This window comes from Holdemania filiformis, assembly GCF_003459085.1.
Classification (GTDB): domain Bacteria; phylum Bacillota_I; class Bacilli_A; order Erysipelotrichales; family Erysipelotrichaceae; genus Holdemania; species Holdemania filiformis.
Genome location: NZ_QRUP01000027.1, coordinates 558 through 48,175, shown reverse-complemented (window position 1 = coordinate 48,175; position 47,618 = coordinate 558). Strand labels below are relative to the sequence as shown.

The 47,618-nt window shown below is 51.7% G+C and carries 49 protein-coding genes, 1 pseudogene and 1 riboswitch; of the genes and pseudogenes, 39 read left to right on the top strand and 11 right to left on the bottom strand.

Features of this window, described 5'->3' with window-relative positions:
- The coding region (gene ltrA, locus DWY25_RS16005; RefSeq protein WP_220412968.1) for a group II intron reverse transcriptase/maturase at window positions 1–1,343 on the top strand (1,343 nt) is incomplete at its 5' end.
- 94 nt (window positions 1,344–1,437) lie between these two features.
- Here ltrA and DWY25_RS16000 read toward each other — a convergent pair.
- Window positions 1,438–1,746: an AzlD domain-containing protein gene (locus DWY25_RS16000; protein WP_117896065.1), complete on the bottom strand. Its 309-nt coding sequence runs from the start codon at window positions 1,744–1,746 to the stop codon at window positions 1,438–1,440.
- Window positions 1,747–1,923: 177 nt separating this feature from the next.
- On the opposite strand from DWY25_RS16000, the gene DWY25_RS15995 reads away from it, so the two are divergent.
- From DWY25_RS15995 to DWY25_RS15985, 3 genes are all read left to right on the top strand, one after another.
- Window positions 1,924–2,403 (top strand): MarR family winged helix-turn-helix transcriptional regulator, encoded by a 480-nt coding sequence (locus tag DWY25_RS15995; RefSeq protein WP_117896064.1) that lies wholly within the window; start codon window positions 1,924–1,926, stop codon window positions 2,401–2,403.
- A gap of 201 nt (window positions 2,404–2,604) precedes the next feature.
- Window positions 2,605–3,231 carry a TetR/AcrR family transcriptional regulator gene (locus tag DWY25_RS15990; RefSeq protein WP_039865438.1) on the top strand — a complete coding sequence of 209 codons (627 nt, stop codon included), beginning with the start codon at window positions 2,605–2,607 and terminating at the stop codon, window positions 3,229–3,231.
- Window positions 3,228–4,604: an MATE family efflux transporter gene (locus tag DWY25_RS15985; RefSeq protein WP_117896063.1), complete on the top strand. Its 1,377-nt coding sequence runs from the start codon at window positions 3,228–3,230 to the stop codon at window positions 4,602–4,604. Before DWY25_RS15990 ends, DWY25_RS15985 begins: the two co-directional genes overlap by 4 nt.
- An 88-nt stretch (window positions 4,605–4,692) precedes the next feature.
- Here DWY25_RS15985 and DWY25_RS15980 read toward each other — a convergent pair whose 3' ends face one another.
- The gene (locus DWY25_RS15980; protein ID WP_117896062.1) at window positions 4,693–5,463 is read right to left on the bottom strand and encodes an AzlC family ABC transporter permease; all 771 of its coding nucleotides are present in this window, start codon (window positions 5,461–5,463) and stop codon (window positions 4,693–4,695) included.
- Window positions 5,464–5,674: 211 nt separating this feature from the next.
- On the opposite strand from DWY25_RS15980, the gene DWY25_RS15975 reads away from it, so the two are divergent.
- The 7 genes from DWY25_RS15975 (at window position 5,675) to DWY25_RS15945 (ending at window position 11,378) form a co-directional block, all read left to right on the top strand.
- Window positions 5,675–7,306: a putative manganese-dependent inorganic diphosphatase gene (locus tag DWY25_RS15975; protein WP_117896061.1), complete on the top strand. Its 1,632-nt coding sequence runs from the start codon at window positions 5,675–5,677 to the stop codon at window positions 7,304–7,306.
- Between the two features lie 19 nt (window positions 7,307–7,325).
- Window positions 7,326–7,586 (top strand): hypothetical protein, encoded by a 261-nt coding sequence (locus tag DWY25_RS15970; RefSeq protein WP_117896060.1) that lies wholly within the window; start codon window positions 7,326–7,328, stop codon window positions 7,584–7,586.
- 375 nt (window positions 7,587–7,961) lie between these two features.
- Window positions 7,962–8,162: a helix-turn-helix transcriptional regulator gene (locus tag DWY25_RS15965; protein ID WP_039865436.1), complete on the top strand. Its 201-nt coding sequence runs from the start codon at window positions 7,962–7,964 to the stop codon at window positions 8,160–8,162.
- 1 nt (window position 8,163) lies between these two features.
- Window positions 8,164–8,643 carry a hypothetical protein gene (locus DWY25_RS15960; protein WP_117896059.1) on the top strand — a complete coding sequence of 160 codons (480 nt, stop codon included), beginning with the start codon at window positions 8,164–8,166 and terminating at the stop codon, window positions 8,641–8,643.
- 11 nt (window positions 8,644–8,654) lie between these two features.
- On the top strand, window positions 8,655–8,837 hold the full coding sequence (locus tag DWY25_RS15955; protein ID WP_117896058.1) for a hypothetical protein: 183 nt from the start codon (window positions 8,655–8,657) through the stop codon (window positions 8,835–8,837).
- 232 nt (window positions 8,838–9,069) lie between these two features.
- Window positions 9,070–10,230 carry an amidohydrolase family protein gene (locus tag DWY25_RS15950; protein ID WP_181981871.1) on the top strand — a complete coding sequence of 387 codons (1,161 nt, stop codon included), beginning with the start codon at window positions 9,070–9,072 and terminating at the stop codon, window positions 10,228–10,230.
- On the top strand, window positions 10,218–11,378 hold the full coding sequence (locus DWY25_RS15945) for an amidohydrolase family protein (protein WP_117896056.1): 1,161 nt from the start codon (window positions 10,218–10,220) through the stop codon (window positions 11,376–11,378). Before DWY25_RS15950 ends, DWY25_RS15945 begins: the two co-directional genes overlap by 13 nt.
- A gap of 139 nt (window positions 11,379–11,517) precedes the next feature.
- Here the strand turns inward: DWY25_RS15945 and DWY25_RS15940 are convergent, their stop codons facing one another.
- A complete protein-coding gene (locus DWY25_RS15940) occupies window positions 11,518–12,075 on the bottom strand; it encodes an HD domain-containing protein (RefSeq protein ID WP_117896055.1) in 558 nt (185 codons plus the stop codon).
- Window positions 12,076–12,179: 104 nt separating this feature from the next.
- On the opposite strand from DWY25_RS15940, the gene DWY25_RS15935 reads away from it, so the two are divergent.
- From DWY25_RS15935 to DWY25_RS15830, 22 genes are all read left to right on the top strand, one after another.
- Window positions 12,180–13,577 carry a TldD/PmbA family protein gene (locus DWY25_RS15935; protein WP_117896054.1) on the top strand — a complete coding sequence of 466 codons (1,398 nt, stop codon included), beginning with the start codon at window positions 12,180–12,182 and terminating at the stop codon, window positions 13,575–13,577.
- Window positions 13,574–14,902, top strand: coding sequence for a TldD/PmbA family protein (locus tag DWY25_RS15930; RefSeq protein ID WP_117896053.1), 1,329 nt, complete (start codon window positions 13,574–13,576; stop codon window positions 14,900–14,902). The genes DWY25_RS15935 and DWY25_RS15930 overlap by 4 nt, the downstream gene beginning before the upstream one ends.
- 145 nt (window positions 14,903–15,047) lie before the next feature.
- Entirely contained in the window at window positions 15,048–15,644 is a 597-nt protein-coding gene (locus tag DWY25_RS15925; protein ID WP_039865427.1) for a recombinase family protein, read from the top strand.
- A gap of 152 nt (window positions 15,645–15,796) precedes the next feature.
- Window positions 15,797–16,039: a hypothetical protein gene (locus DWY25_RS15920; RefSeq protein WP_117896052.1), complete on the top strand. Its 243-nt coding sequence runs from the start codon at window positions 15,797–15,799 to the stop codon at window positions 16,037–16,039.
- Between the two features lie 175 nt (window positions 16,040–16,214).
- Window positions 16,215–16,946, top strand: a complete 732-nt coding sequence (locus tag DWY25_RS15915; protein WP_117896051.1) for a hypothetical protein — start codon at window positions 16,215–16,217, stop codon at window positions 16,944–16,946.
- Window positions 16,947–16,985: 39 nt separating this feature from the next.
- The gene (locus DWY25_RS15910; RefSeq protein ID WP_244926001.1) at window positions 16,986–17,720 is read left to right on the top strand and encodes a hypothetical protein; all 735 of its coding nucleotides are present in this window, start codon (window positions 16,986–16,988) and stop codon (window positions 17,718–17,720) included.
- Window positions 17,721–17,730: 10 nt separating this feature from the next.
- Window positions 17,731–18,180 (top strand): hypothetical protein, encoded by a 450-nt coding sequence (locus DWY25_RS15905; RefSeq protein WP_117896049.1) that lies wholly within the window; start codon window positions 17,731–17,733, stop codon window positions 18,178–18,180.
- A gap of 50 nt (window positions 18,181–18,230) precedes the next feature.
- Window positions 18,231–18,407, top strand: a riboswitch (cobalamin riboswitch).
- Between the two features lie 119 nt (window positions 18,408–18,526).
- The gene (locus DWY25_RS15900; RefSeq protein WP_117896048.1) at window positions 18,527–19,027 is read left to right on the top strand and encodes an ATP:cob(I)alamin adenosyltransferase; all 501 of its coding nucleotides are present in this window, start codon (window positions 18,527–18,529) and stop codon (window positions 19,025–19,027) included.
- Window positions 19,017–19,508: a cytochrome B gene (locus DWY25_RS15895; RefSeq protein WP_117896047.1), complete on the top strand. Its 492-nt coding sequence runs from the start codon at window positions 19,017–19,019 to the stop codon at window positions 19,506–19,508. Before DWY25_RS15900 ends, DWY25_RS15895 begins: the two co-directional genes overlap by 11 nt.
- Window positions 19,509–19,511: 3 nt before the next feature.
- Complete coding sequence (locus tag DWY25_RS15890; RefSeq protein WP_117896046.1) at window positions 19,512–19,931, top strand: DUF4430 domain-containing protein; 420 nt, start codon at window positions 19,512–19,514, stop codon at window positions 19,929–19,931.
- A gap of 123 nt (window positions 19,932–20,054) precedes the next feature.
- A complete protein-coding gene (locus tag DWY25_RS15885; RefSeq protein ID WP_462439595.1) occupies window positions 20,055–22,490 on the top strand; it encodes an anaerobic ribonucleoside triphosphate reductase in 2,436 nt (811 codons plus the stop codon).
- A complete protein-coding gene (nrdG, locus tag DWY25_RS15880; protein WP_117896045.1) occupies window positions 22,483–22,989 on the top strand; it encodes an anaerobic ribonucleoside-triphosphate reductase activating protein in 507 nt (168 codons plus the stop codon). Before DWY25_RS15885 ends, nrdG begins: the two co-directional genes overlap by 8 nt.
- 131 nt (window positions 22,990–23,120) lie before the next feature.
- Complete coding sequence (locus DWY25_RS15875; protein ID WP_039865424.1) at window positions 23,121–23,477, top strand: hypothetical protein; 357 nt, start codon at window positions 23,121–23,123, stop codon at window positions 23,475–23,477.
- 431 nt (window positions 23,478–23,908) lie between these two features.
- Entirely contained in the window at window positions 23,909–24,631 is a 723-nt protein-coding gene (locus DWY25_RS15870) for a GntR family transcriptional regulator (RefSeq protein ID WP_117896044.1), read from the top strand.
- A 158-nt stretch (window positions 24,632–24,789) separates the two neighbouring features.
- On the top strand, window positions 24,790–25,866 hold the full coding sequence (locus DWY25_RS15865) for an SIS domain-containing protein (RefSeq protein WP_181981870.1): 1,077 nt from the start codon (window positions 24,790–24,792) through the stop codon (window positions 25,864–25,866).
- Window positions 25,867–26,050: 184 nt separating this feature from the next.
- The gene (locus DWY25_RS15860) at window positions 26,051–27,124 is read left to right on the top strand and encodes a linear amide C-N hydrolase (protein ID WP_117896042.1); all 1,074 of its coding nucleotides are present in this window, start codon (window positions 26,051–26,053) and stop codon (window positions 27,122–27,124) included.
- Window positions 27,125–27,493: 369 nt separating this feature from the next.
- Complete coding sequence (locus tag DWY25_RS15855; protein WP_181981869.1) at window positions 27,494–27,904, top strand: PTS sugar transporter subunit IIA; 411 nt, start codon at window positions 27,494–27,496, stop codon at window positions 27,902–27,904.
- 21 nt (window positions 27,905–27,925) lie between these two features.
- Window positions 27,926–28,420: a PTS sugar transporter subunit IIB gene (locus DWY25_RS15850; RefSeq protein ID WP_006061327.1), complete on the top strand. Its 495-nt coding sequence runs from the start codon at window positions 27,926–27,928 to the stop codon at window positions 28,418–28,420.
- 24 nt (window positions 28,421–28,444) lie between these two features.
- Window positions 28,445–29,185: a PTS mannose/fructose/sorbose/N-acetylgalactosamine transporter subunit IIC gene (locus DWY25_RS15845; protein WP_117896040.1), complete on the top strand. Its 741-nt coding sequence runs from the start codon at window positions 28,445–28,447 to the stop codon at window positions 29,183–29,185.
- Between the two features lie 14 nt (window positions 29,186–29,199).
- Window positions 29,200–30,033 (top strand): PTS system mannose/fructose/sorbose family transporter subunit IID, encoded by an 834-nt coding sequence (locus DWY25_RS15840; RefSeq protein WP_006061325.1) that lies wholly within the window; start codon window positions 29,200–29,202, stop codon window positions 30,031–30,033.
- A 113-nt stretch (window positions 30,034–30,146) separates the two neighbouring features.
- Window positions 30,147–31,169 (top strand): low-specificity L-threonine aldolase, encoded by a 1,023-nt coding sequence (gene ltaE / locus DWY25_RS15835; protein ID WP_117896039.1) that lies wholly within the window; start codon window positions 30,147–30,149, stop codon window positions 31,167–31,169.
- 1 nt (window position 31,170) lies between these two features.
- Complete coding sequence (locus DWY25_RS15830) at window positions 31,171–31,836, top strand: HAD family hydrolase (protein WP_181981868.1); 666 nt, start codon at window positions 31,171–31,173, stop codon at window positions 31,834–31,836.
- Between the two features lie 158 nt (window positions 31,837–31,994).
- Here the strand turns inward: DWY25_RS15830 and DWY25_RS15825 are convergent, their stop codons facing one another.
- From DWY25_RS15825 to DWY25_RS15795, 7 genes are all read right to left on the bottom strand, one after another.
- Window positions 31,995–33,647 (bottom strand): alpha-amylase family glycosyl hydrolase, encoded by a 1,653-nt coding sequence (locus tag DWY25_RS15825; RefSeq protein WP_181981867.1) that lies wholly within the window; start codon window positions 33,645–33,647, stop codon window positions 31,995–31,997.
- A 245-nt stretch (window positions 33,648–33,892) separates the two neighbouring features.
- Entirely contained in the window at window positions 33,893–35,422 is a 1,530-nt protein-coding gene (locus DWY25_RS15820; protein WP_117896036.1) for a glycoside hydrolase family 1 protein, read from the bottom strand.
- A 60-nt stretch (window positions 35,423–35,482) separates the two neighbouring features.
- Entirely contained in the window at window positions 35,483–36,787 is a 1,305-nt protein-coding gene (locus DWY25_RS15815) for a PTS sugar transporter subunit IIC (RefSeq protein ID WP_181981866.1), read from the bottom strand.
- 29 nt (window positions 36,788–36,816) lie between these two features.
- The gene (locus DWY25_RS15810) at window positions 36,817–37,119 is read right to left on the bottom strand and encodes a PTS sugar transporter subunit IIB (RefSeq protein ID WP_072684810.1); all 303 of its coding nucleotides are present in this window, start codon (window positions 37,117–37,119) and stop codon (window positions 36,817–36,819) included.
- A gap of 10 nt (window positions 37,120–37,129) precedes the next feature.
- The gene (locus tag DWY25_RS15805; RefSeq protein ID WP_117896034.1) at window positions 37,130–37,462 is read right to left on the bottom strand and encodes a PTS sugar transporter subunit IIA; all 333 of its coding nucleotides are present in this window, start codon (window positions 37,460–37,462) and stop codon (window positions 37,130–37,132) included.
- Between the two features lie 156 nt (window positions 37,463–37,618).
- Window positions 37,619–39,526, bottom strand: a complete 1,908-nt coding sequence (locus DWY25_RS15800; RefSeq protein WP_117896033.1) for a BglG family transcription antiterminator — start codon at window positions 39,524–39,526, stop codon at window positions 37,619–37,621.
- A 370-nt stretch (window positions 39,527–39,896) separates the two neighbouring features.
- Window positions 39,897–40,205 carry a hypothetical protein gene (locus DWY25_RS15795; RefSeq protein WP_117896032.1) on the bottom strand — a complete coding sequence of 103 codons (309 nt, stop codon included), beginning with the start codon at window positions 40,203–40,205 and terminating at the stop codon, window positions 39,897–39,899.
- Between the two features lie 316 nt (window positions 40,206–40,521).
- Between DWY25_RS15795 and DWY25_RS15790 the strand changes: the two genes are divergently transcribed.
- From DWY25_RS15790 to DWY25_RS15765, 6 genes are all read left to right on the top strand, one after another.
- Window positions 40,522–41,529: an asparaginase gene (locus DWY25_RS15790; RefSeq protein WP_006061317.1), complete on the top strand. Its 1,008-nt coding sequence runs from the start codon at window positions 40,522–40,524 to the stop codon at window positions 41,527–41,529.
- 153 nt (window positions 41,530–41,682) lie between these two features.
- A complete protein-coding gene (gene add, locus DWY25_RS15785) occupies window positions 41,683–42,696 on the top strand; it encodes an adenosine deaminase (RefSeq protein WP_117896031.1) in 1,014 nt (337 codons plus the stop codon).
- A 240-nt stretch (window positions 42,697–42,936) separates the two neighbouring features.
- Window positions 42,937–43,383: a MarR family winged helix-turn-helix transcriptional regulator gene (locus tag DWY25_RS15780; RefSeq protein WP_117896030.1), complete on the top strand. Its 447-nt coding sequence runs from the start codon at window positions 42,937–42,939 to the stop codon at window positions 43,381–43,383.
- The gene (locus DWY25_RS15775) at window positions 43,380–44,753 is read left to right on the top strand and encodes an MATE family efflux transporter (protein WP_117896029.1); all 1,374 of its coding nucleotides are present in this window, start codon (window positions 43,380–43,382) and stop codon (window positions 44,751–44,753) included. The genes DWY25_RS15780 and DWY25_RS15775 overlap by 4 nt, the downstream gene beginning before the upstream one ends.
- 263 nt (window positions 44,754–45,016) lie before the next feature.
- Window positions 45,017–46,531: an MATE family efflux transporter gene (locus tag DWY25_RS15770; RefSeq protein ID WP_117896028.1), complete on the top strand. Its 1,515-nt coding sequence runs from the start codon at window positions 45,017–45,019 to the stop codon at window positions 46,529–46,531.
- Window positions 46,431–47,027 carry a cytidylate kinase-like family protein gene (locus DWY25_RS15765; protein WP_117896027.1) on the top strand — a complete coding sequence of 199 codons (597 nt, stop codon included), beginning with the start codon at window positions 46,431–46,433 and terminating at the stop codon, window positions 47,025–47,027. Before DWY25_RS15770 ends, DWY25_RS15765 begins: the two co-directional genes overlap by 101 nt.
- Before the next feature lie 341 nt (window positions 47,028–47,368).
- On the opposite strand, the pseudogene DWY25_RS15755 reads toward DWY25_RS15765, so the two are convergent.
- Window positions 47,369–47,618, bottom strand: a pseudogene (locus tag DWY25_RS15755) (hypothetical protein); the annotation flags it as partial.

Sequence of the window (47,618 nt, the reverse complement as noted above, 5' to 3'; positions counted from 1 at the left end):
GCCTCCAGGGTTGTGAAGATTGGGGGATAACAAGCGACGGAAAGGAAAAAGCAAACATGCCAACAGAAATGATAGAACGGATTCTATCCAAGGAAAACCTGGAAGAAGCCAAGTGTAAAGTGATGAGTAACAAAGGAAGCGCGGGCGTTGACCGCATGAAGACCAGTGAGTTACCGAAGTTTATTGACGAGCACGGGGAAGAACTGTGTGAAGCAATACGGCGAAGGAAATACAAACCCTTACCCGTAAGACGTGTAGAGATTCCAAAAGAGGACGGAAGCAAGAGAAACCTGGGAGTGCCGGCAGTCAAAGATCGATGGATAGAACAGGCGGTATGCCAAGTGTTAACCCCCATCTTTGAAAAGGAATTCTCAGAAAATAGCTACGGATTCCGACCGGGAAGAAAAGCGGAACAAGCGGTAATTAAAGCATTGGAATTCATGAATGATGGGTATGACTGGATCGTGGATCTGGACCTCTCTAAATTCTTCGACAATGTGAATCAGGATATTTTGATGATCTTGGTTCACAAGGTGATCAAAGATCCAGATACAGAATCCTTAGTAAGACGAATCTTACAAGGAGGTGTGTTGGTAGAAGGTACTTATGAAGAAACGAAGATCGGAACAGCACAAGGATCCCCGATCAGCCCACTTCTGGCGAACATCTATCTGAATGAGTTTGACAAAGAGCTAATGTCGAGAGGGCTGCATTTTGTACGGTATGCGGACGATAGTATAATCTGCGTAAAAAGTGAAGTGGCAGCGAATCGTGTCATGTGCTCAGTGACAAAATGGTTAACAGAACACTTGCGTGTAGAAGTAAATGCGACAAAGACGAAAGTAGCCAGACCGAAGGAGGTCAAATATCTGGGATTCAGCTTCTACCAGAAGAATGGAGAATGGAAGCCGAAACCCCATATCAAATCGGTGAAGAAACTAGAATACAAACTGAAACCGCTGTTAAAGCGGAATTGGGGAGTATCGATGGAATACCGAATGAAGAAGATTAATGAGGTAACCCGAGGGTGGATTAACTACTATCGAATTGCGGATATGAAAAGGATATTGACCCGAATAGAAGACAAGATTCGATTTCATATCCGAATGTGTTACTGGAAACAATGGAAGACAGTCAAAAACCGAGCGAACCACCTCTATTTCTTGGGTATGCCAAGATACTGGTGCTGGCTATATGCCAACACACGAAAGGGATACTGCAGGACAGGGAGATGGCTAGGGAGATGGATAACGAACAAGATACTCAAACAAAAAGGTCTACTCAGTTTAGTAGACCATTACACAAAAGTTCATGCATTTCAACAGATCACGTTGGTACTTTGAACCGCCGGACGCCGAACGGCATCTCCGGTGGTGTGGGAGGAGCTAAGCTAAGGAAGAATTGACTTCCTTAGCTTCCTACCCGATTTCTGTTTTGTTAGAGTACGATCAGTTCCACGACATAGACCGCCGCGCAAGCTGCCAGCGCAACGGTCAACAGGCCCTTGCCGCGCCATCCCAAGGCCAGCGCCGTCACCAGCCCTGCCATAGCGCTGGGCCAGCAGCGCGTGCTCGTTAAGATCGCCGGAAAGGTCATCGCCGCCAGCACGGCATAGGGAACATAAAACAAAAAGCTTTGGATAAACGGATTTTCAATCTTTTTCTGAAAGATGAGAATCGGGGCTACCCGCAGAAGATAGGTGACCCCAGCCATCACCAAGGTATAAAAAATTAACGATAAACGCATAAGCTCTCCCTCATTGTAATCGAAATCAACTCTTATGATGCCGTCCGCACTTCAAAGAATTCAGTTCCAGGCTGGCATTTGCACTTATTTTATCATAAAATAAAAGAAAACAAGCTATGAGTTTAACGGCTAAAAAGTGAGGCGCCGTTAAATTTCCGCCACAAGGAGGGAATTGGGATGATTGTTCAAGATTTAAACGCTGGGGAAATGCTTCAATGGTACGCTCGTTATCGGGAAGCTTACAGTAAATACTGCTGCCGGGCAATTATCAAGGAACCATTTTCACCGAATGAAATGAATTTACTGATTTTCTTATCCAACAATCCTCACATGGATACGGCAAAAGTACTGACCGTCACTTTAGGCGTGTCTAAAAGCTTGGTCTGCCGCAGTGTCGATTCGCTGATGCAGAAGGGATATCTGCGCGGGGAAGTTGATCCTCGCGATCACCGTATCACGCATTTGATTTTGACGGAGAAAGCGGCGCCGATCATTCAGACGCTGCAGGAAAACTGGACGCGCTTTGCCCAGCGGGTTACCCAAGCGATATCCCAGGAAGATTTGGAGACCTATAAGCGTGTAAATCAACAGCTGATCCAGAATATCCAACGATTGGCTGACGCTGATTTTGACCGGGAAGAAACGATTGAGAAATAGTGCGAAGGTAAGCCGTGAATGCGCGGCTTTTTTCGTGCAGTTTTTTTGTTAAGTTATGAGGTTACGTCAAGCGGATAACCCAGCCTAGACAAAAAAGCGAATTTGTCGATCTTGATTCTTCAAATATTGACCAGCTGGTCTGTTTGTGATAGGATCGTATCATAAAACAGACTAACTGGTTTGTTTTGTGTGGAGGCAATGATGAAACGCGAAGAAAAAAATCAAATCAGCCGTCAGCGGATCCTCGAAAGCGCGGCGAAGGAATTTGCGGAAAAAGGTTACGGGCTCAGCTCGATCAATGTGATCTGTGCCGAAGGGGACATTTCCAAGGGGATTTTGTACCATTATTTCAAGGATAAAGACGAACTGTATCTGACTTGTGTCCAGGCTTGCTTTGACGGTTTGACCGCAGCGCTGAAAGCCGCATTGCCGGACAGTGTGGGCGATATTCAGACCCGAATGGATCAGTATTTCGCAGTCCGCTGGGCTTATTTTGATCAACATCCCGATCAGCTGAGATTATTTTGTGAAGCGCTGCTCTCTGCCCCGCCGCATCTGCGGCCGGCGATCGCGGAGGCTAGGTTGGAATTTGATCGGTATAACATGGAGATTCTCGATACACTCTTAGGCCAGATTCAACTGCGTCCGGATTTCACCCGTGAGGAAGTAATCGACCTGTTCCGGCAGGCTCAGGATTTCATCAATGCTCAATATGCGGGAAAAGGGCAAGCCGATCCCGCAGATGGAAAAGAGCGCGAACAGCTGTGTCAAAGAGCGTTGGCAATCTTGTTGTATGGCGTCGTAGACGCGGAAAGGAAAGGGTTATGAGTCAGTCACAAAATTCTATTCTGGGCGAATTGCGCCCGTCCAAGGCGATCGTTAAACTGGCGGTTCCCGCCACGATTGCGTTGTTGGCCAAAGCGGTGTATAACATCGTTGATACCGCTTATATCGGCATGCTTCACTCCGATATCGCGCTGGCGGCGGTCGGCGTCACGCTGCCGCTGTTGTTGATCATGGTGTCTGTGGAAAATATCTTTGCCGCCGGGGCGGCGGTGCTGGCCGGCCGGCAATTGGGCGCGGCGGATAAAAAAGGTGCGAACACGACGGTAACGACGGTGATCGGACTTTCGGTTTTGATCGGCGCGCTGCTGTGCGTCGGCGGGATATTCTTCATGGAGCCGCTGCTGCGTTCGTTCGGCGCCTCTTCCGCGGTGCTGCCGCAGGCAAAAGATTATGCCTTCTGGATGTTCATCGCCGCGCTGGCCAATTTGCCGGCGCAAAGCCTGAACTGTGCGGCCCGGGCGGAGTCCTCGGTGCGGATTTCTTCCATCGCCGTCATCACCGGTGCGGTGCTGAACGTCGTGCTGGATCCAATCTTTATGTTCGACTGGGGGTTAGGCTTAGGTGTTGGCGGCGCTTCGTTAGCGACGACGGTATCTCAGTTTGTCACCTTCGCGATTCTGATCGGATTCTATGCCAGCGGCCGATCGATCATCAAGATTCATCCGCGTTACTTCAAACCGAATTGGAAGTTGATTAAAACGGTGACCCTGATCGGAATTCCAACAGCGGTAATCCAGATCTGTCTGGCAGTCGCCACCTCGCTGACGAATATGGCGGCGAAGCCGATGGCCGATGCCGATCTGATCATCGCGGCTTACGGTGTAGTGCAGCGTTTAGTGCTGATCGGCTGTTATGTGATCATGGGCTTTATGCAAGGCTACCAGCCGGTGGCGTCCTATGCGTTCGGCGCAAAAAATGAAGACCGCTTTCACGCGTGCGTCCAGTTTGCTTTGAAGGCCTCGCTGCTGCTGACCGTCATCGTTGCGGCGCTCTATATCGTCAGTGCCCGGCCGCTGATCCAGCTGTTTAATTCCAATCCGGCGGTGATCGACTACGGCGCGAAGCTGTTAATTTCGCAGGTGGCGCTGTATCCGGCGTTTGGTCTGTGTTATATGATGACGATCACGTTCCAGACGATTGGCGCAAGCCGGTATGGTTTGTTCCTGTCGCTGATCCGTCAGGGGCTGTTCTATGTCCCGTTTATTCTGATGCTGCCGCGTTGGCTGGGCGTCAGCGGCATTTATTTTGCCCAGCCGGCTGCGGATCTGCTGACGCTGCTGGTCTGCGTGCTGTCTGTGAAGTCAATGAAAAAAATAGCGAGCCGGAATATGCAGCTTGACGTTTCGGTGGCCTGATTCTTTCTATAAAAAAACGGTTCTGAATTCCGGTTGTGCGAAAACCTCCGGTCAGAACCGTTTTTGTTTTGGTCAGCGGTGTTCTGGATCACCCGGCGGCGGAATCCGAGCTTGTTTTCTCACCTGCCAAAGCCGGCGTGGAAGCTGAAGCCGGAGACTGCGCTTCGTGAACCGGGAACCGCCAGGCACCCAAGGCCGCTGCGGCCAGCGTACAGAGAATGATCGAAAAGCCTTCGGAAATCCAGCTGAACAGCCGACAGAAATGAAGTGTCACGCTCATTGCCACAGCGATTCCCACGACGACGGCCACAGATTTTAACTGCCGGGCAACCGGCGCGACGATCGCGATGAACATTCCGTAAATCGCGACGGCGAAGGCCGCGCGCACCGCTTCCGGAAGCAGGGCGCTGAACGCGCAGCCTAAAAACGTACCGCCGACCCAGCCTGCCATCGGCGTCAGGATCAGCCCCAGCATATAATGAAACCGGACAATCGGGTGGCTGACGGCAACCGCGAAGATTTCATCGGTATTGCCGAACGCCAGCACGGCTTTTTGCAGCCGGGACATCGCCGGATCCAGCTTCTGCGCCAGCGAGAGAGACATCAGGGCATAGCGTAAATTGATCACCAGCGTGGTCAGCGCCATTTCGAGCAGCGAGGCCTGTGTCTGGATCAAGGTCAGACCGGCAAACTGGCCGGCGGAGGTGAGGTTGGTCGCCGAAATCATCACCGCTTCGCCCGCGGACAAACCGGCCGCTGCGGCCGCCATGCCGAAGGTAAACGACACCGAAAGATAACCCAGCGCGATCGGCAGTCCGTCCTTCACGCCTTGTTTCCACCCCAAATTATTCTGCTTCATCGCGTAAGCATCCCCCAATTCTGTTTTGATTTATCTTTCATTTTAGGTTTTTCACGCTTTTTCGTCAACGGCCAGGGGCAAAAAAATGCGCTTTCCCCTTAAAAATTTGAGCATCGGCGGTTGGCGCGGGGCGGCTTTATGCTATAATAACGCTATAAGGAAGACCGCCGTTTCCTGGAAACGGCGTGGGAAAAAATGATAGGGTGAATTTATGCAGCAATATGTTTATATCGTCGGTCATAAGAATCCGGATACCGATTCGATTTGTTCTGCCCTGGCGTACGCTGAACTTAAGCAGCGGCTGGGCGTGCATGCGATTCCGTGCCGCTTAGGGCCGCTCAACGAAGAAACCAAATATGTACTGAAACGCTTCGGATTGGAAAATCCGCTGTTGTTGAAAGACGCGCGGTCCCAGCTGCGCGATATCGACATCGACGAACCGACCTTGATCACGACCAAGACCTCGCTGAAGGAAGCCTGGGACGTTTTGTTCAAGGCCCGCAACAAGTCGCTGTTCGTGCTGGATGAGCAGCAGAAGCTGACCGGAATTGTGTCCACCTCCAACCTGGCGTCGCCGCGGATGATGAGCGACGAGCTGATGCATAAGCTGATGAAAACCGCTTCGCTGTCCTCGCTGGCCAAGACGATCAACGGCGAGATCGACTACGAACCGAAGAATTTCAAGACCAACGGCAAAGTGTTCATCGTCACGCTCAACGACGGCACAAAGTTTGAGGAGAACTTCCGCCATTCGATCACGATTCTCTCGGACGGCAACCGCAAGCAGCGTCAGCTGCTGGAAATGGGCACGCGATGCATGATCATCACCTGCGATCAGGAGATCAGCCCGGACAATCTTGAACTGGCGCGCAAACAGGACTGCGCGGTCATCCGTACACCATGGGATACGATGAAGGTTGCCAAGGTCATCAACGAAGCCTTCCCGGTGGAAAGCCTGATGAGCCGCAATCCGATTACATTTCAGGACGACGAATATGTCGACGACGTCGCGAAGAAAATGGCGAACACCCGCTACCGCAGCTATCCGGTGCTGGATATCGAAGGCAAAGCGGTCGGCGCGGTTTCCCGCTATCACCTGCTGAACTATCGCCGCAAGAAGTTTATTCTGGTCGATCACTCGGCTAAAAATCAGGCGATCAACAACATTGACGACGCAGAAATCGAGGAAATTATCGATCACCACCACATCGGCAATATCGAAACCTCCTATCCGATTTTCTACCGCAACCAGCGCTGCGGCTGTACCTGCACGATCATCGCGCAGCTGTATAAGGAAAACGGCATCATCCCGTCAGCGCAGATGGCCGGCATTATGATGAGCGCGATCATTTCCGATACGCTGCATTTTAAATCCGCAACGACAACCCAGCTGGATAAGGATGTTGCTTACGGACTGGCGGAGATCGCCGGGGTGGATCTCGATCACTACGCTGATGAAATGCTGAGCGCTTCGGTGGCCTTGAAGGAATCGACGCCGACGCAGATTCTCAACCGCGACTTGAAGACCTATGATATGGGAAAATACAAGATTGCGATCGGCCAGACCAACTATAAGAATATTGAAGATATCCAGGCAATTCTGCCGGCTTTCCGTCAGCAGCTGGAAAAGGAACAGACTGCCAAGCAGTTCGATTTAATGGTCATGATGTTCTCGCATATCATGGCGGAAGGCACGATGTTTGTTTACAGCGGACCGCTTTCCTATGTGATGAACGAAATCATCGATACGAAATTCGACGACAATTCCGGTTATGATCACGAGATCATTTCCCGGAAGCAGCAGCTGATGCCGAAGCTTTCTGTGATTTTAAAACAGATGTAAAGCCGGCGGGAGGAAGTCCATGAAAAAAATAACAGTCATGCGTTGGCTCGGCTCTGCCGTCGCGGTGTTGTTTCTCATGATGTTGATTGTCAACTATTGCAGCATCGGTTTTGACGTCGCCTTGTACGATGATTACGGGATTCATGACCGGTCGAATCCGTTTACGGTGGCACAGCTGATCCTGCCGCTGGTCGGCTTGATTCTCAGCGGCGCTTTAACCTGGCGGCTGAATCATTGGGAAACGGCAGCGAAGAAAGAAACGAATTCATCAAACGGATAATTCATGGAGGATAAGTCCGGGCGTACTCACAGTGAGAGGCTGTCTGGATAACGGGGAAAGACCCGAAAACCGGCATGCAGAAACAAAGAAAGCCGGATGAAATCAACACCCAAGGGCAGCAATGCCCTTTTTTAGTGTTTGCGCTGAGCTGAAAAGAGAAGATTGTCGGAAAGAAACCTTATTCGCCCGCAGTTCGGCTGGGCTTTGCTTTGGACAACGGATAAAGAAGAAATCAAGAAATCTGAATGACTTCGCTTCACTTTCGTTTCTCTCATTCAAGAAATATCAGAAAAAGTGTAAAGTTCGCTTGACAGAATATGTAAAGTTGACTATACTAAAAATGTAAAGCTAGCTGTACTATGGAGTGTGATCAAGTTGAAGAATCGAGTTCAGGAACTGCGCAAACAGCGCCGCTTATCGCAAAGTGAACTGGCCGACGCGGTCGAGGTTACCCGCCAGACGATCATTTCGCTGGAAAACGGAAAATACAATGCCTCGCTGATGTTGGCGCACAAAATTGCCCGGTATTTTGACCTGACGATCGAAGAAGTATTTTTATTTGAGGAGGATGAATGAAATGTTGGTTAAAGTTTTAAGTCATGCGCTGGCCAGCGGCGCCGATTATGAAAAAACGTTAAAAACCCGCCGGAATCTTTCCGTTCTGGGGATGATTTTGGGATTGATCGTTTTGGTGATTGTGAACTTATGGACACCGGATGCGGATCTGACCTTCGCAGATTTTCTCAAGGGTGTTTATACGGGAACTGGTATCGGCGTGATGTTGTTCTCTGGCTTGTTCTGGGTGAAGGTAAAAAACTTGCTGAAGGATCCGGAATTACAGAAGAAGACCCGGATTCAGGAACAGGATGAGCGTCAGACGTTGATCGCGATGAAAACGTGTTCCTCGGCCTTAATGATTTTGATCGGCCTGGAATATTTCGCCCTGTTATTAAGCGGGATGTTCAATGCCACGGTATTTTTTACGCTGCTGGCGGTACTGGTCGCCGTTCTTGTCGTAATGATTGGCTGCAAGCTCTATTACAGCCGCCGGATTTAGAGGTGATCCGCATGGGCAAATGTGAAAAGCGGGCCTGGCCGCTGACATTGGGGTTATTGGTGAACGCCGTCGCGTTGGCGGTTCACGGTCTGATCGAGAATCTGCCGGAGGGATTGTTCATCCTGATGGAGCTGGCCGCAATTGTGCTGATGTTGTGGGGAATTGTGGAAACCCGACGGCGGGCCGGGCTGTGATCGGTTGAAAAGTCTGCGGATCGCAGTGAACCGCGGCTGTCCTTGGAGTGAATTGAATATGAATTCATGAAGCCGGATTTGTCGGAAGCGATCTGGCTTTTATCTTTTTTCAGCGGATCTTCATCGCGGGGAACCTCATTTTTGACGACTTTGCGTATTCTGAACCGGAAACCTCTGGAAGCCGGCGCAGGAAACCAGTATAATGGACATCAGGGAAAGGATGATGAATTCGATGATTTTATTAAAAAACGGCTGTGTTCATAACGGCCGGGGACAGGTAAGCACCACGGATCTGTTGATTGACGGCGGAAAGATCGTCAAAATCGGCGAACATCTGGAAGCGGCCGGCGCAGATGTGATCGACGCTGCCGGGATGCATGTGTTTCCAGGCTTTATTGATCCGCTGAGCGATTGGGGGATTCTTGGCCCGGGCCGGGAAATCCGCGGCAACGCCAACGACAACGATGAACGCTCCGACGTGTTTACGCCGCAGCTGGACGTCAAATATGCCTTTAACGGCCGGGGAATCACCCGGCAGCAGATCTACGCCTTCGGCATCACCGCGGTCGGCGTCGCGCCGTCCAACAACAATGTGTTCGGCGGTCAGATGGCGGCTTTTGAGGTGCACGGCGTCAATCCGATGAAAATGTTGATCCGGGAAAAGGTCGGCATGAAAGCTTCAGTCACAGAGGCGGTGAAGGAAGCTTACGGCTCCCGCAATCTCGCGCCGATGACCAAAATGGGGATTTTTGCGATGCTGAAAGAAAAACTGGCGGCCGCGAAGGATTACCATCCAGAAGAAGAGAAGGTTGAACGCGATGAAAAGCTGGCAGCCCTGAAACAGGTCGTCGATAAGCAGATGCCGCTGTTTGTCAGCTGCAACACGCCGACGGAAATCCGTTCAGTGCTGCGGACAGTCGCGGATTATGACCTCGATCTTGTGTTCTGCGGCGGCTTCGGCGTCGACGGTTCACTGCGGGAGCTGGCGGAAAAGCGCTGCGGTTTGATCGTCGCTAATCCCGCTAACGGTTTCAACAAATATACGCGCAATACCGATTACGCGGGAATTGCCCAGCTGGCGAAGCAGGGCGCAACCGTGGCGTTCAGCGCGGCGGATAATGGTTTTGGCGGCCGCGAGGATCTGTTGTGGTCGGCATTGGAAATGCAGAAAGCGATTCATGACAGCGAAACCGTGTTGACGATGCTGACCTACAACGCGGCGAAGCTCTTGGGGATTGAACAGCTGACCGGTTCGTTGGAAGAAGGCAAGCGCGCCGATCTCGTCCTGTGGAGCGCCAATCCGATCACCAGCTACAAAGGCGCCGTGGAAATGACGATCGCCAACGGTGAAATTCTGTATCGGAAAGGAGATGCGATGAAATGCTTCTTATAAAAAATGGCAAAGTCCTGACGATGGGACCGCAGGGCGTTCTGGAACAGGCCGACGTGCTGATCGGCGACGATGGTAAAATCATCGAGGTGGCCGCGAACCTGGAAGCATCCGGGGCAGAAATTCTGGATGCGAGCGGTAAAATCGTCATGCCGGGGCTGGTCGACGCGCATTCGCATATCGGCGGCTTCGATACGGATACCGGGGCGCAGGACCTCAATGAACTGACCAAGCCGCAGACGCCGGAAATTCAGGCTTACGACGGCATTAATCCGCTTGACCGTTCCTTTATGGAATCCGCAAAGGCTGGAATTACAACCAGCGCGATTACACCGGGCAGCGGCAACGTGATCTGCGGCTTAGCGTGCGCCGTCAAATCAGCGGGGACGTCGCTGGCCAGCCGGACGCTGCGCAATCCGATCGCGCTGAAAGCGGCGATGGGCGTGAACCCGAAGGGTGTTTACGGACCGCGCACAGCGCTGCCGATGTCGCGTTTAGGCGTGGCGGATCTGTTCCGCGACTACTTCCTCAAAGTGAAGGATTACCAGGCGAAAAAAATCCAGGGTGAAAGCGATCCGGAGAAAATGCCGAAGTTCGATCAGGGGATGGAAAACGGACTGCTGGTTCTGGAAAAGAAAATTCCGCTCAAGGTGCATTGTTATCAGCACGACATGATGTCGTTATTGCAGCTGGCGGATGAATTTGATTTCGACGTGACGCTCGATCATGCGTTAGGGTCCAGTGATTTCTATGATGAGATCGCTTCGAGCAAGCATGTCCGCGGTGTGATTTACGGTCCGCTGGGTGCACCGCTGTTTGGCGGCGAGGGCTGCAAGGTCGATATCGACTGTCTGGCCGAGCTGGACCGGCGGGGCGTCTGCTGCGCGATCATGACGGACGGCCCGTGCTTTGTTCCGTATATGATCATCACCCAGGCTGGCGAAGCGGTGCGTACCGGTCTGGATGAGCTGCGCGCGCTGGCAATGATTACGATCAACGCCGCCAGGATTATCGGCTGCGACGACCGGGTCGGCTCGTTGGAAGCGGGCAAAGACGGCGACGTGCTGATTTTTGACGGCATGCCGGCAGTTGATACCGATGCGCGCAACCTCTGCACGATCATCGACGGCAAGATCGTTTATCAGGCGTAACGAATAAACAAACAAGGCTTGCCCGTGGCGGTAAGCCTTTGCTTGCTTTCGTGATGCAGCTGAAAAGACGGCGGCAGGCGGGACAAAGCCGCAAAAAAAACACGCCGGCAAGGCGTGCTTCAATAACGATTTGTCAGGCTCAATACCGGGCGGCAATGGCCGAGACCATCAATGCTTTCAGCTTGACCGGACTGAGGCGGCGGGCGGACTGCGTGCCCATTTCCATGGCGGCGCACAGCTTATCCACACCCTGGACGACCCAGCCTTCCTTTGTCTGCGGACGCTGGCGGGACATCGGCCACATGTGGTTGAGAATACAGTCTTCCATGATCGGATCCACCGCGGTGGATTGCCGGGCCATCGCCAGCGCGACCTGCGGATGCACGACGCTGTGGCGGCCTTCGATCGGCTGTTCGTTGTTCTTCCAGTCGTACAGGTAGAAGTCGTGCAGCAGCGCGCCGCGGGTGGCGCTGCGGACGTTCAGGTTCAGCCGGCGGCTGATTAAAAATGTATAATAAGCGACGTTGACGCAGTGCTGCAGGCGCGTGGTCTTGCAATGCTGGACATAATCGCGCAGCTCCTGAACATCGTCGATATGCAGAATATCCTGTACCAATTCCATGAATTCGCTGACCAGCGTTTCTTCGGAATCAGTAAAATTCAACCGGGATCCAATGGGTTTTTCCAATGAAATCACTCCTTTTGAAAAACTACAAGTCCCATCATAACAAGGTTCACACAGAAAAACAAGTTATCCATCGTGAATAATTCATGAAAAACCAGGAAAGGAAGGGAGAAATTATGTTTTTAGATACAAAAAAAGCACAGCGGTATCTCGATCGGGCACTGGCTCGGGGCGGAGATTTCGCGGAGCTGTTTGAAGAAGAAAAATGGACGTGCAGCGCTTCGATGCTCAACGGAAAACTGGAGGGAGCCAACAGCGGATTGCGCTGGGGGCTGTCGATCCGGATCTTTGACGGACTGCGCACGGTGTATGGCTATACCAACGAGCAGGAAGAGGAAAAGATCCTCACGGTGATCGATCAGCTGACCGCGGCGATCGGCCGCAAACGCCAGGCGGAATGTCCGGCGATCCAGGAACAAATTATTCCGGATCAGCACGCCCCGGAAATTCCCGTGCAAAGCGTGACGTTAGCCCAGCGCCGGGCTTTGATGCAGCGGGCCAACGACGCGCTGCTGAACTACGATCCGGTAATTAAAAAAGCGATAGTCAATCTGGCCGATGAAGACCAGACCGTCATCATCGCCTCCAGCGACGGCAGGCTGGTGCGCGATAACCGCCAGCGGACGCGGCTGCGCATGCAGGCAGTCGCGATGGACGGCGATCGGATGCAGAACTCTGCGAAAGCGCCGGGCGCGCATGCCGGTTATGAATTCTACGATCAGATCGACGTTGAAGCGATGGCACGGGACGCTGCCCGCACGGCCAAGGTGATGCTGAACGCCGACGAATGCCCGAGCGGAGAAATGACCGTCGTGATCGACAATGGTTTTGGCGGCGTCATCTTCCATGAAGCCTGCGGCCATTCCTTAGAAGCCACCAGCGTCGCTTACGGCAATTCCGTCTTCTGCGGCAAGCTGGGTCAGAAAGTGGCCAGCGAGCTGGTCAACGCCGTGGATGACGGAACGATTCCGCATGCCTGGGGGTCCAACAATATCGATGATGAAGGCCAGGCCACCCGCCGCAATCTGTTGATCGAAAACGGCGTGCTGAAGGGCTATCTGATCGATCCGCTGAACGCCCGGCGGATGGGCATGGAAGCGACCGGCTCCGCGCGCCGTCAGGACTACACCTTTGAACCGACATCGCGGATGACCAATACCTTCTTGTTGAACGGCACATCGACGTTTGAGGAAATTATCGCCGATACGCCGTTAGGGTTATATGCCAAGCGTTTAGGCGGCGGATCTGTGAATCCGGTCACCGGTGATTTCAACTTCGCCGTCCTGGAAGCCTATATGATCCGCGACGGCAAGCTGGCTGAACCGGTCCGAGGCGCAACCCTGATTGGCAACGGCGCGGAAATTCTGTTCAGAATTGATAAGATCGCGGACAACGGTTCGCGCGAGCAGGGGATGTGCGGCTCCAAGAGCGGTTCAATTCCGACGGATGTCGGCCAGCCGACGATCCGCGTTACGCACATGACGGTCGGCGGCAAAGGAGGAAAATTGAAATGATCGCGGAAACAATTTTAAACTACGCAAAGGAAGCAGGCCTGGAAGAGGCGGAGGTCTATCAGAGTCAGACACAGACGCTGCGCTTTGACATTCTGGACGGGCAGCCGCGCCAGTTTGTCGTTTCGGATAAAAGCGGACTTTCACTGCGGGGGACGCGTCAGGGCCGCTGCGCCAGCGCCTACACGGAGAAAACCGATGAGGCGTCATTGCGGGCTTTGGCAATTCAATGCCGCCAGCTGGCCGACGCTTTGGAAACAGAAGATACTGTGCTGTTAACGCCGGGACAGACGCCGATGAACGACGACCGCAGCGATGATACGCTGGCCCGCCGAACGGTCAGCGACAAGATCGAATTCATGAAAAAGGTGGAAGCCGCGGCCCTGAAAAAAGATTCGCGGATTCTGCGGGTATCGGCCTGTGGTTATCAGGAAACAGCGTCGGTAACGACGCTGGCCAATACGCAGGGGTTGGAAGCGACCCGGCGTTCGACATTGGGCCTGATCACGCTGAGCGTCATCGCTTCGAATGGGAAAGAACAGACCAACGGCTTCAGCTGGCGCGCGATTAAGGATCTGGATGAAGACCAAGCGGCTGAATTTGTTGAGGAAGCGGTTCGGGAAGCAGTGAACAAGCTGGACGCCGTGTCGATTCCTTCCGGCAACTATCGGACAATTCTGCGCTATGACGTTGCGACAGATTTGTTGGCATCCCTGTGGGCAATGTTCAGCGCTGAACAGATTCAAAAGGATTTGTCCATTCTGAAAGATCGTCAAGGCGAGTCCATTATGAGTCCGCTGATCACGATCGTCGACGAACCGCAGTTGCCGGATGGCTTTTCCAGCTGTGATTTCGATGATGAAGGCGTACCGACCCAGCGCACGGTGATCGTCGAAAACGGTGTGTTCAAAGAAGCTTTATTTGACCGCAAGAGCGCGCTGAAAGGCGGCCGGGCTTCGACGGGCAACGGGTTTAAAAACGGATGCAGCGCTCCGGTTCAGGTTTCGCCGACCAACCTGCTTGTAAAACCGGGCGATTTATCCCTGGATGAAATGATCGCGCAGACCGAGGACGGCGTGCTGATTACCGACTTACAAGGTCTGCATGCGGGACTGAATCCGCTGACAAGCGATTTCTCACTGCAGGCCAGCGGGTTTAAAATCGAACAGGGCAAGCTGACCTATCCGATTCATTTGATCACAATTGCCGGAAACTATCTGGAAATGATGAATTCCATCCTGGCTTTAGGCTGTGACGGACGGCAGGACTTAAACAGCGTAAGCTGCGGTTCCCTTCTTGTGGATCAGCTTGCGATATCTGGTGAATAATTATTGAATTTATTATTACATCTATTTAAAACACAGAGAAATCTGTGTTTTAATTTTTACTAAAATGTGCTGGAAAATTTTACCTTTGGCGTATAATTGCGTTTTGTATAGGGTTTTATATAGAATTGAAAAAGGAGAAAAGATCATGACATGCCAAATCTATGGCTACGTACGCGTATCGACAAAGGATCAAAACGAAGACCGGCAGATGATTGCGATGTTGGAGTTCCCGGTTCCCGAGAAAAACATCATCGTCGAAAAGCAGAGCGGAAAAGACTTTAACCGGCCACGTTACCGGCGGCTTATCCGCAAGATGAAAAAAGGCGATCTGCTTGTGATTAAAAGTATCGACCGCCTGGGCCGCAACTATGAAGAAATTATCCAGCAGTGGCGGTATCTGACCAAGGAAAAAGGGATTGATATCGTCGTTCTGGATATGGCGCTGCTGGACACCCGGGAGGGGAAAGATCTGACCGGCACCTTGATCGCCGATCTGGTGCTGCAGCTGCTGAGCTATGTCGCACAGACCGAGCGTGAGAATATCCGTCAGCGGCAGAAAGAAGGCATTCAGGCTGCGAAGCGCAAAGGCGTCCAGTTCGGAAGGCCGAAAATCCCGGTTCCCGATCAATTTACCGAACTTAAGCAGCAGTGGAAAAACAACGAAATTTCATCGCGGCAGGCCGCTTCACAGCTTGGCGTTTCGCACGAAACCTTTCTGCGGTGGTGCAAGCGTCAGGCTTAGTTTTCAGCCTGTCATCTAAAAAAGTAGACTTTTTATTACTGATCATTTCATCCCGAAAACGCCTGTAAATCGGCTGTTTTCGCTTATAAATTTATTATATTCTGAATGTCACAAAAAGTCTGCTTTAGTTGACAAAAAGGAGGACGAACACAATGCCGAAACAAAGTTTACTGGAGCTTTTGGCAAATCAATGCGGATGTCCTTATCTGTCCGATCTGCATACACAGACCTATCGTTCCGTACTGCGAAAGGTTGTTTTCCGGCTTGCCGCGGATCGTTACAGCGACCAGGAATGGAGCGATAGTTTTACCTATATTTTAGGACGGAAGGCCGAAGCTCAGACGGCAGAGGAAATCAAACGGGAACTGATCCATGCGATCAGTGAAAAGGAATAGAAGATCCGGATATCCGGATCTTATTGCGTTTTATCGACACTTTTTAAAGCTGATTAGCCTGGAATTTAAGTTTAATTATGAATAATTCATGAAGTCGCTGACATGCGGCTTTTGCGGTATTCCGGAACATGTTAAAATAAAATAAATAAAGAATTACCGATTTGAGGTGAAATTCATGAAAGAAAGGGGTTTTTGGAACCGATACGGCCTGATGCTTTTTGGAATCCTGCTTTATGGAATAGATCTCGCATTGATCATTTTCGTTACACAGCGGTTGTATAAAAATATCGTAGAGGTGTCATTTGTTACGGCACTGCTTCCAATAAATTTTGTATTCTGGCTTATGCGCGATAAAGAGGGCCGGGAAAAAAAACGCGAAGATGAGCTCAATTCCAGGCTGTCCCGATGGCTGGTGCCGCCGTTATTCTTTGCTATGGCGCTTTATATAGGGGTCGAGATGCCCTATATGTTAGAATGGGGTTATAGCCTTGCCATGGGTGTGGGCACTTTATTGTATCATGCTTGTTTACGCAAACGGATTCCAGGCTGGGGACAGCGAATCTCTGAAATATATGTCTGCATTTTGGTTTTAGAATTCTTTCTCCTTCTCTCATTTCCGTGGATGACGGGTTTAAGAACTGTAAATCAGGCGGAAGCGATCTTAACGCGGCAAGGCTATGAAGAGATCTACTATGCAGTCAACACTTCTCCATCAGAGCTGGAACGGATCTTTAAAGACGACGTGCCTGAACTGACGCGCAGTGAAAAGAAGGCTGGACTTTATGTATTTTCAGCTGTGGATCAAGGAGAAGCGATCGGCGTGATAATCAGTCCGGCCAGCGGCCGGATTATAGTCCAGACGTCTGTTTCTGAAAACGCAGCTTTGAATTCCATCATCTCTCATTAAGTGATGTCAGGGTATCTGTTGAAAAGGAGGCAGGTTGCAATGCAAGAAAAAACGAGCTTTTGGCAAAGATATGGTTTGATGATCCTGACGATTATCCTTTATGGACTCGATTTAGGGGCGATTCTGTTTGTCAGTCAGCAGTTGTATAAAAATATCGTAGAGGTGACAACGTTTGCAGCGTTGCCGCCAGTGTTCTTTGTTCTGTGGCTGCTACGGGGAAAGGCTGGAAAAGAAAACTACCGTCAGGACTGGCTGAAAACCGGAGCGTTATCATGGATTATGACGATCATTTTATTCATAGTTGGACTAAGCGTCTGGCTGGCCATGCCCTATTCTTTGGCATGGAGTTATGCACTTATGATGGCTTTGGGGTATTTCCTCTATCATAGCTGTCTGCGCAAATGGATTCCAGGCTGGGGACAGCGGATTTCAGAACTTTTTGTATGTATTTTCACTTTGGAACTGGCCGCTGTGCTTTTATTTCCGATCATTACGGGAATGAAAACCGTAAATCAGGCGGAAGCGATCTTAACGCGGCAGGGCTATGAGGAGATTCACTATGCGGTCAACACTTCTCCTTCCGGACTGGAACTGATTTTTAAAGACGACGCACCCGAACTGACGCGCAGTGAAAAGAAAACCGGATTTTATGTATTTTCAGCTGTGGATCAGGGAGAAGAAATCGGCGTGGTGGTCAGTCCGGCCAGCGGCCGGATTGTCAGGCAGGCATCGTTATCCGACAATCTGGTATTGAATCTGATGATTCATCAGTAAGGAGGACGGCATGGATACGCTTAAAACAATAGGAAAACGAATGAAACCGATTTTTGTGTTTGTGCTTTTGGAAGCCCTGCTGGCCGGCATTTTGATCGGCTGTCAGACGCAGGGGCTGGATCTGGATGGAGATCTGCGGCTGATTCTTAATTACTGCTTTATTTTATTTGTCGCTTTGTTTCTATGCCTGGATCGTTTCGATATGGAAACGGATCCGAAGAAATGGAGACGTGGCATTTTGGCTTTTATCGCCGTTCTGGTCTTCGGGCTGTTGTATGACCTGCGCTGGGTAGATCATTGGAATTCGGTGAGGAACTTGCTTTCTACGGTAGGCACGGTAAGTACGCTGATTCTCCTTCTGATTCGTTTTATCCGTAAGCGGAAACTTTCCGTTGTCACAGGCTCGATAGTGCTGATGGCCAGCGAAGGAATCACCGCTCTGCTTTTAACCTTCCTGTAACCGGAAGGTTTTTTAAGCAATTTAACTTTATTTTATTACCAGTCATGATATAATGGATTCGCATTTCAGGTGCAGGAAACTGCTTAATCGGGAACAGAGTGAATTTCTCTGACTGCCCCAGCAACCGTGAAGCGGACAAACTTCCAACAGCCACTGTATATCGATATGGGAAGGCGGAAGGGCGGATGAAGCGAAGTCGGTAGACCGGCCTGAATGAAAGAAGTCTTGTCTTCTGGGTGAAGGATTAAAGGCTAGGCTGTGATTAGCTCTGTTTTAATCATGGAATAGTCAAACTCACTCATTCTGAATTCAGGAATGAGTTTTTATTTGGAAAGGGGGAGTGGGAATGGATCAACGCTGTTGCGCTTATTCGTTTCTAAAAGAAACTTCGAGGCAATGTGATTATGAGGTTGCCAGCGATGAACTCGCGTCGCTGATCGCCCAGGCGGCGCACTCGGCCAAACATCAGCCGGAACTGCTGAAGCTGTGCGAACTGGTCTATCATGCCAATGGTTCAATCCGGGGACGCCTGGCGATCCGGGACGAGGACTTTGAATGGCTCGATCAGCTGTATGTTCGTCTGACGCAGGAAAACGGTCCGCTCCGGCAATTTGTGCTGCCGGCTGGCTGCGAAGGGGCCTGCGCGCTGCATGTGCTGCGCAGTCGGTGCAAGGCGGTGCTGCGGATCGCGTACGCCATCGACCGGGAAGAAAAACCGGTGCCGGCGATTCTGCTGGATTTTTGGAATCTGTTATCCAACGTTTTCTTCCAGATGGCGCTGAAGGAAAACCGGTTGGAAGGCGTGAGCGAGATTCCGTTTGTTTCCCGCAGCTACAATGTCGGTTAAACAAATCGCGCGAATCGCGATCATGGCGGCGATGATGGCCGTGGTGTTCACGATGTTTTCGCAGGTGCTGTATCTGGAAGCGATCACGCTGACGATCGCGGTGCTGGCGCTGACGTTTGAGCGGCGCGAGGTCTTCTATGGCGCGTTGGTATTTACGCTGGTGAACATGCTAGTGCAGGGCGTTTCCATCTGGACCTTCGCTTACTGCCTGATTTATCCCGTCTACGCGCTTCTGTTCGGCAGCTTGAAGCGGGTGCTGCGGCGGCATCGGTGGGCGGCGGTCGCACTTGTCGGCCTGTGCTCGTTTGCGACGGGGCAGCTGCTCGATCTGCCGTTTATTCTGTTTTCGCCGAAACTAACGCTGATTTATATTGTTCTGGGCTTAAAAACGTCGGTTATTCAGGGATTAGTGAGTGCGCTGGAAGCGCTGTTTCTACTTGATCCGCTGCTTGACCGGCTGGAAAAGATAGAGAGGAAATAAAAAATGAAAAAGAAATGGATTGCCGCGGCCGCAATTTTGGCAGCGATTCTGGTCTGTGTGCTGGGCTTCAACGCGTTAAAACCGAAGACGGTGGCCGGCGCAAAAACAATCAACGTCACCGTCGTCAATGAAATCGACGGCACCGAACTGTTTTCCGGAGCGATCAAAACCGATGCGGAAACCTTAGGCGGAATGCTGGAAGGGGCGCCGGAGCTGAAAGCGAAAATGGAAACAAGCACTTACGGCCGGCTTTTAACTGCGCTGCTGGACGTAGAACAGGGCGATATGGCAACCGGACCGTGGTGGCTGTACGAATCGGAGAATAACGAAGCGTGCAAGGCCGCGGGATTCTGTCCGGCCGTCGACGAAACCCCGATTCAGGATCAGGATCAATTTACATTTAAATATACGGACAGCTATTAAAACCGCGGAAGCCAGACTTCGTTTTTTGCGGGAACAATATTCCGTGTGCAGCCGGATATCCAGCTTGAATTTGTTGGATTTTCCAGAAGCATCCGGCTTTGATCTGCGGAAAAATATGGTATAATGAAAACCATTCGGGCTGAAGAAGCGAAGGTCAACATCAACTGGAAATATTACAAACCAAGAAGCAACGCCGAAACAGAAATGAGAAACAAGGTGCGTCAGGACGGAATGTCTTCGCCGGCCTTGTTTTTCTTCCCCATCAATAAGCAGGAGGAATGGAAAATGGAAATTGAAGTCATAAAACGCGACGGCCGGACGGTCCGCTTCCACAAGGAAAAAATTCAGAATGTCATTGAAAAAGGGTTTGCCAACGTTGGCACACATTGCAGCGAGGAAAACGTCAGAAAAGTCCTGAACCGGGCTTTGAATCAGATTGAGGCTGCCAATCTGCCGCAGATTGAAATCGAGAAGATTCAGGATCAGGTTGAGGAAGCTTTTGTCGAGGAAGGCTTCATTGAAGAATACAAAGCGTTTAAGAACTACCGTCAGAAGCGCGCACTGGCCCGGGATTGTTTCTCATCCCGCCAGCACCGGCTGATGAAAACGCTCGAAAACTTCGGGATCAAGGACTCGAAGGAAGTCAATGAAAAGCGGGAGAACGCCAACATCAACGGCGACAGCGCAATGGGCATGATGCTGCAGTACGGCAGTACGCTGACCAAGGCCTATACGACCTCCTATTGTCTGGATCCGAAGGTGGCGGCCGCGCATGAAAACGGCGATATCCACATTCATGACATGGATTTCTATCCGATGGGCACGACAACCTGTCTGCAGATTCCGCTGGACAAGCTGTTTCAGGGTGGTTTTAATACCGGCCACGGGTTCCTGCGCGAGCCGAAGGACATCGCTTCTTACGCGGCGCTGGCGGCGATTGCGATCCAGTCCAATCAGAATGATCAGCACGGCGGCCAGTCGATTCCGCTGTTTGATTACTATCTGGCTCCGGGCGTCATGCATACCTTTAAGAAAAACTACCGTCAGGCGCTAACCGATTACGTCGATTACACCCAGGCGCTGGATATGGAAACGCTGAATTTGGCGTTGGCCCAGATCGACAGCCTGAGCGATTTGCGGGCTGTGGAGCTGACTGGCGATCAGCTGCCGTTAGTCTATGAAAAAGCGCTGGCGAAAACGGAACGCGCGACGTATCAGGCGATGGAAGGTCTGATCCACAATTTGAATACAATGCATTCCCGCGCCGGCGCGCAGGTTCCGTTCAGTTCGATCAACTTCGGAACGGATACGAGCGAAGCGGGCAGAATGGTTTCCCGGCAGCTGCTGCTGGCCATGGAAAGCGGCCTGGGCAATCATGAAACGCCGATTTTCCCGATCCTGATCTTCAAGATTAAGGAAGGCGTCAACTACAATCCGGGCGATCCGAACTATGATCTGTTCCAGCTTTCCTGCCGCGTTTCCGCCAAGCGGATGTTTCCGAACTTCGCGTTCATTGACGCGCCGTTCAATAAGCAATACTATAAGGAAGGCCGGCCGGAAACGGAAATCGCCTACATGGGCTGCCGGACGCGTGTAATCGGCAACGAGATCGATCCGGAAAATGAAGTTGTCGTCGGCCGGGGCAACCTCAGCTTCACCTCGATCAACCTGCCGCGTCTGGGCTTGAAGCATGGCGAGGTCTTGCAAGGACAGTGCGATCTGGAGGGCTTCTACCAGGAACTGGACGAAAAGATGGATCTGGTGAAGGACCAGCTGTTAGAACGATACCGTGTTCAGTGTGCCCGCCGGGTCAAGAATTTCCCGTTCTTGATGGCGCAGGGCAACTGGCTGAATTCAGATCAGCTGGATATTGAAGATACGCTGGAATCGGTGCTGAAGCACGGCACTTTGACGATCGGCTTCATCGGTCTGGCGGAATGTCTGAAAGCTTTGATCGGCAAGCATCATGGCGAAAGTGAGGACGCCCAGCAGCTGGGACTGACGATCGTCACCCGGATGCGTGAGCGCTGTGATCACTATACGAAACAATACGGCTTGAATTTCTCTCTGATCGCGACCCCGGCGGAAGGTTTGTCAGGCCGGTTCATCAAAATGGATCAGGAAGAATACGGTAAGATCGAAGGGGTGACAGATAAGGAATACTACACGAATTCATTCCATGTCCCGGTTTATTATCCGACCGATTTCTACCACAAGCTGTCGGTGGAAGCCCCGTATCACGCTTTGACCAACGGCGGTCATATCTCTTATGTGGAGATGGACGGCGATCCGTCAACCAACCTGGCGGCATTTGAGAAGGTTGTCCGGATGATGAAGGAGCTGGGGATCGGCTACGGGGCGATCAACCACCCGATCGACCGTGATCCCGTCTGCGGCTTTAACGGAATTATCAACGACGAATGCCCATGCTGCGGAAGAACGGAGGACGGCGTGCCGTTTGAGCGGATCCGCCGGATCACCGGATATCTGGTCGGGACGCTGGACCGGTTCAACGATGCGAAGCGGGCGGAAGTCCGCGACCGTGTGAAGCATGGCTGAGCTGCGCTTATCCGCACCGGTGCAGTTTGACAGTATTGTCGATGGCGAGGGCCTGCGGGCGGTCGTCTGGACACAGGGCTGTCCGCATGGCTGCCCGGGCTGTCATAATCCCCAGACGCACGCGTTTGACGGAGGAACAAGCGTCGCTTCCGAGAGTATTCTAGAACAGCTGAAGGCTCATTTCTATCTGGACGGCGTGACGTTTTCCGGAGGCGAGCCAATGGCACAGGCAGCGGCCTGCGGCGAATTGGCGCAGGCTGTGCATCATCTGGGAATGAATGTGTGGTGCTATACCGGTTATACCTGGGAAGCGTTGATGGAAGCGCAGGATCCAGATCAGAGAATGTTTTTAGAACAGATCGACGTTTTGATCGACGGGCCGTTTCTGCTTGCGCAGAAATCCTTGAATTTGCGGTTCCGGGGATCGGCGAATCAGCGGCTGATCGACGTGCAGGCCAGCTTAAAAGCACAGCGTGTTGTTTTAGCTGAGAAAAACTGAAATGAAAAGCGAAGACTAAAGAAGAAAGCGGGAGCGGATTTTAAACATCGCCCCGCTTTTGTCAATGCGGGAGTTGCATCCCTTGTCAGTTTGTGTATAATTACGGATGGATAACGGTCGGGAGGATGAACATGCGGGATAAGATCCGGTTTGACGCTTATAAAGAATTAAAGATCGTCAATATTGAAAGTCTGTTTTTTGCTTTTCTGCTTGGGTTTACGCTCATTGACAACGGTCTGTCGCCGATCGCGGGCGTAGCAGCCGGACTGGTTTCGGTGCTGGTCATTAAATTTCTGTTCCGGTTTAAAATCGGATATTTTCTGGTATCCACGGTATTCAGCGGATTCTGGGCGATCGCGTTCAGCTCAGGCTGGCTGCGGGATGGGAACTGGCTGGTTGGCGGCGGTCTGGCGCTGGGCATTTTTGCGGCGTGCCTGTACGGGCATCAATTAAATTATGAGGAAGAAAAAAACCGCGAGGACGACTAAGAACAAGTCGGAGCTTCACGGTGAAAAGATCCCTGCGGACATGGCTGTCGCAGGTTTTTTTGTGGATAATTTCAGCGGATTATGGGGAAAGTTGAAAGCGTATTTCAGATTTGTTCAGCGCTTTGCCGAGCATTTTTGATCAGATCGTCGAACAGCGCGCCATCGATTTGAAAGGTTTCTTCCTTGAAGAAATTCTCCTTTAGGTTCCATCCTATTGAAACTAAAGATTAAAATATAGGCAATAATGAAATATTATCTAGGTAATATACCGGAGAAATGTCAAGAGCCGCGTCCTGCTGGTTTTCAGCCGGAAGTTATGATATAGTTACAATGTATAAACAAATTGTGGAAATCCGGGTTGAACCTTGCGGTCAAACTTGGTTTTACAGGGCAGTCCGCGGCGCATATACCGCGGGAAAACGGAGGAACTTATGAAAGAAATGCCGAAGTATAAAATTATTGAAAATTACATCATTGACCGGATTCAGTCCGGCGATTTAAAACCGGGGGATCAGATCGAAACTGAAAAACAGCTGAGCGAAAAGTTTGATATCGGCCGGCTGACCGTCAACAAAGCGCTGATCAATCTGGCTCAGGAGGGTTATATCGAACGGACGGCCGGCAAGGGGTCGTTCGTGCTGCCGCGGATGGTGACCAAAAGCATCAGTCAGGGCGGCAGCTTTACCGACGATATGGCTTCGGTCGGCATGAAGGCTGGTTCGCAGCTGATCGAATACAAGGTTTATAAAGCGTCGGACGTCCCGGAGGTCGCGGAATATCTGGAGCTGGCGGACGATGAACTGATCCATTACTTCGTGCGGCTGCGGACCGGGGATGGGGAACCGATCGCGTTGAGCTATACTTACATTTCCGCCAAGATCGTCCCGGCGATCAATGTCAAGGCCCTGGAAGGCTCGTTAACGGAATATCTCCATTCCGTCGGTGTTTACCGGGGTGGCGCGCTGCATAAGATGTCGGCGCATCTGCCCAGCGAGTCGCAGAAAAAGCTGCTCGGCGTCGGCAATGTCGCGTTGCTTTTAAACGAGCATATCACCTATGACGAACAGCGGCATCCGTATGAATACATCAAAACCTACTACATCAGCAGCCAATATGCCTATACCTTTAGGACAGGATTTCTGGCGGAGCGCTGAGAAAAATAGGAAAACTGTCCATTCCCCTCTTGAGATCTTTTCAAAATAGTATATAATGTAACTGTAAATGTATATATAAATATACAGATACACCTTATTCCTCAGAAAACTTGCTGGTCACAATGTTTGCGCTGGAAAATCTCAAGGAGGACAAGAGAATGAAAAAATGGATGTACGACTGCGTGCTGGAAACTCCGGCGACCGCTGAAGCAATGTTCAAAAACAAGGACGCCCTGGTTGGCAAGCTTGTCGATCTGTTTCTGGCGAAGGACTACAAGAAGATCGTCATGGTCGCTTCCGGTTCTTCCTACAACATCGCCAACTGCTCGAAGTATGCGATCCAGAACTATCTGGGCGTCAAGGTTGATCTGATCAACTCCGTCACCTATGCCAAATATGATTATAAGTTCCATGAAAACGCGCTGGTCATCTGTATGTCGCAGAGCGGCAAGAGCACCAATACGATTGAAGCCGTCATCAAGGCGAAGGAATGCGGTAACGACGTCGTCGCGATCTCCATGGTTCCGGACAGTCCGATCACGCGGTATTGCGATACTGTGCTGGAATACGGTTCCTATGGCCCGGGCGACGATGTATTTGTCTGCCGCGGCGTTCCGACATCGACGCTTTATTTCATTCTGTTTGCGCTGGAAGCCGGCGTCAAGAAGGGCGCATATCCGAAGGACAGCTATAAAAAACGCATGAAGGAAATTGAAATGATCATCCATGAAATGCCGCGGATCCGTGAAGCGATCGACCAGTGGTACAATGCGAACAAGGAAGAACTGTGGTCGATGAAACGCGCGATGACCGTCGGAATCGGTCCGAGCTTCGGCCCGGCGATCGAAGGCGCGCTGAAAATGGAAGAAACGATCGGTATTCCGTCCAACGTCTATGAAACGGAAGAATTCCTGCACGGTCCGGTCTATGAAATTAAAAAGGACAACGCCGTTTTCCTGCTGGACATGGACGATACAATGCACGACCGCGTGATGATGATTTACGAAGGACTGCATCAGCTGACCGACCGTGTTTATCTGATCACCCGTCATCCGGGCAACAGCGATAAGCGCGTTATGACGATTGACGTCGACGCCTGCAGCCTGCTTCTGCCGATGTTGTTTGTCATGCCGTTCCAGATTTTATCCAGCCGGATCTGTGACGATTGCCGGATCAATGCGATCACCGTGTATAACTACCGCTTTTCCCAGGCGATCAAAACTAAGGCTAACTAACGCCTGAAGACAGCCTTCCCTTTCTTTTCAGAAGCCGCAGCCCGGCTTCTTTTTTTCGTGTCTAAGCCGGGATATCTCAATAAATGTTTTGAAGTTCGATTAATATTAAAAATAATTCTTGTCAAAAGGTTACTGTTAATGATAGAATCATTTCTGTTTGAAATTCAAAATATTTGGAGGAGCTATGAAAAAGACATTGAAAAGAGTGATGATCGGCCTGCTTGCGGCGGTGATCCTGCTTGCGGCCGGTTTGGGATGGATGTTCAGAAAAGAGATTCAGACATTGAATTCGATTCAAAAGGTGGACGATTACGGGATGTACCAGATCGAGTACAGCGCGGATTACGGATTGGATCAGCTGGTGGCATCCGGCGGCGCGTCCAGTGATTCCGAGCTGGTTTCTTATGTGGCGGGGAATTTATTGAAGGGCCTGCCGCTGAAATTCAACATACCGGATTTTGGATGCAGTACGTTCCAGGCGCAGAATGAGGAAGGGGATTGGCTGTTTGGCCGGAATTACGATCTGAACTATGTTCCGAGCATGATCGTCAAATCCAATCCGGATCACGGCTACGCTTCCATCGCGGTCGCGAATATTTCGGTGCTGGGCTACAACGAGGAAAAGCAGCCGGACAGCTTCCTGTCGTCGATCATGAGTCTGGCCGCGCCGTATGTCATGATGGACGGCTTGAACGAGATGGGCTTTTCGATCGGCGTGCTGCTGATCCGCGGCGTGGAGCCGACCAACCAGGAAACGGATAAGCTGGACTTGACGACGACTTCCGCGATGCGCTGGCTGCTGGACAAAGCGGCGACGGTGGAGGAAGCGATCGGAATGCTGGAAAACATGGATATGCACGCTTCGGCCAATGCTTCCTATCACTTTCAGATGGCCGATGCCCAGGGCGACAGCGCGGTGATCGAGTATGTGGATAACCAGCTTCGCGTCATCCGCAAGGAAGACGGCGAGTTTCAGATGCTGACAAACTTTCTGATCAGCGAGGATGTTTACGGCTTTGGCAAGGGGCAGGACCGATATGCAATTCTGGCGGACACGCTGCAGGAAAACAACGGCATTTTATCGGAAAAGAATGCGATGTCTTTATTGGAAGCTGTCAGTCAGAATAAGGTGAACGAGGAGACCGGCACGCTGACGGCGACCCAGTGGTCCGTCGTTTACAACAACACGCAAAAGACTGCGAAGATCGTGGCCGGCGGCCAGTTCGGCAATGTGATTGAGGTTTCACTCGGACAATAACAACGGACGATTCTCCGCAGCGGCAGTGATGAAAATCACTGCTTTTTTTTGTTTAGGCAAACAGGGAAAGCGATTTTCCTGACGCAAAAAGCACACTTATTTTGACTGTTCATCAAGTCAGGGGATTCCCTTAAAATCATGCGAATTTCTTCTTTAACTTGATTATAGAACCTGTAAAAACAGTTTGTCAATAAAAGTGTACTTAATGTTACAACGGGATTTGATCGCATTGTATATTCTGATATCAAATAATATCTATGTAAATTATACGTAAAATTATAAAAATTATAATAAATATATAGACAATACATTACCGTTGTGCTATATTAAGTTTACAAAAATGATAGCGCTTACCAGGAGGAATGGATGATGAAACATATCGTTTTACTGACTCACGGACATTTGTGCGAAGGCTTCGCTTCTGCCCTGCAGGTCATTTCCGGCTCAGACAATCCGCTGACGCTGCTCTGCATGGAAGCACAGGACTCACCAGATACGATGCACAGCCGGGTTCATCAGGTTCTTGAGCGCTTTCCGGCGGCGGATCCGGTCATTCTGATGACGGATATCCCCGTTGGCAGCACGACGCAGATCGCGATTCCGTTTCTGGAAGACTACGCCAACCTCTATATCGTGACAGGCTTGAATTTGGGCCTGCTGCTGGAGGTGGCGCTGAATCCAATGGAAGACGATGTCAGCACGATCCTGCGGGAAGCGGTTGAAGCCAGTCGCCAAACATTACTGTTCATCAATGACCAGCTGGACAGCAATGAGGAATAGAAAAGAAAGGGAGATGTTTCAATGATTAAACTTCTCAGAATTGATGATCGTTTGATCCATGGGCAGGTCGCTGTCTATTGGGTCAATGCGACCGGCGCGGACACCATTGTTATCGCCAACGACAAGCACGCTACCAACGCCATGCTCAAGATGTCCTTAACCGTCGGGAAGCCGGCCGGCTCCAAAATGGAGGTGCTGACCGTGGCCAAAGCGGTGGACTATCTCAACAACGCCGCCAATGCCAAGCGTAAAATCTTGTTGATTTGCGGCAGCTGCGAAGACGCGGAAACGCTGTGCGCCGGCGCGGCGGAAATTAAGGAAGTCGATTTAGGGGGGATCCGGTTCGCAGAGGGGCGCACCTCGATTTCCAATCAGGTCTTCTTAGTCGAGGACGATCTGCGGCATCTGGATGCGATCGCCGGGCAAGGCCGGACGGTTTACATTCAGGAAGCTCCGTCCAAGCCGAAGATCCCGCTGTCTGAAATCCATTCCATATTTGAAAAAAATAAAAAGTAAAAACACTCGGAAAGGGGAAAAATTATGTTTTTAATCCAGTGTATCCTGGTATCCATGGTGCATGTCCTGAGTATTCTCGACGGCCGGATTCTGGGTCAGAATTTATTGAACACACCGATCGTGGAAGCCACGTTAGTCGGTCTGATCTGCGGCGACGTCCAGACGGGTTTAGTCATGGGCGCAACCTTACAGCTGATCTTCATGGGGTTTGTCGGTATCGGCGTCACCTCGCTGCCTAACTCCTCTGCCGGCACCATTCTGGCGGTGGCCTTCGCGATCATGTCGCATCTTTCGGCGGATTCCGCGATTGCGCTGTCCATGCCGATCGCGCTGTTATTCCAGCCCTGCGGCATCATTCCGCGGATCATCAACAACATCTGGAATCCAAAGTGCGACGCAGCGGCGGAGCGCGGGGACTTCAAAGCAATTGAACGGTATTATTGGCTGGGGGTCGTCGTCTTTGCCATCGTCTACTTTGTTCCAATGTTCTTAGCGCTGTACTTCGGCTCCGGCGCGGTGGAAACGATTATCAACTTCATCCCGGAAGTCGTGATGAACGGACTGACCAAGGCTTCCAGCGTGCTGCCGGCCTTAGGTATCGCTTTATTGATGAACTACATCATGGATAAGGACGCGACGCCGTTTATCTTCCTGGGTTTCATCTTAGCCGCGTTCCTGGGCGTCAGCTCCCTGGGCGTCGCGGGCTTGGGCGCCGTGATCGCTGTGGTTTATTATAATATGGTTCAGAGAAAGGCTAACGAGTAAAGGGGGAAGCCACGATGACAACTGGAAAAATGGAAAAGAAAGAATTCATGAGCGGTTTCTGGCGTTCCTGCTGCCTGCAGGGCTGCTTCAACTATGAACGTCAGCAGGGCCTGGGCTTCGGCTACGCGATGATTCCGCATCTGCGCCGGATTTACAAGGATGATCCGGAAGGCTTTAAGGAAGCGATGAAACGGCACCTGGTTTTCTACAACATCACGCCGCAGTGCACGACGTTCGTTCAGGGCATCGCCGTCGCGATGGAAGAAGAGGCGGCCTCCAATCCGGACTTTGACGCCTCTTCGATCAACGCTATCAAGACCGCGCTGATGGGACCGCTCTCCGGCATCGGCGATTCGATTTTCTGGGGCACGCTCAGAACGATCGGCCTGGGCGTCGGGATTTCCTTCTGCATGCAGGGCAACATCCTCGGCCCGATTCTGTTCCTTCTGATTCACAACATTCCGCATTGGTTTGTACGGTATAAAGGTCTGCAGGTCGGCTATGAGCAGGGCTTGTCGTTTATGGAAAATGCAACGGAAGGCGGCATGCTGGAAACCTTCTCGATGGCGGCGAAAATGCTGGGCGCTACGGTTGTCGGCTGCATGATCGCGACGATGATCAACTTTACCACGACGATCACGTTGAACATGGGCAACCATCAGACCTTGGCGATCCAGTCGATCTTTGATGAAATCGCCCCGAAGCTGCTGCCGCTGCTGCTGGCCTTCGGCTGCTTCGCGCTGATCCGCAAGGGTAAGAAGACCACGACCGTCATGCTGCTGTTGTTCTTGCTGGGCTTCGTGCTGGCCTTCCTGGAAGGGCTGCCGATGTTCGCGCCGATGGTTTAAGAAAGAAGCTTGACGCGAAGTCCGCGGTTAGAACACCGCGGGGTAAAAATAAAGGAAAAGGCTCCTTGTCGGACTTGCCGCGGGAGCCTTTCGCTTAGAAAAGAGGGAAAGTCATGATTGATTTACGCAGCGATACTGTCACTCAGCCTTCGCCGGCGATGCGCCGGGCAATGGCGGAAGCGGTCGTCGGGGATGATGTGTACAGGGATGATCCAACGGTCCTGAAGCTGGAACAGCGGGCTGCCGAGCTGATGGGAAAGGAAGCCGGTCTGTTTGTCAGCAGCGGCACCCTGGGCAACCTGCTGGCCCTCATGAGTCAGACGGAACGGGGCGATGAAATCATTGCCGGACGGCACAGCCACATCGTTACGCATGAAGTCGGCGGAGCGGCGCAGATCGCTCAGGTGATGGTGCATCCAATCGATCATCCGCAGGACTGGATTGAAGCGGACGCAATACGCAATGCCGTACACAGCGAAGATATTCATGAGCCGCGAACGCGGCTAGTCTGTCTGGAAAACGCGCTGTCAAACGGCGGAGTTGTACCGCTGCCGGTTTTGCGTTCTGCCTATGATGCCGCGAAAGCGCTGGGATTGCGCGTCCATCTGGACGGTGCGCGGATCCTGAACGCCGCCTTAGCCAGCGGCTGCTCTGTTCAAAGGATTGCGGACTGCGCGGATACTGTGACGTTCTGCCTGTCCAAAGGACTGGCAGCGCCGGTCGGATCGGTTTTAACCGGGGATCAGGCTTTCATTGAAAGAGCGCGGCGCAACCGCAAACTGCTGGGCGGCGGGCTGCGGCAGGCTGGAATTCTGGCTGCAGCCGGACTGGTAGCCTTGGATTCGATGACACAGCGATTGGCGGAGGATCATGCCCACGCAAAGCTGTTGGGGAGCCTGCTGGCTGCGATCGACGGGATTTCCGTGGAAACCGAGCGGATTCAGATCAATATGGTGTTCTTTAAAGTCGATCGTGAAAAGAGGACTCCGGAGGATTTTCTGAACCAATTGAAAGAAAAAGGAATTTTAACGAATCCGGATGATCACGGACTGTTCCGCTTTGTCACACATTATGGTATCATGGAAAGCGACGTCCGGGCTACGGCACAGGCAGTCCGGGAAATCATGGAGGGATAGAATGACAAAGTTAAAAGCGGTGATGTTTGACATGGACGGGGTCTTGATCGACAGCGAGCGGCTGAGCTTGTCCATGTGGGAAAAGGTGAACGAAGCGCGGGGGCACGTCTTCGACGTTTCCATCATGACGAACATGATGGGCGGTTCGCAGCAGGAGAACTTTGAACGATTCGGGCATCTGCTTCCGCCGATGGAAGTGTACGAAGCAATGTGGCAGGAGAAGAAACAGATGACGGATGCCTGGATTGAGGCCAACGGCATGCCGCTGCGGCCGGGAGTGAAGGAAATTCTGGCGGCGTTAAAAGAAAACGGGGTACGGCGGCTGATCGTTTCCTCGACGCCGCGCGAATACGCGTTGTATTTACTGGAAAAAGCAGGATTGAGCGGATGTTACGACAACGGGATTTTCGGCGATGAAGCCGGACGGCGCAAGCCGCATCCGGATCTCTATAACAAGATGATGGAGTTGGAAGGTTTGCGGCCGGAGGAATGCATTATCGTGGAAGACTCCGCCAACGGTGTCAAGGCAGGCTATGCCGCAGGCGTGCGGGTATTTGCGATTCCTGATACTGCTTGTCTGGAACAATTCCGCGATCACGAAGCCTACGCGATCGTCGATTCCATGGACGACGTGCGGCGCTGGGCGCTGGAACAGACAGCCGCATAATAGCGGAGGATTTTCAAACAGACAATCTGATCTGTTAAAATCAAACAAAAAGAAAAAGACGGCGATCTTAATGAACACGGTTTCCCTGGATGATCCATACAGAGCGGTTCACTTTGATTCCGTTTTTTTTAATATTCATTTTCTGGTTTTCTTTTGGTTTAACGGATCTGGATCAGTCTTGCTTCGTAAGGCCGCAATAGCTGCGGCTGGGGATCGGTGTAGGAATCCATCAGAATCCGGTCTTCCGTCTTGAGGTCAAAGCGGGCTGGGGAGCCGCTGAGGTTGATCAGAATCAAAAATTCTGCCTGTTCGTCAGACCGTTGATAAGCGAGAATTTGTTTGTGATGAACCAGAACCGGTTTCATCGCTCCCGTATTGAATGCCGAATACGCTTTGCGCAGGGCAATCGCCTGTTTATACCAGCGGTTGATGCTCGTTTCAGAAACCAGATCCGACTTTAGATTGATCTGCTTATAATTCGGATTCACCTTGATCCAGGGCTGATGATCGCTGAAGCCGGCATAGTCGCTGTCGTCCCACTGCACCGGCGTGCGGGCGTGATCGCGGGTCATGCGCTGCACGACCTTTTTAGCGATGAATTTCGGCAGATGCATCATCGTCTGCAAGGTGCCGTAAATATTGATCGCTTCATAATCCCGCCACTCATCCTGTTCCAGATGACAGTTGGTCATGCCGATCTCCTCGCCCTGATACACAAGCGGTGTTCCTCGTAACGTCAGGTTCATCAAAGCGAACGCCTTCGCGCTTTCGACGCGGTATTGCCTGTCGTTGCCGAAACGGGAGATCGAGCGGGGCTGGTCATGATTGTTCATGTAGTTGGCAACCCAGTAATTTCGTTTCTGGCTGTCGGTCTGCCAACGGAAAATAATCGATTTGAAGCCGGGAATCGTCCAATGATACAGCTTGCGGAAATCATATTTGCCTAACGGTCCGCAGTCCTGCAGATGCAGATCAAACATGATCATCATGTTGAGCTCGCCGCGTTGTTCGCCTGCATACAGCGCGCACGCGTCGTTGTCCGCCATCATGCCTTCGCCGATCGTGATGAAGTCATAGTCGTTGGACAGCTTTCCGATCAGCTCCTGGATGTAGGCATGGGATTGCGGCAGATTGGTCATGAATTCTTTGGCAAACTGATAGCCCTTCTTTTCCGGATGCCAGCTCGGCAGTCCCGGCTGCTTGGCAATCGTGTTGATGACGTCCATGCGGAAGCCGCTGACACCTTTGTCCAGCCAGAACCGCATGACGTTGGCGATTTCTTCGCGGACCCGCGGATTCTCCCAGTTGAGATCGCACTGATGTGGCGTGAAGGTAGTCAGATACCAGCTGCGCGGTTTCAGCGGATCCTTTGTCCACGCGCTGCCGCCGAACATGCTGATCCAGTTGTTCGGTTCCTTATCGTTAATACCCTCGCGGAAGTAGTAACAATCCCGGTACGGACTGTTCGGATCGTTTAAACAGGCCTGAAACCAGGGATGTTGATCGCTGGTATGATTCGCGACCAGATCCATCACAATGCCCATGCCGCGTTTCTTACATTCCGTCAACAGCGCGTCGAAATCCGCCATCGTTCCGAAATCCGGATGGATGTTGTAATAATCGCTGATGTCATAACCGTAATCGGTATTGGGGGAACAATATACCGGCGAAAGCCAGATCAGATCCACGCCCAGATCCTGCAGATGATCCAGCCGGCGCAGAATGCCCTTGAGATCGCCGATTCCATCATGATTGGAATCCTGGAACGAGCGCGGCCAGATCTGATAAATAATTTTATTTTTGTAGTCCATCATATCACCCCTGTCATTGTATCACAATGACAGGGTAAAAGCTTTGGATTTCCGTAATCGTGAACATTCAGGTTCTAGCCGGTACAGAAGGCGCAACACAGCTTTTGGATCAAAGAGGATCGTTGAAAAAGGACCCCTGGAATGAGAATATGATCGGGACAGAAAAAGAAACCAGCTGGGAAAGCTGGTTCTTGGAAGGGGGGAGATCGGCTCTGACCTTAGGGGAAGACTGCGGAAACTGTCGTCTACAATTCCTCGCCGTTGCTTTCAATCACCCGCTTGTAATAGGCAAAGGAGTCCTTTTCGTAGCGGTTGAGTGTGCCGTGACCTGCGTCGTCGACATCGACATAGATGAAGCCGTAACGCTTGGAAATCTGGCCGGTGGAACAGCTGATCAGATCGATGCAGCCCCAGGGGGTATAGCCGAACACCTTGACGCCATCCAGGATGATCGCGTCCTTGATCGCCTGGATGTGCTGGCGCAAATAGTCGATGCGGTAAGGATCATGAATCGTATGATCGGCGTTCAGCACATCCGCGGCACCCAATCCGTTCTCCGCAATAAACAACGGCTTGTGATAGCGGTCATAAAACAGATTCAGCGTGTAGCGCAGTCCGATCGGATCAATTTGCCAGCCCCATTCGCTCTTTTTCAAATGCGGGTTGAAGATAAAGCTGCCCATGTTGCCGGCAGTGCGCTGCATCGCTTCATCCTGAGCGGCCGCGACGCTGGTCTGGTAATAGCTGAACGCCATGAAATCGCAGCAGCCTCCGCTTAAAATTTCCGCGTCGCCCGGCAGGATCGGCAGGCGGATGCCTTCCTGCTGCAGCTGGATGAGCTTGTATTCCGGAAGGAAGCCGCGCATTTGGACATCCGGATAGTAAGTATCACGCTGCTGGTTTTGTTTCAGTGCGGCCAGGTTGTCTTCCGGCTTGCAGGAATAAGGATAGGCCGGAGAAACGCCGATCATGCAGCCCATTTGAAACTGCGGATAGTGATCGTGTGCGAAACGGACAACCTGCGCGCTGGCCAGCAGTTGATGATAGCTGGCCGCTTCGATAAGACGGCGGTCCTTTGAGAAAACGCCGGCGTTGATAAAACCGCTGTGAACGACAGAATTCAGCTCATTGAAGGTCAGCCAGTATTTGACTTTATGCTGGTATCGCTCAAACACGGTTTTCACGTAGCGGACATAACAGTCGATCACCCGCCGATCGGCGAAGCCGTTGTATTTTAATGTTAGCGCCAGCGGCATTTCATAATGCGAAAGCGTGACGATCGGTTCGATGCCGTACTTCAGGCATTCGTCGAAGACGTTGTCATAAAACCGCAGGCCGGCCTCGTTGGGTTCGGTCTCCTCGCCCTGAGGATAAATCCGCGTCCACGCGATTGACATCCGGTAACATTTGAAGCCCATTTTGGCAAACAGCGCCAGATCTTCTTTGTAACGATGATAATGGTCGATCGCCTGATGATTCGGATAGTATTCATCGTCAAGCAGTGCCGGGATTCCTTTTTCGGGATAAGTATTCATTTTAAACGCCATCGCCGCGCCTTCCTGATCCCCGCTGCGGTAGGTCACGCCGCGCATCTTCGCGATGTGTTTTTTCATGGCTTCCGGCACATCAGGCAGCGCTGCCGTGTGCTTAGCCAGTCCGCCGCAGGTCAGAACGTCAGCGATGCTGATGCCCTTGCCGTCCTCGTTCCACGCGCCCTCGCATTGGTTTGCCGCCGTCGCGCCGCCCCATAAGAAATCTTTAGGAAATTTTGTCATGTTCGTTGACCTCACTTTTCTTTTTTAAAAGGATGCGTTGCCGCATCCTTGGTTTGTCAGCTATTTGGAAACGGTGATGGCTTCGGTCTCACTTTCCGCCTGTTCTTCCTTCATCGCCGCCTTTTCCGCGATTTTGAAGAACGGGAAGAAGATGGCGACGGAAACGGCTACCAGAATCAATCCCCAGATCAACCCGGAAATCGAATTGGTCGCCATCCAGAAATAGATCGGGGTCGGGATGACGTTAGACAGCGCGACGCCGGTCATCGGTGCGACCAGGCCCATCCGCATGACGAGGGATGTTAACATGACGCAGATTCCCGGACACAGGACGCAGGGTAGCGCCATGATTGGATTCAGGATGATCGGAAACCCGAACATGACCGGTTCGGTAATGTTGAAGATTGAAGTTGCGATGGACAGCTGGCCCAGACTCTTGTATTGCTTCGCTTTTGAAAACAGCAGCAGGATTGTCAGACCGAGAATCCCGACGTTGGTGATCGGTGTCAGCATTGCCCATTCGAGATACGGAGCCGCTTCTCCGGCCGCAAAGGCCGCCATGTTCGCCTGCGTCGCCGCAGAACGAATCGAACCCAGTGTCGCGTAGGTCAGCATATCGCCATGAATACCGAACATCCACAACAGCTTGCCGGACATCAGATACAAAGCCGCGCCGATCGGATTGGCGCCGATTCCCATCAGCGGTTTCTGCAGCATCGTGTAGATAAAGCTCTGCATCGTGCCGTAAACTGTCTGCGCAAAGCCCATGCGGACCGCCATAAACAGAATGAAGACCAGCCCGGCCGGAATCATCGTTTCAAACATGCCGGCGACGGAAGGCGGGATGGAATCCGGCATTTTGATCTTGATGTTTTTCTCTAACAGGAAGACGTAAAGCCGTGCGCCGATCAGGCCGCAGATCATCGCGACGAAGATTCCCTGCGAACCCAGGACGCTTAAGGAAAGAACGTTGCCGGCAAGACCGGTGATTGTTTCTCCGGCTTCGTTGACCAGGCTGACCGTCGCTTCAAACGGTGTGACGATCATGAACGAACCGAACGCAACCATCGCTGCCGGCAGCGGCCGCTGACCGAATGATTTCGCCGTTTCGTAGCCGACGCACAGGACGACCATAATGGCGTAGAGATTGGAGACCATATTGATTGGAATCGAAAGGATGTTGCCGAACCCGCTAGTGGTCAGAAAGGCCTGCCAGGGGCCGATCGGAATCGATTTGACTAGGGAAAAGAGCGACGCGCCGATGGAAAAGGCGGCGATGCCCATGAAGGCGTTCATGATGATTTTCACATAGCGCAGCTGTGCGAATTTCATGACTTTCTCAGTGATTTTATCCAGTTTACTCATTGTTTTCTCCTCTATTGATTCAGAAGGACTTACTCCCCCATCAGCTTTTGAGCGGCGGCTAAGACCTTGGCGCCGTCCAGGCGGCCGTAGGCGACCATGTCGATAACGTCGACCGGCAGATCCGGGCATTGCTTCCGGACGTTGTCCAGCTCATAGCGGACCTGCGGGCCGATCAGGATGCAATCGGCGGTTTCCGCGGCGGTTTTGGCCTGGCTGACCGACGAAGCACTGATTGTGCATTCGTAGCCGGACGCTTTGGCGGCGGCGCGCATTTTGTTCATCAGCATGCCGGTCGACATGCCCTGAGCGCAAAGCAGTACGATATTTTTCATCTTCATTTCCTCATTTCCATGGTTTTTCTGCCGGGGTTGCAGCCCGGATCATTTCAATCATTTCCCCGGCCATATCTTTGACGGTCATGGCGTTCATCACGTGATCCTGCGCATGCACCATCAGTAAGGTAATCGGCACCGGACTGCCGTTGGTTTCCGCGAAGATCAGACCGGTCTGGCACTGGTGCGCGTCCACCATTTTTTTATCGCATTCGATCATCAGCGCATCGGCTTCGTCCAGATGTCCGGCCCGCGCAGCGCGGATCGCCTGCATCGCCAGGCTGCGCGCGTCGCCGGCTGCGGTGATCAGCCGCATGATCGTCAGTTCCATTTCATTTTCCATTTTAAGCTCCTTTCCTGTTCTGAAGAAATCCAGCTCCGCGCTTCTCTGCAGCGAAGTCCCGGATTGGATTTCCGTTTGACAAATTCAGTCTAGCATGGCGTTTCCGACAACTCCAACCGGAATGTTTCCGGGGCGGCTGCGGAACTTTTTGAGCTTTCATCGCCGCGCCGCTTCCTGCAGGCAGTCCATCAAGCAGTGGAACGTGCGGGTGGCGATCGTTTTATCCACAAGGCCGGGATCACTCAGATAGTTGGTGATCGTGCGGTAGAAATCCTCAGCGTCAGGATCCTGCTCGGCCAGCGAGATCAGAAAGACGACCTGAACGTCGTGATGTCCCCAGAAAACAGGCTGTTCCAGGATCGCGGCCATCACAAACTTGCCGCCGCCCAGAATCTGATAGGGATGCGGAATCGCCACGCGGTTGCCAAAGTCGGTCTGTCCCATCGCCTCGCGCTTCATAACCAGCTCGAAAAAATCGTCTGGAACGGACCGGTAGCTGCCGACGGCCCGGCAGATCGTCTTCAGCGCCTGCTTTTTGGTCTGCGCCTTCACCCGGGGCAGAAACAGCCGGCTGTCGAAGTAGTGGCTGAGAAAGCGGCCGTCGCCGTTTTCAAAGATTTTTTGATAGTCGTTAATTTCCTTATCGCTTAACAACAGGGATACTTCGTAAACCGGTACCGGCAGGCTGATATTGAGCGGCACGGTCGTGAAAACAAAGTCGATCCGCAAACCTTTGAAATCCAGCTCTTCCAGATCAAAGACCGTGGCTTCGACGATCCGGTTGATGTACTTGCCGAAGGCTCGTTTATAATTGTAAAGAAATAACTGCGAGGTTCCCCGGCCGGAGACGCACACGACCACGATGTTGTAGCGGCGAACCGGGCGGTCGCGCTGTTCCATCGCCAGGGCGAACAGCACGGCCAGATAGGCGATCTCATCCTCAGGCACGTCTTTGCCATAATGGCTGGACAGCGCGGAGCAGGCGCAGACCGCAACGGTATAAGCGAACGCGTATTGCCGCTGGATCTGGCTGAGAATCGGATTTTTCAGCGGAATGTTGTAGCGCATGCGGATATCGAGCGGCACCATGTGCTGGTTAAGGGAAACACGCAGCTCCAGATTATCGCGAAAATCAAGAAGCATGCCCTCGTAGACGGCGTTGAGCATCTTTAAGACAAGTTCGTCGATCTGCGCGCTGATGACGAGATTACTTCCGTATTTTCCCTGTGAATCCGAGCTGGCCTTGCCGCTGATATGCAAGGCGATATACAGCTGCTCATCTTCCGAATACGCCACGCCCAGCTGCTTCCGTATCGCCTCGCACACCTCTTGTGCGGTCCTGATGATTTTGTCACCGACTAACCGGCGCATTTCTGCACGCGCGCTGTCGGAATAGAGCATTGGCTGATGACTGCGGATCCGCTGGTTGGCGATCACGAGGTGGACGATCAGATTCTCAAAGGAAGTTTCCGAGATCCGGATGTGATGGACGCGGAAAATGACGCTGAGAATTTCAAAGAGGATCTGGCCGTCGGCTTTCTGAAGCGGGCTGGTAAAGCTCATGTTGTTTTTATACAGACAGTTGGCAATGCACAGCCGGCGATTGAATTCGCTGCCTTCGACGCAGATTCCATAATTCGGACGGCGATTGATCGTCAGATGATAAAGATTCAGAATCGCTTCTACCTGTTTCAGATCAGCGGTGATTGTATTGCGCGAAACGTAGATCATCTGGCTCAGTTCTTCCAGCTTGATATAGTCCGGATGATATAACAGGTAACCTAATAGAAAATCCACACGTTCGGCGTAGGTGGAAGGAATGTGCGTTTGCGGTGTTTCGCTCAGCCATTGGTTGAATGCGTCCGCGTCGGTGATAGCCAGTTGATAACCGGTACCCGGCTTGGCGATCAGCTGCGCGCCGTTTTCTGTCAATTCCTCCGCTAAGAGCTTCAATCGCGAGCGCACCGTTTTTTCACTGAGATGCACCGCGGCGGCCAGCTGGGCGGAAGTCGCCGGCTGATTCGTTTGTAAAAGCGTCAAGAGCCGCTTCATTTCCGATTCCATGGATCTGTCCCCCTTTTCTTCATGCAGAACTTTCAATTTTAAAATAACATTCTTTTGACGAAAACTCCAACCAATAACAACAGAAAGCGACTGCGGTAAACGCTGTGCAGCGTGAAGAAAGGGAAGGGTGCAGACGGAAAAGACGAAGACCTGGAATCAGCCGCGATGGCCATAAGCTGCCCCGAACGAATCGGAGATCGCAAAAAAGCCAGGCTAAACATCAACCTGGGCGACTCTAGGGAATTCATAACGATTTTTCCGTACAGGAAAACCCTCAAACACAATCAAAAAAACAGCCCGGAGAGCTGTTTTTTGCATCCTGATTTTTGAATCCTTTGCGCAGAAACAACGCCGGAAACGTAAAATCCGGTTAATGGAAAAATTGAGAAGCAATCACTAAATTGATGATCAGCGGCAGCGCCGCGAAAAGATAAGGAAGCAAAGGCGCAGGGTCGTTTTCCCGGTCACCTCCCCGCGGCTGTCGAACAGGCTGGTAGGCAGGCCGCCGCAGTTCCAGCGAAATATGGCTTGCGCCGGCATAACCGAAGACAATCAGCGCCAGTCCGATCAGCCAGAGGACGTCCAGCCGTTTGTGGAATCCCCATAATAAAATGATCTGGACAAGCAGGCAGAGAATGAAATAAAATCCGCCGAGCAGCAGGGTTTGTTTTCGACTCATAGCATTATTCCTCTTTTCTTCATCCCTTCTTATGGCCAACGACCGGTTTTTAACGAAAGGTTCTTCTTCCTTCTCATTATAACGGGAATTCCAGTTTTTAGCGAATCCTTTTCAATTCTGTTCCGGATCATTTTTCTTCCGTCAATTCGATGGGATCAAGTTGATAATGAACCTATTCCAAGCTAAAATAAAAAGAGGTAAAGCTTAACGTGTTTGTTATGGAGTATCATGGCAGATTAGTAAATTAAATAAAGAAAAGGAAAGGTACAGAAATGATTCAAGATATTGTTAAAAATAAACGACCGGGGAGGAACGGATGAAAAGAATCGCATGGCTGACCACGGGCGGCACGATCGCCTGCGCCCAACAGGAAGAAGGGCTGACGCCGCAGCTGGATGCCGGAGGACTGCGCCGGCTCTTAGGCACCTTGATCGATCAATATGAAATCAAGACGTGGGATCTGTTTACGCTGGACAGCTCCAACATTCAGCCGGAGGAATGGCAGCGGATCGCGGAGAAGGTGGCGGAGCTCATCGCAGAAGGTTGGGCTGAAGGTGTGATTCTGACCCATGGCACGGATACGATGGCCTACACCGCTTCCGCTTTAAGCTTTATGTTGGAAAATGTAACGCTGCCGGTCGTCCTGACGGGGTCGCAGCTGCCTCTGGCAGATCCGTTAAGCGACGGGCTGGAGAATATCCGGACAGCACTGGCGATGGCTGCGAGCGGACATGCCGGGGTTTTCGTGGCGTTTAACCGCCAGATTTTACTGGGCACCCGCGCGGTGAAGGTCCGCACGACGAACTTCCAGGCGTTTGAAAGCGTCAATGTTAAACCGGTCGGCTGGATCGACAGCCGGGGATTGAATATCCGCAGCGGTTTGCTTCCGCATGCCGACGGTCCGTTTCAGCTGCGCAGTCAGCTGTGCAAGGAAGTCGTCCTGATCAAGCTGATCCCGGGCATGAATCCGAAACTGTTCGACGCGTTGATTCAGATGGCCTGCCGCGGCGTGGTGATCGAGGCCTTCGGGATCGGCGGGCTGTCGTTTATCCGGCGGGATCTGACGGCGAAGCTTCAGGAGATGACCCAAGCTGGCATCACGGTTGTCGTCTGCAGTCAGTGTCTGTATGAACAAAGTGATTTCAGCGTCTATGAGGTCGGACAAAAAGCGCTGCGCTACGGCGTGCTGGAAGGCAAGGATATGACCAGCGAGGCGGCGGTTACCAAACTGATGTGGGTACTGGGGCAAAGCGAGGATCCGCAGACGATCCGGCAGTTGTTTGAAACCAACCGGATCCATGAACGGAACGAGAGTTTCGATTGACAAAGCCGGTTAAACAGCGTAACCTTAATTTCAATAAAAGCAGGGTTACCCGGTGCTGTCAGACCGCTTCCGTATGAGCGGTATTGGCGATCGGCAGCACTGGGACAATCAGGATTGACAAACAATAGAATAAAAAAGAATGGGGGTTTTACGATGGAATATCTATTTCCGAAGATTGATTTACACGTTCATTTAGACGGCTCGCTGACGTTAAAGCTAGCTTATGCCTTAGCTCAGGATCGCCAGCTGATCGCTTCCGACTGCACGCTGGAACAGTTCCGTGAGCGGATTGTCGTGGGCCGGGACAATGGCAGCCTGAATGAGTTTCTCGCGCGCTTTGAGCTGCCGATCGCGATTTTACAGGATGAAGAAGCGTTGGTGCTTTGTACCCGCGAGCTGGTGAAGACGCTGGCCTTGCAGGGACTGGAATATGTGGAATTGCGGTTTGCGCCGCAGTTTCATACACAGAAGGGACTGACGCAGCATCAGGCAGTTAAAGCTGTGATCAAAGGCATGCGGATCGCGATGTGCGAGCATCCGCAGATCAAGGTCGGTTTAATTCTTTGCATGATGACGCTGGGCGAACCGTCGTTGAATCACGAAGCGAACCTGGAAACGATTCAGACGGCTCGGGACTTTAAAGGCAAGGGTGTCGTAGCGGTGGATCTGGCCGGCGCGGAGGGCATCACGCCGATGGAAGGCTATCGCGATTGTTTTGAACTGGCGAAGGAATATGGAATTCCATATACGATTCACGCCGGGGAAAGCGGCCCGGCGGCTTCGGTAAAGTCGGCGCTGGAGCTGGGGGCGAGCCGGATCGGGCATGGCGGTCATTGTCTGGAGGACAGCGCGGTGATGCAGGAAGTGATTGATAAGAAAATTCCGCTGGAAATGTGCCTGACGAGCAACGTCCAGTGCCGCAATCAGCTTTCGTACAGCGATCATGCGCTGAAACCGTTGATGGAACGCGGTGCGGTGGTGACGCTGAATACCGATAACATGACGATCAGCGATACGACGCTGGATCAGGAATATGACAAAGCGGTGCGGTATTTGGGACTGACCCGGGAGGATCTGATCCATCTGAATCTCAACAGCGTGCGCGCGGCGTTTGCGGATAAAGAATTGAAGCAGCAGCTGACGCGCCGGCTGATGGAATGCTTGTAGGCGGTCATAAACTAAAAAACAAGAAGAATAAAAATCATAACCTAAGACACCAGGAGCGGCCGGTACGATTCCAAAGTACCCGGATCATTCCTGGTTTTTCATTGAGCGCCTTTTGGGAAAAACTGAAAAATACACAGAGAACCGCTTCCTTTTCCCCCCTTCAGACGATTTGACAAGCTTCGTGGATCATTCTATAATTAGGAAGCTAACTATTAGGAATCTAATGAAAGGGGAGGACTTATGAATAAACCTTTTTGTATTTTATTTTCCCGGGCCTACCGCGCGCAGACAGCCCAGATCCGGCCGCGCATGGCCGATCAGGGAATATCGATGGGACAACCGAAAATCCTGCATCTGTTAACCCGCAGCTCCCGCACGCAGGTGGAGCTGGCGCGGGCCTGTGATATCGAACCGGCGACGGTATCTAAAATTCTGGATCTGATGGAACAGGCCGGGATGATCGAACGGGTGCGCAGCGATAAGGACCGGCGCAGTATTCAGGTGCAGATTACGGAGTTCGGCGCTCAGCAGCACGCCAAGATGAGTGAAATCCATGCCGAGGTCGAAGCGCTGGCTCTGGAAGGCTTCAGTGCGGAAGAACGTGAGCAGTTTATCAGCTATATTCAGCGCATGACGGATAATCTGCGCGGTGAGAAAACTGCCGTGGAAGGAGAAAACCGGGTATGAGCAGCCAGGCGACGCTGAGTCAGGTTGAGAAAATGACGACTCAGCCGATTCCGAGATTGATCACGACCCTGGCGGTGCCGACGATTGTCAGCATGTTAATCACCTCGATTTACAACATGGCAGATACCTTCTTCGTCTCTCAGTTGGGCACCAGCGCGACCGGCGCGGTGGGAATCGTTTTTTCCCTGATGGCGATTATTCAGGCCGTCGGTTTTACGTTGGGGATCGGATCAGGCAGTCTGATCTCGCGGATGCTGGGGGCAAGAAAACATGCGGAAGCGGAGAAGATTGCGAGCACCGGTTTTTTTGCGGCGATCGCATTCGGTCTTGTGCTGACGGTGTTCGGTCTGCTTTTCATCGATCCGTTAATGGCGCTGCTGGGCGCGACGAAGACAATTCTGCCGTATGCCCGCGACTACGCGAAATACATTCTGTTGGGCGCGGCGGTCATGTCGTCCTCTTTTGTGCTGAACAATGTGCTGCGTTCCGAGGGTAAAGCGACGCTGGCGATGGTCGGCATTACGGCCGGTGGTCTGCTGAATATCGTGCTGGATCCGATTTTTATCTTTACCTTCCATCTGGGGATTGCCGGAGCGGCGATTGCGACGATTCTCAGCCAGATCATCAGCTTTCTGATTTTGCTGAGCTGTTTCCTGCGGCATAAGAGTCTGCTTCATCTCGGCTTTCGAAATATTTCATGGAAGTGGGAAGATCTTTCAGCGATCATCAAAACTGGTCTGCCCTCTTTTTTCCGGCAAGGGTTAGCGAGTATCGCGACGGTGATGCTGAACGTCAATGCGGCGGTTTACGGCGATGCGGCAGTCGCGGCGATGTCGGTTGTCGGCAAGGTGTTTATGTTGATCCTGTCCGTCTTAATCGGTTTTGGCCAGGGCTATCAGCCGGTCGTCGGTTTCAATTATGGCGCGGGCTGTTATCAGCGAGTAAAGCAGTCGTTTACCTTTACGACGATCGTCAGTTTTGTGATGATGGGCATCCTCGCGGCAGCGGGCTTGGTGTTTGCGCCGCAAGTAATCCAGCTGTTTACCAAGGCTGACGCTCAGGTGCTGGAAATCGGGACGTACGCGATGCGGGCGCAGTGTCTGGCGTTGTTTATCCAGCCGCTCGGCGTTATATCCAACATGACGTTCCAGTCGATCGGCAAGCCGGCGGAAGCGACATTTCTGTCCGCCTGCCGCCAGGGTGTATTCTTTCTGCCGCTGATTATCATTTTACCGCAGCTGTGGCAGCTGCGCGGCGTCGAACTGACGCAGCCGCTGGCCGACGTGCTGACTTTTATCGTCTGTTTTCCGTTTCTGTTCAAGTTCTTTCAAGAATTGAATCAGAAGATCGCGGAACAGGAAGGATCATGATTCTGGGGCGGAAAGGGAAAGCTTAAAGCCGAAAATCGATGGGGAAGAACAAAAAAATTTAAAAAAAAGACTTTGAAAATCGAAAATGAAAATGCTAAAATAACACCACAACGAGTAGCGCAGGCGTAAAACCAGTTGCCGCTCGTTGTTATTTTTTGTCTTAAAGGCAAAGAAACAGAAGAAAATCAAACGTGTAGCCATGGAACGATAAAAATCCAGCAATCTTGGCTTCACGTTTTTTTCTTTGGAAAGGAGAAAGAAAAATGCAAGAAGAATTAAGAACGAACGCTTTTTTGGAAACGGAGGAACTTGGCCGGCTGATGCGGCGGTATGCCGGTCCGTGCGTCGTTTCCCTACTGGTGGCGGCGTTATATAACATCGTCGATCAGATCTTTATCGCCAATGCGCCAGAATTAGGTTCATTTGGCAATGCCGCGAATACCGTTGTTTTTCCTTTAACGGTCGTCGCACTGGCAATCGCCGTGATGATCGGCGACGGGACCTGCGCTTTTGTCAGTTTAAGTTTAGGAAGGGGAAAGACAGAGGCAGCGCACCGCAGCGTCGGCAACGCGATACTGTTAAGCGGACTGGCGGGCATCATGCTGACACTGGTGTATTTTTTCTTTCAAGAACCATTGTTATCACTATTCGGCGGACAGGTTAACGCTCAGACCTTTGCCTACGCTAAAGCTTATTTTACATGGATCTCGGCAGGGCTGTTTTTCTACATGTTCGGCCAGGCGATGAATCCGATTATCCGCAGTGATGGCAGCCCGAAATTCGCAATGGCTGCGACCTTGGCGGGTGCCCTGACGAATTTAGTTTTGGATCCCTTGTTTATCTTCAGTTTTCACTGGGGTATGGAAGGCGCTGCGGCAGCGACGGTAATCGGTCAGCTGGTCACGGCGGGGATATCCGCGGCTTATCTATTCAGGATGAAAGCGATCCGGTTAGACCATTCGAGCTTTCGCTGGGATGGCAGTTTGATCGGACAATTTCTTTCGCTGGGGATTTGCAGCTTCCTTTCCCAGATTTCATTGGTGGCAGCAATGGCGGCGATCAATAACGGTATTCAGCGGTATGGGGCATTGGATCCAGTGTTCTCACTAACAGAATATGCGCAGATTCCAATGGCGGTCGTCGGAATTGTCATGAAGTTTTTTCAGATTGTAATTTCATTTTCTGTTGGAATGGCTGCTGGCTGTATTCCGATTGTGGGGTATAATAGAGGTGCGGGGAGGAACGATCGGGTAAGGTCCTTGTTTATCCGTCTGCTTGCCGCGCAGGTAGCTTTGGGGGCGGCCGCTTTAATTTTGGCAGAATGTTTCCCGAAATCGTTAATCGCTTTGTTTGGAGCCTCAAATGAAAGTTTATATTATACGGAGTTCGCTGTCCGGACATTTCGGATCTATTTGTGCACGATGATTTTCGCTTGTGTGAACAAAGCGTTGTTTATTTATCTTCAGGCATTGGGCAAAGCGTTGGTTTCCACGTTGTTATCCTTGGTACGGGAACTGATTTTCGGTGTGGGATTTGCGTTAATTTTACCTTATTTCTTTGGCCTGGATGGAATCTTGTATTCTATGCCGATGTCGGATTGTTTAACCTTTTTAATCTCAGCCGGCGTAATCGCCGTGACGATAAAAGCTTTGAAACCGGAAAAGGAGGAGTTCGAGGATGACAAACAACAGAATTGTAACGATCAGCCGTCAGTTCGGCAGCGGAGGACGGACCGTGGGGAAACAGCTGGCGGTCCAGCTCGGGATTTCCTGTTATGATCAGGAACTGATAGAAAAACTGGCGCAGGCGAGCGGTTTTACGCCGGAGATGGTGGCGAAGCAGCAGGAGGCGTCGCCTTACAGCAGTCATTGGGCGTTCGCGTTATCGGAAGGGCAATTTATGGGCACTTCAATCCAGGATCAGCTGTGGCAGCTGCAGCGAAAGATTATCCTGGAATTGGCGGAAAAAGAATCCTGCGTGATCGTCGGTCGTTGCGCGGATGTGATTCTCAAGGATCATGCGGATTGCCTGACGGCGTTTATTCATGCGAAAAAAGCGAAACGAGCCAAGCGGATTGTCGAAGTGTACGGTGAAACAGAGGTCGCTATTGAGAAGCGGATTCGGGACAAGGATAAGCGGCGCGCAGTTTATTATGAGTTTTACACAGGACAGACATGGGGACTGGCTGAGAATTTCCATGTGGCATTGGATAGCGGCGAGCTTGGCATCGAGCGGTGTGTCGATATTCTGGCGGATTTATATCAGTGCCGATAAAAAAAGATTCCGGACTTGGAGATTTTCCAATTCCGGATTTTTTGTTTGGGGATATGAATTCGAGCTTCTCGCTCGCAAAGCGTTTGTTTTATCCAGACCTGGTCATTTTACAGACTACTGATTTCCCGGATATCGGCGCTGGATATGATCTCCCGGAGGAATCGATCTTTCTTCATACTGGATTGTTAAGTTCATTTTTGACGATTCTTTTACTTAAAAAGGAGAGAGGCAAAATCTCTGTTTGTTTTGTTGAAATTCTTATGTAATTCAGAACACTATTAAAAAGTCTGTTGCCAAATAAAATATGGCTGAAAGCTAGGTTATTCCTCTACTATCGGATTTTAGTGATCGGCCGACTGGAATTGTAATTTTGTCATGGCTTGGGCTGGTTCCGAGCATTCTTGTCTTTTTAATTGTTCCAGTTGTGACGCAGTAATCTTGGTGCAGAGCTGGATGAGCTGATCTTCACAATGATTTCTCAGCATTTCCTTTGCGGTTTCTAAACGTTGCTTTTCGATACCTTGTTCAATGCCACGCTCAATGCCTTGTTCCATGCCTTCTGCTCGACCTTCTATTCTGCCTTCTTCTCGG

Excerpts from the sequence above, each read along its gene's own strand:
- DWY25_RS16000 (WP_117896065.1), bottom strand. The coding sequence starts at position 1,746 with ATGCGTTTATCGTTAATTTTTTATACCTTGGTGATGGCTGGGGTCACC.
- DWY25_RS15995 (WP_117896064.1), top strand. The coding sequence starts at position 1,924 with ATGATTGTTCAAGATTTAAACGCTGGGGAAATGCTTCAATGGTACGCT.
- DWY25_RS15990 (WP_039865438.1), top strand. The coding sequence starts at position 2,605 with ATGAAACGCGAAGAAAAAAATCAAATCAGCCGTCAGCGGATCCTCGAA.
- DWY25_RS15985 (WP_117896063.1), top strand. The coding sequence starts at position 3,228 with ATGAGTCAGTCACAAAATTCTATTCTGGGCGAATTGCGCCCGTCCAAG.
- DWY25_RS15980 (WP_117896062.1), bottom strand. The coding sequence starts at position 5,463 with ATGAAGCAGAATAATTTGGGGTGGAAACAAGGCGTGAAGGACGGACTG.
- DWY25_RS15975 (WP_117896061.1), top strand. The coding sequence starts at position 5,675 with ATGCAGCAATATGTTTATATCGTCGGTCATAAGAATCCGGATACCGAT.
- DWY25_RS15970 (WP_117896060.1), top strand. The coding sequence starts at position 7,326 with ATGAAAAAAATAACAGTCATGCGTTGGCTCGGCTCTGCCGTCGCGGTG.
- DWY25_RS15960 (WP_117896059.1), top strand. The coding sequence starts at position 8,164 with ATGTTGGTTAAAGTTTTAAGTCATGCGCTGGCCAGCGGCGCCGATTAT.
- DWY25_RS15955 (WP_117896058.1), top strand. The coding sequence starts at position 8,655 with ATGGGCAAATGTGAAAAGCGGGCCTGGCCGCTGACATTGGGGTTATTG.
- DWY25_RS15950 (WP_181981871.1), top strand. The coding sequence starts at position 9,070 with ATGATTTTATTAAAAAACGGCTGTGTTCATAACGGCCGGGGACAGGTA.
- DWY25_RS15945 (WP_117896056.1), top strand. The coding sequence starts at position 10,218 with ATGCTTCTTATAAAAAATGGCAAAGTCCTGACGATGGGACCGCAGGGC.
- DWY25_RS15935 (WP_117896054.1), top strand. The coding sequence starts at position 12,180 with ATGTTTTTAGATACAAAAAAAGCACAGCGGTATCTCGATCGGGCACTG.
- DWY25_RS15930 (WP_117896053.1), top strand. The coding sequence starts at position 13,574 with ATGATCGCGGAAACAATTTTAAACTACGCAAAGGAAGCAGGCCTGGAA.
- DWY25_RS15925 (WP_039865427.1), top strand. The coding sequence starts at position 15,048 with ATGACATGCCAAATCTATGGCTACGTACGCGTATCGACAAAGGATCAA.
- DWY25_RS15920 (WP_117896052.1), top strand. The coding sequence starts at position 15,797 with ATGCCGAAACAAAGTTTACTGGAGCTTTTGGCAAATCAATGCGGATGT.
- DWY25_RS15915 (WP_117896051.1), top strand. The coding sequence starts at position 16,215 with ATGAAAGAAAGGGGTTTTTGGAACCGATACGGCCTGATGCTTTTTGGA.
- DWY25_RS15910 (WP_244926001.1), top strand. The coding sequence starts at position 16,986 with ATGCAAGAAAAAACGAGCTTTTGGCAAAGATATGGTTTGATGATCCTG.
- DWY25_RS15905 (WP_117896049.1), top strand. The coding sequence starts at position 17,731 with ATGGATACGCTTAAAACAATAGGAAAACGAATGAAACCGATTTTTGTG.
- DWY25_RS15900 (WP_117896048.1), top strand. The coding sequence starts at position 18,527 with ATGGATCAACGCTGTTGCGCTTATTCGTTTCTAAAAGAAACTTCGAGG.
- DWY25_RS15895 (WP_117896047.1), top strand. The coding sequence starts at position 19,017 with ATGTCGGTTAAACAAATCGCGCGAATCGCGATCATGGCGGCGATGATG.
- DWY25_RS15890 (WP_117896046.1), top strand. The coding sequence starts at position 19,512 with ATGAAAAAGAAATGGATTGCCGCGGCCGCAATTTTGGCAGCGATTCTG.
- DWY25_RS15885 (WP_462439595.1), top strand. The coding sequence starts at position 20,055 with ATGAAAACCATTCGGGCTGAAGAAGCGAAGGTCAACATCAACTGGAAA.
- nrdG (WP_117896045.1), top strand. The coding sequence starts at position 22,483 with ATGGCTGAGCTGCGCTTATCCGCACCGGTGCAGTTTGACAGTATTGTC.
- DWY25_RS15875 (WP_039865424.1), top strand. The coding sequence starts at position 23,121 with ATGCGGGATAAGATCCGGTTTGACGCTTATAAAGAATTAAAGATCGTC.
- DWY25_RS15870 (WP_117896044.1), top strand. The coding sequence starts at position 23,909 with ATGAAAGAAATGCCGAAGTATAAAATTATTGAAAATTACATCATTGAC.
- DWY25_RS15865 (WP_181981870.1), top strand. The coding sequence starts at position 24,790 with ATGAAAAAATGGATGTACGACTGCGTGCTGGAAACTCCGGCGACCGCT.
- DWY25_RS15860 (WP_117896042.1), top strand. The coding sequence starts at position 26,051 with ATGAAAAAGACATTGAAAAGAGTGATGATCGGCCTGCTTGCGGCGGTG.
- DWY25_RS15855 (WP_181981869.1), top strand. The coding sequence starts at position 27,494 with ATGAAACATATCGTTTTACTGACTCACGGACATTTGTGCGAAGGCTTC.
- DWY25_RS15850 (WP_006061327.1), top strand. The coding sequence starts at position 27,926 with ATGATTAAACTTCTCAGAATTGATGATCGTTTGATCCATGGGCAGGTC.
- DWY25_RS15845 (WP_117896040.1), top strand. The coding sequence starts at position 28,445 with ATGTTTTTAATCCAGTGTATCCTGGTATCCATGGTGCATGTCCTGAGT.
- DWY25_RS15840 (WP_006061325.1), top strand. The coding sequence starts at position 29,200 with ATGACAACTGGAAAAATGGAAAAGAAAGAATTCATGAGCGGTTTCTGG.
- ltaE (WP_117896039.1), top strand. The coding sequence starts at position 30,147 with ATGATTGATTTACGCAGCGATACTGTCACTCAGCCTTCGCCGGCGATG.
- DWY25_RS15830 (WP_181981868.1), top strand. The coding sequence starts at position 31,171 with ATGACAAAGTTAAAAGCGGTGATGTTTGACATGGACGGGGTCTTGATC.
- DWY25_RS15825 (WP_181981867.1), bottom strand. The coding sequence starts at position 33,647 with ATGGACTACAAAAATAAAATTATTTATCAGATCTGGCCGCGCTCGTTC.
- DWY25_RS15820 (WP_117896036.1), bottom strand. The coding sequence starts at position 35,422 with ATGACAAAATTTCCTAAAGATTTCTTATGGGGCGGCGCGACGGCGGCA.
- DWY25_RS15815 (WP_181981866.1), bottom strand. The coding sequence starts at position 36,787 with ATGAGTAAACTGGATAAAATCACTGAGAAAGTCATGAAATTCGCACAG.
- DWY25_RS15810 (WP_072684810.1), bottom strand. The coding sequence starts at position 37,119 with ATGAAAAATATCGTACTGCTTTGCGCTCAGGGCATGTCGACCGGCATG.
- DWY25_RS15805 (WP_117896034.1), bottom strand. The coding sequence starts at position 37,462 with ATGGAAAATGAAATGGAACTGACGATCATGCGGCTGATCACCGCAGCC.
- DWY25_RS15800 (WP_117896033.1), bottom strand. The coding sequence starts at position 39,526 with ATGGAATCGGAAATGAAGCGGCTCTTGACGCTTTTACAAACGAATCAG.
- DWY25_RS15795 (WP_117896032.1), bottom strand. The coding sequence starts at position 40,205 with ATGAGTCGAAAACAAACCCTGCTGCTCGGCGGATTTTATTTCATTCTC.
- DWY25_RS15790 (WP_006061317.1), top strand. The coding sequence starts at position 40,522 with ATGAAAAGAATCGCATGGCTGACCACGGGCGGCACGATCGCCTGCGCC.
- add (WP_117896031.1), top strand. The coding sequence starts at position 41,683 with ATGGAATATCTATTTCCGAAGATTGATTTACACGTTCATTTAGACGGC.
- DWY25_RS15780 (WP_117896030.1), top strand. The coding sequence starts at position 42,937 with ATGAATAAACCTTTTTGTATTTTATTTTCCCGGGCCTACCGCGCGCAG.
- DWY25_RS15775 (WP_117896029.1), top strand. The coding sequence starts at position 43,380 with ATGAGCAGCCAGGCGACGCTGAGTCAGGTTGAGAAAATGACGACTCAG.
- DWY25_RS15770 (WP_117896028.1), top strand. The coding sequence starts at position 45,017 with ATGCAAGAAGAATTAAGAACGAACGCTTTTTTGGAAACGGAGGAACTT.
- DWY25_RS15765 (WP_117896027.1), top strand. The coding sequence starts at position 46,431 with ATGACAAACAACAGAATTGTAACGATCAGCCGTCAGTTCGGCAGCGGA.